The following is a 57,671-nucleotide window of genomic DNA, read 5'->3' as shown; positions in this document are numbered from 1 at the left end:
GGAGATATAGGTTATGAAAAAGGTGTTATTCGCCGCGATCCTACAATGGTTATTCAGGTTAATGGTTTGTATTACACTTGGTATTCAAAATCTGTAGGTAAAACATATGGGTTTGGCACGGGTGATCCTGAAAAAAAAGTATTCCCTTGGGATAAAACCGAAATTTGGTATGCAACGTCAAAAGATGGTTGGGATTGGAAAGAACAAGGTGTAGCTATTACCTATGGCCCAAAAGGCGCTTATGACGATAGATCTGTTTTTACACCTGAAATTTTAGCACATAACGGCAAATATTATTTGGTGTATCAATGTGTTAAAGCACCGTATTTAAACAGAACTTTTAATACGGTAGGCATGTCTATTGCTAATAGCCCTAATGGACCATGGAAACGACTTGAAGCACCTATTTTAGAAGCTTCAAAAGATGGCGAATGGTTAGGAGAAGAAGACAGTAGGTTTGCAGTAAAATCTCAAGGAAGCTTTGATAGCCAGAAGGTACATGACCCAACATTACTATACTATAAAAATAAATTCTATTTGTATTACAAAGGCGAGCGCATGGGTGAACGAAATACAGCTGGCGGACGCGAAATTCGTTGGGGTGTTGCCATTGCCGATAGTATAACGGGACCTTATGTAAAATCTGAATACAACCCAATTACACATAGTGGGCATGAGCTTTGTGTATGGAAATACAAAGAGGGTATTGCTATGGTATCATCACACGACGGACCAGAAAGACAAACCATACAATATGCGCCAGATGGTATTAATTTTGAAATAATGGCTTATGTAAACTGGGTACCTTCAGCTATGGGGCTTGTTACCACTTTAGATAATGATAAGCATCCAACCGAGGCTTTAAGTTGGGGGCTTCATCATATGTCTAAAAATTACCCAGGCAAACCTTGGTGGGCAGGAGATCAATATTTGGCAAGATTTAGTTTTTCAAGAAACAGAAACACCAAAGCAGAGTTTGCTGATGGGTATAAAGATTAAAAAGAAATGCATTTAGTATTCAAAATAGTAGTTTTTTTATTAAGTGGTTTTATTTTTTCTCAGAATACTCCAAATACATTTAAAAACCCAATTGTTTCAGGTTTTCACTCAGATCCTTCAATATGTAGAGTAGGTAATACTTATTATATGACACATCCTACATTAGAATGGTTTCCTGCATTACCTATAATGCGCAGTAAAGATTTGGTTAATTGGGAAAAAATTGGACACGCTATTGAAAGGGTAGATCAAATACACTTTCCTGATGGTTTAGATAATTCATTGGGTATGTTTGCTCCAAGTATTAGATATAATAACGGAACATTTTATGTTATTTGTACCTGCGTGGGTTGTAATGGTAATTTTATTGTTACAGCAACTAACCCTGAAGGTCCATGGTCAGACCCTATTTGGATTAAAGGTCCGGGGAGCATAGATCCTACACTGTTTTGGGATGATGATGGTAAATCTTATTTTTTAGCTGCTGGCATTGTAAATGGAAACAGAAATAAATGGCCAGGAATAAATGGCATTTTCATGCAGGAAATAAACGTTAAAACGGGTGGTTTATTAGGAGAGCCAATACAACTTACACATGGGCATGCTTCAAATGCTATGTGGACAGAAGGACCAAGACTTTTTAAAATAAATGGCGAGTACCTTTTAATGGTAGCTGAAGGAGGTACTAATGAAAATCATGCTATAACAGTTTTTAATAGTAAAAACCTATGGGGACCATATATTCCTAACCATGCTAACCCTGTAATGACGCATAGACACTTGGGCTATACATACCCAATAGTTAAAACAGGTCATGGAGATCTAGTCCAAACCCAACAAGGAAATTGGTGGGCTGTTTTACATGCTAAAAGACCTATTAAAGGACAATCGGTTTTATGCAGGGAAACATTTTTAGCAAAAGTAGAAATGACTAATCAAGAAAGTGGAGTTACCCCAGTTTTCAATCCGGGAATAGGTTTGCTTCAGTTTGAACAAGAACGACCTAATTTACCATGGTCACCGGTTAAAAAAATACAAGAAAGAGATGAATTTAACAATGAAAAGTTGGGGTTTGAATGGATTTGTTTACGTTCGCCCATCGAAAATTGGTATAAATTAGAAGAAGGAAAATTAAAACTAAAATTAAGACCTAAAGTAATTGATAGCTTGGTAAATCCATCGTTTTGGGCACAGCGTATTCGTTCTCATCATTTTGAAATAAGTACACAATTAACGTTTAATACTAAAAAAAATAATGAGCAAGCTGGTTTAGTGGTTTACCGAAAATCAAGTACACATTATCAATTATTGAAAGAAAAAAGCACTATTTCTTTAATAAAAACTGTAGCATTAAAACAAACAGGAACAGCATCAACAAAAACGGTTGTTGCTACAGTACCATATTCAAAAGACGATGTTGTTTTAAAGGTGAAAGGGTATAATTTAGATCTTCAGTTTTATTACGGTGAAAATGAAAACACTTTAAAACCAATAGGTAAAGTTCAAGATTTTTCTATTGTTAGTGATGAAATTGCTGGAAGATTTAATGGTACTGTAGCAGGATTATACGCTACTTCAAACAATATAAAAAGTAGTAATTGGGCCATTTTTAATTGGTTCCAAAATAGAAACATAAACTAAACATTTATATAAGCATGAAAAAACAACATACAGCATTTTTATTATATCTGTTTTCATATCTAGTAATAGCACAAAAGGCACCTGAAACTTTTAAAAACCCAATTTTGTCTGGGTTTTATCCAGATCCTTCAATTTGTAGAGTGGATGATACTTATTATATGGTAAACTCGTCTTTTGAGTGGTACCCAGGTTTACCAATACATAAAAGTAAAGATTTAGTTAATTGGCAAAAAATTGGTTATGGTTTACATAGGTCAGATCAAATAGTTTATGAAGATGGCCTTAGAAATTCAAATGGCATTTTTGCACCATCTATTAGATATAACAATGGTACTTTTTATATAATAACAACAATGGTAGGGCAAAAAGGTAATTTCATTATTACAGCTAAAAACCCAGAAGGACCTTGGAGTGACCCAATGTGGATTGATAATGCACCTGGTATAGATCCTTCTTTGTTTTGGGATGACGATGGACGCTGTTATTACACAGGAGCTGGCATTGTTGATGGAACCCAAAAAGAATGGCCTGGAAAAAACGGTATTTGGATGCAAGAAATAGACCCCGACAAAGGGGTGCTTTTAGGCGAAAAAAAACAATTAACTTATGGGCATGCATCTAATGCACGTTGGGCTGAAGGGCCTCACTTATATAAAATTGATGGCGAGTATTTGTTATTAATTGGAGAAGGAGGAACTGGAGAATACCATGCTGTAACTGTTTTTAATAGTAAAAGTTTATGGGGGCCATATATACCCAACCATTCTAACCCTGTTATGACGCATCGTCATTTAGGAAAAACACATTTCATTGGTCAAACAGGACATGCCGATTTGGTACAAACACAAAACGGCGATTGGTGGAGTGTTATGCTAGCTAAAAGACGGGTTGATGGTTTTATAACACTTGCTAGAGAAACTTTTTTGGCAAAAGTAGAAATGACACAACAAGAAAGTGGTATAACACCAATTTATAACCCAGGTAAAGGTTTATTGCAAGCAGTACAAGAACGTCCAAATTTACCATGGACACCTGTACCTGAAATTCCCGAAAAAGATGATTTTAATAAAAATAATTTAGCTTTAGAATGGAACTTTTTAAGATCACCAAAGTATGAGTGGTACAAAATAATTAATGGTGATTTAGAGTTACAATTACGTCCTGAAACAGTTTCAGAATTAGTAAATCCTTCCTTTATAGCTCAACGTACTCGTCATCATAATTATATAGCTTCTACTAAATTAGTATTTAAAACAAATAAAGAGAATGAAAAAGCAGGTTTAGTTATTTACCGAAGACATGGTAATCATTTTCAATTACTAAAAACTAAAAATGAAATTATTTTATTAAAAACATTACAAAAAGATAATAAAGGTGATTTTCAATCAGAAAAAATAGCTTCAGTAGCATATACAAAAAAAGAAGTCATTTTTAAAGTTGACGTAAATAGTATAAACGCACAGTTTTATTATGGTGAAAATGAAAACAGTTTAAAAGTAATTGGAAACATACAGGATTATACGGTAATTTCTGATGATGTCGCACAACGTTTTAACGGTGTTTATATTGGTATGTATGCTACTTCTGAAGGTAATAAAAGTAGCAAAACCGCAAGTTTTGATTGGTTTGAGTATAAACAAAAATAGATTTTTAACTTTTGCCAGTGGTTTGTACTTTATTAAGGTTAAGAAAGATGATAGTGATAAAATAAAAAAGTTAATTAAAAAATTAATACTGTTTTGAAAATATATTACCATAACTTAAAAACTCTACATTACTCAAGTTTCATTTTTCTCATAGTAATGATTTTAATGAGCGCATGTTCAAAAAATTATGAGCTTAAAAAACAAGAGAAACCTAATGTAATTTTAATTCTAACCGATGATCAAGGTTATGGAGATTTGAGTTGCCATGGTAACCCCTATTTTAAAACACCAAATATGGACAAGTTACATGAAGAATCTGTTCGTTTTACAGATTTCCACGTAGATCCTACTTGTGCACCAACAAGAGCCGCTTTACTAACAGGTAAATACGCACATAATGTTGGTGTTTGGCATACAATAGCAGGCGGGAATCATCTAAAAACTAATGAGCTTACTATGGCTAATGTTTTTAAAGAATCTGGTTATGCCACAGGGCTTTTTGGTAAGTGGCATTTAGGTGCAAATTATCCTTATAGGCCAATAGATAGAGGTTTTGATGAATGGCTTGGGCAAGGTGATGGCGGAACAGGAACTACCGATGATTGGTTTGATAATGATAGAGTAAATGACTATTATTGGCACAACGGTGAAAAAAAGAAAATTGAAGGATATGCACCTGATGTTTTTTACAATGCAGCAATAAATTTTATTAAGCAGAAAAAGGAATCTAAACAACCATTTTTTGTGTATTTACCAACGTATTTACCTCATCATCCACATACGGTGCCAGATGTTTCAATGGCCAATAATTTTGGGCCTGAAGTACCAAAAAATGTATCTTATTTTTATGCAGGCATTCAGCGAATTGATAGGAATATTGGAAAATTAAGAAAAACGCTTGAAAATTTACAATTGGCAGATAATACCATACTCATTTTTATGAGCGATAATGGAGGAACAGAAGGTGTAAAAATGTATAATGCCGGCATGAAAGGTAGAAAAGGACAGGCTTATGAAGGTGGGCATAGAGTACCTTTTTTTATACATTGGAAAAATGGTGCTATAAAGCATGGTAAAGATGTAGAAGATTTAACATCTCATTTTGATGTACTACCTACACTTATAGATTTGTGTGGCTTAAAAACTAAAACTCATGATACTATAAATTTTGATGGAAGAAGCTTTAAGCAGCAATTATATAACCCAGAAAAGAAACTAGAAGAACGTATACTTTTTGTAGAAAATCAAAGAACATTTAAAGCGCAACCTTGGGTTAATATGGCCGCAATGACAAATCGTTGGCGGTTAATTGATAACACTGAGTTGTATGATATGGAAACCGATTTTGCACAAACAACCAACGTTATTAATAAGTATCCTGATGTTGTAAAAAATTTAAGAGTTGCTCATAAAAACTATTGGGAAAAAGTAACACCTAATGATAGAGAAGTACCCAGACCAATTATTGGAAGTGAAAAAGATACTGAAGTGTTTTTAACACCATCAGATTGGTATTTACCAGCAGTACCTTGGAATCATTCACAAGTTGCAAAAGGCTTTTCAGAAGTTGGAGAATGGCATATTACTGTTGAAACTAATGCAACTTACACATTTGAAGTATCTAGGTGGCCGCGTGAAGCCAAAGCACCAATAGCCGGAGTGCCTAGTTTTAAAAATAAAACAGTAGATGCTTGGTTACCTCAAGGCGGAGTAAAAAAGCTTATTTATGGTAATACAATGGTAGCGTTGCCTGTGCAAGCTATAGCTTTACAAGTAGGGGATTACAACCAAACAAAACCTGTTAAAATTACAGATACCTCTGTTGTTTTTGAAGTGCCTTTAAAAGCAGGAAACACAAGTGTTAAAGGGCAAATGCTAAACAGTGAAAATAATGTAATAGCGGGTACGTATTATATTTACATTACAAAAAAATAAGTTAAGCATTATTGCGTTTTTGTTTTTTGGGTTTACTATTAAGTTTATAAGTGTAACTTAAAATAACGTAGCGCCCTAAACTCTCAGAGGTGGTTTCTTCAAAATAATTGGTGGTACTACGTCTGTAAACATCAACATTTTTGTTTAGCAAATCAATTAAAAGAAGCTTACAAATATTTTTTTTGTTTTTTGAAAGGTTGTATGAAAATGCAGCGCTCCAAATAGGCAATGTAGTGTTTGAAGAAAATTGATTGTCAGAAAAAACAATATAATCAAACTGTGTGTTTATGTTTAATTTACTGGTTAAATCATAATCAAACATTGAAAAGTATTTTTGCTGCCTATAAGTACGGTTTAAATCTTCTTCTAAAGAAAAATTGGTGTTATTAACGCTATAATCTGCGCCAAATTTTAAATCAACTACATTTTTGTTAGAGTTTTCAAGCAATAAACCAACAAAAAAATCTTTTGATGTAACGTCATTTAGTTCTAAATTAATAATGGAGTTTGATGTTCTGTAAGCATTTTTGTTTTTTAATGTATACCTAACGCCAAGACCTTTTAGTTTTTTGCTAAGGCTAAAGTTGGCTGTAAATACTTTTCTATTGCCGCTATTTTGGTAACTACGGGTTCTTACAAAACTATCATCAATATCTATACTTTGTACAATAGCATCAGTAGCATGTTGGTATAAAATTCGGCTATAAAAAGTTGTTGAAGATTTAAAATTAAAAACATTGGCGGTAAGGGCTATTTCATTCATTTTTTCGGCCTTTAAATTTGGGTTTCCTTGTCTTATATAAAACGGGTTCAAATCATTTACAACCGTAGAACTTTCGTGTTTTCTTGGGTTTCGTATTACTTTTTTATAGGCTAATCTATATTTATGCCCTTTTTTAGGTTTGTAAAGAATGTTTGAAATAGGATTTAAAAAAAATAAATGTTTGGTAATTGAAGGCTCAGTAATAATGCCAAAATTGCGGCTTAAATCTTGAAGTTCTAAAGCACTAAAAATGTTTAATTTTGGTGATACATAATTATGGGCAAATCGTGTTTGAAAACTGTTTTCTAAATGTTTATACTTAAAGGTTAATAGCTCTTCTTCGTTATCAGTAATGGTGTTTTTTAGTTGGTATATATCTTCTTTTTCAGTTTTAAATCTTAAAAAAGACTGTAGTTTAAAGTAATGTTTATCTACTATAGGTTCTGTATATCTAAAATTAAAATTATAGTTATTATTGTTAAATTTCTCATCTCTAACCGTTTCAATTTCACGTTCGGTTGGTGTTGTTTTATGTAAATTTCGTACTGTAAAAGTATATTGGTTGTTTTCTCTTTTTTGTGAGTTTAAAACGGTGTTAAATCCCGTATTAAAACTACGCCCATTTTTTTGTAGTTTCTGGTAATAATCTATGTTAAAATTGGCTGTATTACGTGTGTTGTTATTATGAAGATTTTGCTGGTTTGTGGTTGTTAATTCGCCATTACTGTTGGTAAATGTTCCGTTTTTGGTGTCATTACTTATGTTTTCAGTAGCATTTAATTTTCCTCTAACTATAAGCCTATTATTTTTATTAGCACGGTGTTTATAATTAAAATTGAAATTATGATTTTTTGATAATCTGTTAAACGTATCTTCAGATGCAAAATCAAAATTATTTGCATTAGTAAATGATACTCTTTTGGAAGAAGAAGCACCTTGATTATCAGAAAGATTATAAAAATAATCGGCATTAACATCAACTTTTTCTTTAAACTCGTGCCCAAAGTGGGCGCCTGCAACTTCAGTTTTTAAATAACCACTTAAGCTTCGGGGTTTTGGTGTGTTGTTAGTATCATCATCATCTTCATCGGCAATACCGTTGGCATTTTCTAAAAAGCCTTGAATGTTTGAACCGGTTATATTTATGTTGTTAAACTTACCAATTAAAGATATTTGAGTTTTAGGGTTAAATTTATTGTAATTTAAATTGCTAAAATAGCGGCTATCTAAACCCATACCAGCGGCAAACTTACCAAAACCCATATTTTTTTTGCTTTTTTTTAATGTGAAGTTTATAATCATTTCTTTGTTGCCATCATCAACACCTGTAAGTTCAGCATCTTCACTTTTTTTATCAATTATTTCAACTTTTTCAATAGCATCGGCTGAAAGATTTTTTAAAACCAATGCCGGATCGCCTCCAAAAAACTCTTTGCCATCAACAAATATTCTGGTTACTTGGTTACCTTGTGCAACTACTTTTCCGTCAGATTCTATTTCTAAACCGGGTAATTTTGTTAGTAAAGATTCTAAATTATCATCAGGATTTACCTTAAAAGAACTTGCGTTAAAGGCAAGTGTATCTTTTTTTACTTGTACAGGTACAACAGCCGATATTGTTACAGCATCTAAAACACTAGGACTTTCTTTTAGTATAATAGTTTTTAAATTTATTGGTGTGCTATTGTAAGTAATATTTTTTTTAAATGTATTAAAGCCCATAAATGATATTTGTACGGTAATATTACCTTTTGGTACATCTGTCATAGAGAAATAGCCATTACTATCAGTAATTGTGTAATTTATAAGCGTAGAATCTTTTTGTTTTAAAAAAGCCACCGAAACAAGTTCTAATGGTAAGTTCTGTTCATCAAAAACACTGCCTTGAATGGCGGGAACACTTTGGCAATAGATAATATTGGTAATAAAAAAAAGAAAAAATATCTTATAAATTGTTTGAAACATGGTTAGGCTTTATGTTTTACGCTAAATTTAAAGTAAGTATTAAGCAAAAGAAAAATTTATTATTAAAAAAGGTTATACAAAACCTAGGCAATTGTTAGGCAAAATAATAATAAACCCATTTGTTGTCTTTTTTTAGGGTTTAATATTTTGAGTAAGCCTAAAACTTTGTAACGCAAAATTATTAGTAACTACATTTATTAAACAGATAACTACAATAAATTAAACGTCTTTTTTTACTTTGTTGTAATTAAATAGCAATTTTTAGGGGTATATTAACCATTTAAGGTACACAAAAAAGTATATGGTTAATTGTATGATAAAAAAAATGCAATATTTGTAATGACATAAACACTAAACAATAAATTAATACCATTAAAAATGAATAAGCTCGTATTATTTCTTTTAAGCACACTTTTTATGGTTAGTTGTGCAAAAAACAAAAAGCAAACGGCCGAAGTTTCGCAAACTGAAACCACTAAAAAACCAAACATAGTTGTAATTTATTTAGATGATTTAGGCTACGGAGATTTAAGTGCCTATGGCGCCACAGAATTACAAACACCTAATATTGATGCTTTGGCTAATGGTGGTATACGTTTTACAAACGGTTACGCATCATCAGCTACATGCACACCAAGTAGGTATGCATTACTAACGGGTATGTACCCTTGGAAAAATAAAAATGCTAAAATTTTACCTGGCACAGCGCCATTAATAATTAGTACAGAACAACAAACGTTACCAAAAATGCTTAAAAAGCAAGGTTACCAAACAGCTATTGTAGGTAAATGGCATTTAGGTTTAGGCACTGGTAACGTTAACTGGAATGAGCGTGTATCACCAGGACCAAATGAAGTTGGTTTTGATGAATCATACATTCTTGCTGCTACGCAAGACCGCGTTCCTACGGTGTATATTAAAAACGGACATGTAGTTAATTTAGACCCTAATGACCCTATAGAGGTTGATTATAAAAATAACTTTGAAGGCCAACCAACAGGAAAAGATAACCCAGAATTAACAACCATGAAATGGCATCATGGACACAATAATAGCATTGTAAATGGCATACCTAGAATTGGGTATATGAAAGGTGGTGAAGCAGCAAAATGGAGTGATGTTGATATGGCTGATCACTTTTTAGAAAAAGCACAAACCTATGTAAAAACACATAAAAATGAACCTTTCTTTTTATACTATGCCATGCAACAACCGCATGTACCGCGTACACCGCACCCAAGGTTTGCAGGTAAATCTGGTATGGGGCCAAGAGGCGATGTTATTTTAGAAGCAGATTGGTGTATTGGAGAATTTATAAAAACCTTAGAAGAAGAAGGCGTTTTAGAAAATACTTTAATTGTTTTTTCAAGTGATAACGGACCCGTTTTAAACGATGGATATTATGACGATGCCGATACTAAAATAGGAAATCACACACCGGCAGGTGTTTTAAGAGGTGGTAAATATAGTCTGTTTGAAGCTGGTACACGCATGCCGTTTATAACCTATTGGAAAGGTAACATTAAACCAACTACTTCTGATGCTTTAGTGTGTCAAATAGATTTGCTAGCATCGTTAGCCAAATTAGTAGGTACCGAAGAAACAACAACCGATAGTAAAGATCTATTAGATGTGTTTTTAGGAAAAAGTAATACTGGTAGAGAACATTTAATAATAGAAGCTACCTCAAGAACCGCACTACGTAGTGGTGATTATATTTACATTCCGGCTTATGGTGGTAAACCTTTAAACACTCAAGTAAATATTGAAGTTGGTAATAGTGATGTACCATTACTTTACAATTTAAAAGGCGATTTAAGTCAGAAAAACAATTTAGCAGAGGCTAACCCTGAAAAGTTAAAGGAAATGCATGAAATCTTCGTTAAATTAAGAGGTGAAGACTTCAGTAAAACTGAAAAATTAGAGTTAAAGTAATAGAATACATTATTTAAAATAAATACCAAGCCCTAAAGCTATTGTTTTAGGGCTTTTTTATAGTTATTTATAAAATAACCAAAATAAAAAAGCTCTACTAATTAAAGTAGAGCTTTTGTTGCGGAGAAAGAGGGATTCGAACCCCCGGAGGTGTGACCCTCAACAGTTTTCAAGACTGCCGCATTCGACCACTCTGCCATTTCTCCTTGAGTGCCTCATGAACTATTTGTTCAATGCGGGTGCAAATATAAAATCCTTTTTCGTTTCTATCAAATAAAATGTCACTTTTTTCAAAAAATAATTTTAACACACATAACATCAACACATTTTATACCACAATTTCATAAAAAATAACGCTGCAAATAGTACATTTGTATAAAGAAAATTGTCAAATGAACATCATAGATAAACTCAACTGGCGTTACGCAACAAAAAAATTTAACCCAGAAAAAACACTAACAAGCAAACAAGTAAACACCCTAAAACAAGCCTTTAATTTAACAGCCACGTCATACGGTTTACAACCCACAAAACTGTTAATTATTCAAAATAAAGCATTAAAAACAGCACTTGTGCCACATTCTTACAATCAAACACAAGTACAAGACGCCTCACATTTATTAGTAATTTGTATAAAAGAACACGTTTTAAAAGAAGACGTAAACGCCTTTTTCAACAACATAAAAACCATTAGAAACACCCCCGAAGAAATACTAGCACCCTACCGAGAAAACCTAACAAGCATGTTGCAAAACATGACCTTAGAGCAGCAACAACAATGGTCTAAAAACCAAGCCTACATAGCCCTTGGTAATTTAATGACCGTTTGCGCCGTAGAAGGTATAGATGCCTGCCCCATGGAAGGTTTCAACCCAACAGCCTATAACCAAGCCCTAAACCTCAAAGAAAAAGGCCTAAAATCAGTATTATTATTACCCGTAGGGCACAGAGCCGATGACGATATGTTTGCAAACTTTGAAAAAGTAAGAATGACATTAAACGAAACCATAATAGAACTATAAAATATTAGGGCGTTACCCACAAGGGGTCGGGCTTTACGTTGCAATCTTTTTTAGCTTTAAGGCTAAAAAAGGATTTCCACTACAATCCCTAACGCACACAAAACACACATTATGCCAGGATTTGAATTATTTGGAGACTTAGAGCGCAAACACCTAAACGATGTTTTAGAAAACGGTGTATTAATGCGCTATGGCTTTGATGCCATGCGTAACGGCCACTACAAAGCCAAAGAATTAGAAAACAAACTATCAGAAACATTTCAAACCAACCACGTACAATTAGTATCTAGCGGTACAGCAGCCGTAACCGTAGCATTAGCATCAGCAGGTGTAGGCGCAGGCCATGAGGTTATAATGCCAACCTTTACTTTTGTAGCTAGCTTTGAAGCCATTATGGCCTTAGGCGCTATACCCGTTTTAGTTGATGTAGATGATACCTTATGCCTTAACCCCAAAGCTGTACAAGAGGCCATAACCCCAAAAACAAAAGCCATTATGGTAGTGCAAATGTGCGGTAGTATGGCCAATATGGGTGCGCTACAAACCATAGCACAAAAACATAACGTGTTGTTGGTTGAAGATGCTTGTCAAGCCATTGGTGGAACCTACAAGGGTAAACCACTAGGTAGCATTGGGCACTTAGGCTGTTTCTCTTTCGATTTTGTAAAAACCATAACCTGTGGCGAAGGCGGAGCCGTAATAACCAATAATGAACAATATTATTTAAACGCCGATCATTACAGTGATCATGGGCATGACCACATAGGGAATGATCGCGGCGCAGAAACACATCCTTTTTTAGGTTATAATTTCAGAATTTCAGAGCTGCATGCAGCCGTTGGTTTAGCACAAGTACAGCGTTTACCAGAGTTTTTACAAATTCAAAAACGAAACCTAAATATCTTAAAAGAAGCTTTAGCCAATATTAAAGAAGTAACTTTTAGAACCGTACCACAAGGCGGTGAAGAAAGTGGTGCTTTTTTCAATTTCTTTTTACCAAATTTAGAAACCGCACGAAAAGTAATTGATGGTTTTAAAAATGGCGGTGTAGATGCTTGTTGGAATTATTTTGATAATAACTGGCATTACATTCGTAAATGGGATCATTTAAAGCAATTAAAATCATTATATCCAATATCAAAAGAAGTAAAAGATGGTTTAAAACACCTAGAAACTAAAAGTTTTGAAATGTCTGATCATTATATTGGCAGAAATATTTCCTGTTTAATAAAACTATCTTGGACGGAAGAAGAGGTGAGGGCAAGAGGCCAAAAAATGGCAGAGATTATTAAAGCGGTATTGTAAATAAATACAAAATTAGTTTAAATAAAAAGGAGCTTAAAAAAGCTCCTTTTTCGGTTTTTATTAATAGTTTATATAATCTACAATTTCTAAACCATAACCAATTAAACCAACACGTTTGGTTTGTGTTGAGTTTGATATTAGTTTTAATTTATGAATATTTAAATCATGCAATATTTGAGCGCCAATACCAAAATCACGATTATCCATGTGTATTCTTGGGGCTTTAGTTACTTCTTGCTGCTTTTGGTTACTTTTTAAAAACGCAAGACGGTTTAATATATTCATAGATTGTGATTCCTGATTTATAAAAATAACAGCGCCTTTGCCTTCCTTTTCAACTGCTTTAAACATATCGTCTAATTGCTTATCAGCGTTATTAGTAAGTGTGCCTAAAATATCGTTGTTTATTAGCGTAGAGTTAATTCGGGTGGCAACAGGTTCATTGTCTTTCCAGGTACCTTTAGTTAAAGCTATATGTACTTGGTTGTTGGTAGTTTGTTTATAAGCTCTTATTCTGTAACTACCAAAACGTGTTTCAATTTGAAAATCTTCTTTTTTATCAATTAAAGAATCGTGTTGCATGCGGTAAGCAACTAAATCTTCAATAGAAACAATTTTTAAATCGAATTTTTTGGCTACTTCAATAAGTTGAGGTAATCGGGCCATAGTGCCATCTTCGTTCATAATTTCAACAATAACCCCAGCAGGTTTTAAGCCCGCTAATCTTGCAAAATCTATGGCAGCTTCTGTGTGTCCTGTTCTGCGTAAAACACCACCTTCTTTTGCAACTAAAGGAAAAATATGACCAGGGCGTGCTAATTCAAAAGGTTTTGTGTTTGGGTCTATTAAAGCTTGTATGGTTTTTGCTCTGTCACTTGCAGAAATACCTGTAGTTACACCACCTCCTCTTAAATCTACCGATACGGTAAAAGCCGTTTCCATAGGGTCTGTATTGTTTCTAACCATCATGTTCAATTCAAGCTCTTTACAACGGTTTTCGGTTAAAGGTGTACAAATTAAACCTCTACCGTGGGTAGCCATAAAGTTTATCATTTGCGGTGTAACTTTATCGGCAGCCGCTAAAAAATCGCCTTCATTTTCTCTGTTTTCATCATCAACAACAATAATAACTTTGCCATTTCTTATATCTTCAATGGCTTCATGTATAGAGTTAAGCTTAAATTGCTTTTGGTTGTGTGTCATAGTTTCTGCTATCATTTAGCAAAGATATTGCTTATTTTAAAGATTCTAAACAATAAATCCTTAAGTCTTCCTTAATTTTTACATTTAAAAAAGGATACGTAATCATGTAAAAAGGGAAGCCTAGTAATAAAAGAATACCGTTTGGCATTTTTTTAGTCTTATTTATTAATTTGTAAAACTGTTTTAAGTTTAACAGTGATTTTATGTAATAAACAACATATAGTATAAACGATACAATACTTAATTGTATAGATGCTGAGGCTAAATGTGGTAGTTTATTGTTTTTAAATATAAAATGTAATATTAAAAGTGCAGCACCAACACCAAAAAGCCATATAGCAAATTTGGCGTGGTCTTTATAATTTTTTGAAGTAGTTTCGGCAGTTGTATAACGTGCGTTTAAATGTACTTTTTCAGTAAGAGTAGTGTTATCAACGTCTCTGTTTTTTAATAGTTTTATGGCTTCAAAACGTACATTTTCTTCATGCCCAAGTGTTTCATAATTGGCAATTATATTATAAAGTTCATTATTGGTTAAGTTGTTTAAAAACTTATAATCAACACTATCTTTTTCTTTTATTTTGAATATTTTACGAAGTGGCTCAGTAATACTACCAAATTCAAATAAGTTTCTATCGGCAGTGGCGCGTCTTGTTAAAAATATACTTAAAGGTAGCATAACAAGTGTAGAAAACCAACTAGCAAGTATTGGGTTAAAGCCTCCTTTTTTTGCACTATTGGTAGCAAAAATACCTATAAAGTGGTAGGTTAAAAACAGTAGTATAGCAATAACCATAGGTAAGCCAATACCTCCTTTTCTAATTAAAGCACCAAGAGGTGCACCCACAAAAAATAGAATAATACAAGCAAAGCCTAAAGCAAATTTTTCATGTAATGAAATGTAGTGCCTGTATAACCACTCATTTGATTTTTTTTGAGTTGATTTTTTTGATGCCACAATTTGTTTTGCGCTAACAATGGCTCTGTTTGCAGCATCAATAAGTTCTATTTTTTTTCGTGTATTAAAAAGGTCTAAAATATTACCAGAGAAAAGAGAATCTTTTTCAATGGTTTCTATTTTGTCTTTGTCTTTTTTTACTCTAACAGGCCTACTTACTGATGAGCGCTGCATGAGTGTTTTTGATAAGGCTAAAATATCTTCATCTTTTCGTTTTTCTAAAGAATCAATGGCTTTATTTAGGCCTCTAACAGTAAGCATACTGTACTTATCAGTTTGCGATTCTTCATCTAAATCAACATCATTTAAGTTTGACAAATCAATGTTAATTATATATTTTTCAAAAGTACTTTTTGCAAATGGTTTTTTACTGCGGTCTTCAGGTTTTGACGGATTTATATCTGTATAATAATTTCCGTTATAAAGTATAAGTTTTAAAACGTTTGAATCTTCGGAACTTGCTAATTCACCGGTTTCAGATTTTATGGTTGTGGCATTTTTTTGGCCATCGTTACCTTTAATATGTATAATAACATCTTCTAAATATTGACCTCTATCACCACTTTTGTTTTCAACTTTAATGTTATAATTCATTATTTCGTTAAACTGGCCTTCGGCAATTACCATGGCTGGCTTTAGTTTGGCTATGTTTCGTCTTAAATTATAAGATTTTAACTCTGCCCATGGAATAACATTATTTGAAAAGAAAAATGTTGTGGTTGCTAGTATTACTATAAAAACACTTAAACCAGACATGGCGCGCTGTAATGAAATACCTGTAGATTTCATAGCGGCAAATTCATAGTTTTCTGCAAAGTTACCAAATACCATTATAGATGCTAGCAAAATGGTTAGTGGTAATACCAGCGGTATTAACTTTGGCATAAAGTAAATTAAAAATTTACCAACAATTATGAGGTCTAAATCTTTGCCAGATAACTCTCTAATATACAGCCAAATGGTTTGTAAAATAAATATCAGCATGAGTATTAAAAACACGCTGATAAAAGTTTTGAGGTACGATGTTAATATGTAACGGTCTAGTATTTTCAAGGTAAAACCTAATCTAGTTTATTGATGTAATAATCTTGATATTTATTGGCATCAAAGGTAAATAAGGTTTTTGATATAGGCTCATTTGTTTTAAAAGAAATTACAGTTAAAGTAGTTTTTGCACCGTTTTTTCCTGTTTGAATTAGGTTGTATATGTGTTTTGTTTGCGCATCAACACCTAATAATATGCTTTTAAGTTCAGAATTTGAATCTATAGGAGTAAGTTTTACATACTGAATTTTTCGGCCTTTTATATTTTGCTGAATATCTAATTTGTAGGTGTAACCATCTTCATAAAATGATAGCATTTTGCTTGGTGTTATGGCGTCTTCTTCATCTTCGCCACCTGTTGAAATGGTAACTTCTTCATCTTCAGGACTAATGGAGTATAATTTTGATCCATCAAACAAACGGGTAATTCCAAGAATATTCAATTTGTATTTTTCGCCTTGTAAAACAACATCGCCTCGTGTTTCTTGTTTGATGTTTTCTGAAATGTTTTCAAGTGTATATTTAAATTCTATTGAAATATTATCATAGCTTTTAACTTTCTTTGATACGTCATCTAACAAGGCTTTGCCTTTGTTTTGTGAAAAAACGTTTGCTGATAATAGTAGCACTAAACAAGTAGCTATAAGTTTCATATTTGTGTTTATAAAATTCATTTTTAATGTTTTTTTACTGGATTTCGTTTTCAAGATGCTGATCTAGTGCTATTAAATCTGGTATTAAAACTTGTCTTGCTTTACTGCCTTCAAAGGGGCCAACAATACCAGCAGCTTCTAACTGATCAATTAATCTGCCTGCTCTGTTATATCCTAATTTTAATTTTCGTTGTAATAAAGAGGCCGATCCTTGTTGTGCTGTTACAATAACTATGGCAGCATCTTTAAATAATTTATCTCTATCTGCAATATCTATATCAATACTTGTGCCACTTTCTTCACCAACATATTCTGGTAATAAATACGCATCAGGATATGCTTTTTGGGCACCAATAAAATCGGTTATTTTTTCAACTTCGGGTGTATCAACAAACGCACATTGTATGCGTATCATATCATTACCTTGTGTGTAAAGCATATCTCCTCTACCAATTAATTGGTCTGCACCAGCGCCATCTAAAATGGTACGCGAATCTATTTTTGATGTTACCCTAAAAGCAATTCTAGCAGGGAAATTAGCTTTAATAATACCTGTAATTACGTTTACGGATGGACGTTGCGTTGCAATAATTAAATGTATACCAATGGCACGTGCTAATTGTGCTAAACGTGCAATAGGGGTTTCAACCTCTTTTCCGGCAGTCATAATTAAATCTGCAAACTCATCAACAACTAAAACAATGTATGGTAAAAATTGATGCCCGTCATTTGGGTTTAGTTTACGGTCTTTAAACTTACGGTTGTATTCGGCAATGTTACGGCACATGGCATTTTTTAACAACTCATAGCGGTTGTCCATTTCTATACAAAGTGAGTTTAAAGTATTTATAACCTTTGTGTTATCTGTAATAATAGCATCTTCGCTATCAGGTAATTTTGCTAAATAATGACGTTCAATTTTATTAAATAAAGTAAGCTCTACCTTTTTAGGGTCTACTAGCACAAATTTTACTTCAGCTGGATGTTTTTTGTAAAGTAATGATGTTAAAACAGCGTTTAAACCAACCGATTTACCTTGGCCTGTGGCACCGGCCATAAGCATGTGTGGCATTTTAGCTAAATCTACTACAAAGGTTTCATTACTAATAGTTTTACCTAAAGCTATAGGCAATTGCATTTCAGAGGATTGGAACTTTTTTGAAGCAATTACAGAACGCATTGATACTATAGTGGCGTTTTTATTTGGCACCTCAATACCAATGGTACCTTTTCCTGGAATTGGCGCAATAATACGAATACCTAAAGCAGATAATGACAGTGCAATATCGTCTTCAAGATTTTTAATTTTTGAAATACGAATACCAGCTTCTGGTACAATTTCATATAGTGTAACAGTTGGCCCAATGGTAGCTTTTATACTAGCTATACCAATTTTGTAATTGTTAAGGGTTTCAACAATTTTGTTTTTGTTTTCTTCTAATTCTTCTTGGTTAATAGTAATACCTTCAGTATCATATTTCTTAAGAAGCTCTAAATGCGGAAATTGGTATTTGCTTAACTCTAAAGTAGGATCGAATTCACCAAAATCTTCAACCAATTTGTTTGATAAATTATCGGTTTCAGATTGTTCTTCGGCAATTTGCTCAACTTTTATTTCTAAATTAGTGTCTTCTTCTTCAACATCTTCATCTTCAGTTACCGTTGGTGTAACTTCAACTTTTACAATTGGTTCTTTGGTTGAAGATGTTTTGGGTGTTGTTTCTTTATTATCATCTAAAGAAACTTCAAAAGCAGATTTTATTGCTTCGGCTTCTTCTGATAAATTATTATCAACAGCAATTATAACATCTTCTTTTGTTTTTGATAACTCATCGGTTACTTCTTTTTTAGCCGATTTAAAGGCGTTAACTATACCTTCAAACGTTACTTTAAACCTAATGGCTAAATAGGTTATTAAACCTAGTAATAGTAGGAGTGATGTGCCTATTTTACCAATGTAATCTTGCAAAAAGCTGTTAATTTCAAAACCAATAGTGCCACCAAGCATATCATTTTTATGGGCAAAAAAACCAAAAAATATAGCTATCCAAATGGCTATTAATATGCCCCAAAACCAATGTTTTCTTAAGCGTGTTTTGGGTAAATTCATTAAAACATAAACACCCGATAAAAAGAAAAGACCCGCAAATATAAAAGCTGAAACACCAAAACCATTATGTATAAAAAAATGACTTAACCATGCACCAGTTTTACTTAACCAATTTTGTGCTTTTACTTCTCTAGAAGTAAAGTTGGTTAAGGTACTTTGGTCTTCAATACCCGTAAAAAAGTATGATACAAATGCAACGCATAAAACCACGCCAAGTATAACTAAAAAACTACCAAATATTAGTTTTTGTTGGCTTGATAGTTTTAAACTTGGAGCTTTAAGTTTTTTTTTACTTGATGTTTTTTTGGTATTGGTTTTTTTCTTAGCCATTAACGGTTAACGTGTGAAAATGTTTGCATCGAAATTAAAACGATGTGACAAAAATACAAATTACTAACATTAACGAAACTTTATTTTGAAAAATTGCACAGCCTCAATTAATGTAATGCAAGTTAGGTTATAAAATTTTAGGAAGATAGATAATGCCACCTATTATAGTTGCAAAAAAAGCCGCTATAAAAACGGCACCAGCTGCAACATCTTTAATAATGCCAATTTTTTGATGGTGTTCTGGGTGAATAAAATCGGCAACGGCTTCAATGGCAGTATTAACACCTTCAGTAGCCATAACAAGTGCAATGGCAAAACACTGTAACGCCCACTCAGTAGCAGAAATATTAAAAAAGAATCCTGCTATAGTAACCATTAAGGTAATGCAAACTTGTATTTTAATGCTTGCTTCGGTTTTTATAAGATATAAAGCACCTTTAAATGCGTAACCAATACTTTTAAGCCGGTTTACTAAGAAGGATTCTTTTTTTTGCATATACTGTTTTAGTATAAAACTTCTAACGCTGCTTTGTAGTTAGGTTCATCAACGGTTTCGGCTACTTGTTCGGTGTATAAAACCTCGCCATTTTCGTTAATAACTACTACGCTTCTAGATAGTAAACCTTCAAGCGGTCCATCAACAAAGTTTACACCATAATTTTCACCAAATTTACCAGTTTTAAAATCAGATAAGTTAACCACGTTGTTTAAACCTTCGGCACCACAAAAACGGTCTTGTGCAAACGGTAAATCGCGCGATATACAAAGTACTTTTGTATTTTCAAGTTCGCTAGCTTCAGTGTTAAATTGTCTAACAGATTGTGCACATGTACCGGTATCTACACTCGGAAAAATATTTAAAACCACGCGGCTACCAGCAAAATCTTTTAAGCTTTTTGAAGATAAATCGGTTGCTGTTAATGTAAAATCAGGTGCTTTGTCTCCAACTTTTGGTAAGCTGCCCGATGTGTTTATAGGGTTTCCTTTTAATGTTACTGTTGCCATAATGTTTATTTAATTTTTTATAAAAGTAATGATTATAAGTGTGAGCATTGCTAAAATAGTGTTAATGGATGTTAAAATTAAATTTTTTTAAAACCGCTGGTTTAAAAATATCGTTAATAGTGTAAATCATAAAAAAAATAAAAATATGAAACGATTTAATTTAGTTACAAAAACATTAATGCTAGCTTTAGTTTTAGCAACAACATCAGTAGTAGCGCAATCAAGTATGAAAACATCAAAAACCAAAATGGTTGGTGGTGCAGCTATGTATCCAACAAAAAATATAATTGAAAATGCTGTAAATTCAAAAGATCATACAACATTAGTAGCCGCTGTAAAAGCAGCTGATTTGGTAGAAACACTTATGGGAGAAGGCCCTTTTACAGTTTTTGCACCAACTAATAGTGCTTTTAGCAAATTACCTGACGGAACAGTAGATAATTTATTAAAACCAGAAAACAAAAAAATGCTTCAAACCATACTTACCTATCATGTTGTAGCAGGAAAGTGGAACGCTAAAGATGTAATAAAACTTGTTAAAGACAACAATGGAAAAGCCGAAGTAAAAACTGTTAGCGGTGGTACAATAACATTATGGTTAAAAGGTAACCATGTGTATGTGAATGATGAAAACGGAAACTCAGCTAAAGTTACAATTGCAGATGTTAACCAATCAAATGGTGTAATTCATGTAATTGACACGGTTTTATTACCAAAATCTTAAGAAGCATCCCTTAAAGCAACTTTTTTTAAGTTAGTTTATAAAAGCGCCTTTTGGCGCTTTTATAGTTTTTAATTATAGTTTTTGTTTTAAACTATCATTTATTTCGATATTGTTATAATTTTTTGAAATTAGCTATAGCAATTTGTGTTGTTTTTATAATATAAATTTAACTTTTATAAATCACGATGATTTATTAAAAATCAGTATTTTTTAGTAATCATTTCAACATTAAACAAATAAGCTCATGGAAAATTCAACAAACAAAACCTCAGGAAAATGCCCTTTTATGCACGGTTCTAATACTGCTGCAGAAAAGTCTGTTACAGAGTGGTGGCCAAAATCACTAAATTTAGATATTTTACACCAACATGACACTAAAACCAATCCGCTTGGAGAACATTTTAATTATAAAGACGCCTTAAAGACATTAGATGTAGATGCTTTAAAGGCAGACTTACGCGAATTATTAACAACCAGTCAAAGCTGGTGGCCAGGAGATTGGGGTTCATATTTAGGTATGATGGCGCGTGTGGCGTGGCATGCAGCAGGTACTTATAGGCTTGCCGATGGTAGAGGTGGTGCAGGAACAGGAAACCAACGTTTCGCACCTTTAAATTCATGGCCAGATAACGCTAATACAGATAAAGGCAGACGTTTACTTTGGCCTATAAAAAAGAAATACGGTAATAAAATTTCATGGGCAGATTTAATAATTCTTGCAGGTACATTAGCTTATGAAATTGCCGGATTAAAAACATTTGGTTTTGCCTTTGGTAGAGAAGATATTTGGCACCCAGAAAAAGATGTGTATTGGGGTGCAGAAAAAGAATGGCTTGCTTCAAGTAACAATAGGTATGATGATGTTGAAACACCTGAAACGCTTGAAAACCCTTTGGCAGCAGTACAAATGGGATTAATTTATGTAAATCCTGAAGGTGTAAACGGTAAACCAGATCCTTTAAAAACAGCTGCTATGATTAGAGAAACGTTTAAAAGAATGGCTATGGATGATGAGGAAACAGCAGCTTTAACAGCAGGAGGCCATACCATTGGTAAAAGCCATGGTAACGGTAATGCAGACGATTTAACACCAGCGCCTGAAGGTACAAATATTGAATTTCAAGGCTTAGGTTGGATGAATACAAAATCTAGAGGAATTGGCAGAAATGTTTTAGCTGGTGGGCCAGAAGGCGCATGGACCACAAACCCCACAAAATGGGATGGTGGTTATTTTGAAATGTTACTAGACCATGATTGGGAACTTACAAAAAGTCCTGCAGGTGCCTTACAATATAAGCCTGTAAATATAAAAGATGAAAATAAACCTGTTGATGTTGAAGATGCTTCAATTTTAACAATGCCTATGATGACGGACGCAGATATGGCTATGAAAGTAGATCCTATTTACAGAGATTATATGGAAAAATTTAGAGCAGATCACGACTATTTTTCCGATACCTTTGCCCGCGCTTGGTTTAAATTAACACATAGAGATATGGGGCCAAAAGATCGTTATTTAGGGCCCGATGTACCAACTGAAGATTTAATTTGGCAAGATCCGGTGCCAAAAGGAAATACTAATTATGATGTTGAAGCTGTTAAAGCTAAAATTGCTGCAACTAATTTAACCATAGGCGAACTCGTTTCAACCGCTTGGGATAGTGCAAGAACGTTTCGTGGTTCAGATTTTAGAGGTGGTGCTAATGGTGCCCGTATTCGTTTAGAGCCTCAAAAAAGCTGGCAAGGTAATGAGCCTGAAAAGCTTCAAAAAGTATTACATGTTTTACAACCAATTGCTTCAGAGTTTAATATAAGTATTGCCGATACTATTGTTTTAGCTGGAAATGTTGGTGTTGAAAAGGCTATAAAAAATGCAGGATTACATGTAAATGTTCCGTTTGAAAAGGGTAGAGGTGATGCTACGGATGCAATGACAGATGCCGAATCTTTTGAACCTTTAGAGCCTGTTGCCGATGGTTTTAGAAACTGGCTTAAACAAGAATATGCCGTTACTCCCGAAGAAATGCTTTTAGATAGAGCACAACTAATGGGGTTAACTGCTGCAGAAATGACCGTGTTAATTGGTGGTATGCGTGTTTTAGGTACTAACTACGGCAATACAAAGCATGGTGTGTTTACAAATAATGAAGGCGCTTTAACTAATGACTTTTTTGTGCATTTAACTGATATGGATTACCAATGGAAGCCAGCCACTAATGGCATATTTAATATTGTTGAACGTAGTACTGGTAACACTAAATTTACGGCTACACGTGTAGATTTAGTATTTGGTTCTAATTCTATATTAAGGGCTTACGCCGAAGTTTATGCCCAAGATGATAGCAAAGAAAAGTTTGTAAATGATTTTGTGGCTGCTTGGACTAAAGTTATGAATTCAGACCGTTTTGATGTAAAATAAAATACATTAACACACAATAAAAAAGGAATGGTATTTATTATAAATCCATTCCTTTTTTTTATTAAACAATAACTTAATTAGCAGATACTACATGTTTTTAAGCTAAAAAGCTTCATGTGCTAATTCCATATTTAAAACAGCACCAGTAAGGTTACCAGAATACACAGCATTAGCTACAGATCTTAACCTATTGGTATTATCACCACACGCATAAATTCCAGGAACCGTTGTTTTCTGCATCTCGTCAACTTGTATGTAACCTTGTTCTGTGAGTTCACAACCTAATTCATTAGGTATATTTGTATGTTGTTCAAATGGTAATTGCGCATAAATAGCATCAAAAGCTTCAGTAGTGCCGTCGTTGTAAATTACATGTTTTACTGCACCATTTTCGTGTACTATTTCTAATATTTCTTTTTCAATTAAAGGAATATTATGTTGTTTTAAATGCATTAGCTGTTCTTCTGTAAAATGCGCTTTTCCTTGTGTTATTACACTAAATTTTTTTGTTAAATTGTGTATTAAAGGTATCATATGGTACGCCTTATCGCCATTAGACATTATGGCCGTTTTTTTATTTCTAAATTCGTAACCATGGCAATACGGGCAATGTATAACAGACTTTGCCCAAGTATCTTTAAAGCCTTTTATATTGGGTAAAATATCTTTTATTCCTGTGGCTATAATAAGTTTTTTAGCCTCGTAATAGGTGCCAGATTGTGTACTAATTTTAAAACCGTGTTCTGTTTTTTCACCACTTTTAGCAACATCTGAAACTAGTTTTACAGTACTGTAAGCTAATACTTGTTTTCTTGCTTTATCGGCAATAATATGTGGCTTTTCGCCATCTTGCGTAATAAAATTTTGTGAGTGTGGCGTGTTACGATTACAAGGTTTTCCGGCATCTATAATTAATACATTTCTTAATGAGCGCCCTAAAGCCATTGCTGCCGATAAACCAGCATAACTACCGCCAATTATTATAACATCATATATATTTTTCATAGGTATCTTTATTTACTTAACAAATATAATCAACATGATATTAATGCAACTTTGTTGCAATATTGTTTTACTATGTATATATAGATATATTTAATATTGAAACATTAAAACCTAAAATTGTTTGAGGTTTTGTAATGATGGTGTTTTACACAGACTAGTTGCTGTTAAATTTAATGCCTTAAACGGATAAACAGTGGAAACTGTAAATTGTATTTTTACTGATGTTTATGAAATTTTTACAAAAAACCTGAGGATTTAAATTTAAGGGCTTTGGTTTTAAAGTATATTGGGGTAACATTTTATAAAAAAAAGGTAGCAAAATCTCCCGCTACCTTTTTGTTTTTGACCTCTTTTACCAAGGACTGTTGCCTCTGCAAGTGTGTGAAAATAATTATATCTAACATAAACGTTTGATATAACCTGAAGATTGGCATTGGCATTATTGTTAAGAGTAAACTTCTTGACTCTTTTTATTTTCTAATTCTTTCGCTAAGTTAAACCTTTCCCATTTAGTAAACCAATATTTATGATTTTTATGAAATTTATGTAATTTTTTAGAGTCAGAAATTGTCTTTTTTATTTGTGAAAATTTATTATCATCGCGATAATAAATTAAGAGTTTTGTTTTTATTCTAAATTCTAAATATGGACAAGCTAATAAGTCAAGTATTAAATGTGCCATTTCCGAAGATTTACCTCTTTTTTCATTTGGGTATTCTCTTATATAATTGAAAGTATAAGCTATTAAAGCTTCTTTTACCTTTTTATATTTTTGAGAATGTCCTATGTAATAGAACAATACAACAATTGAAAAATAATTTAACGTATTATTTTTAATTGTAATTTTTTCCGAATTGTTTTCTTCAGAAGCGTTTAAGAATTTTATCAATATTTCTTCAGGTAATCTATATTCTTTTCCTAAATCTCTTAATAGCGTAAGTAGATAAAGAGATTCTACTTGTGCATATTCATTTAGAGCGTTTTTCTTTAATATAAAACTAGACTCATCAAGTATTTTTTTGAATACACGTTCTCTGTTGTTTTGACTAATTTTATACTGTTTAGTCGTTTTATTTTTTTCTTTAAAAAGTAGTATTATTTTTGAAAGAATAAGACTCACTTTAATTGTTGAGTTTACTCTTGGGGAAACTGAATAAATAAAGAAAATAAAATCAATTACACCTTCAATATGGGAAGTAAACAAACTTTCCGTTTTTCTAAGTTTTAACAAATCAGATTTAGAGAACTCCTTTTCGTCATTATCTTCAAGATATTTAAAATATATTTTTTCAAAAGAAATTAAGTTTTTTTCAATTTTACTTGAAAGAAGAGCTAAGCTATAATTTAAAACATCTTTATAATCAACTTGAGATTCTTTTATGATTATTTTGTAACGTGTTGCTAATTTATTGGGATTGAATGATAATTCAAATTTATGATTCAGTAAAGAAACTTCATCATCTGCATCATCTTTATCTTTCTTGTCTACTTCCTTTTCTTCTATTTCCGTTATTTTAAATTTAGGATTTTCAGAAAATAAATCAATAATTTTATTTTTAGCAATTGTTATTTCAGTTATAATTGGTTTGTTATATTCTTCTGTTTTAGAATTATTAATTGATAATTTATATTTTTTTAATTCGTGTTTAAGTAGTTTTAATATTTCGTCTTTTAAAACACTATCATCACAGAACAGAAAATAATCATCAACATAACGATACATTTCGTAGTCTACTTTAAGTAAATAATTATTTTCTTTTAATTTTTTCTCTATTGTTATATCTATTTTTTGTAAAATAATCTCCGCAAATATTCTAGAAAATTCTGGACCAATTAAAATACTGTTAGTTTCACCATAATTAGTATTTTGAATAAATCTATCAAATTTTCCTGAAAATGAATTTTCAGAAAACTTAAAATTTTCTTTAACAACTTCTAGACCTAATACAGCCCAAGATATTGAATGGGTATAAATACTATCAAAACATTTAGAAATGTCAAATTTAAATAAATGATTATATTTTTTTTCAGCTCTTTGATATCTGTAATCTTCAAAAAACTGATAAATATTGGTGTATTTACTGTAAGAAAAAAAAGTCTTTAAATTTTCATATTCTTTACCACTCAATTCTAAAAAATCAGACGAATCACCTTTGTTAGACTGATGAAGTTTATCATTAAAAAAAGTAAATTTAGCTACACCATCAGGTCTTCTTATGCTGTAGTTACTTAATGAACAAGAATATATGATTGATTCTTTAAATTGTTCATAGAAATTAACTAGTAATAGTTGATTCATTGGATGAATCAAAGCAAGTTCTCTAAAATCTTTTTCCTTATGACTAATTTTATAAGTAAAAGGAATTTTTCTAGTATTTACATTATTAGTATTTGTTGAAAATAATACCTTCAAAATTATTTCTAATGCCTCAAGGTTCTCTCCTTTTAATTTTGATTTATGTTTAATTAACCCATTTGAATTTTTTAAACTTAGGTTAGGAAAATCCGATTGAACTATACCTTTTATATTAAATTTTGAAGATGGTATAAGCTCTATTTCATTATTAACCAAAAATCTGTAGAAATATCTATTAGAAAAAGTAATAGGAATTTCATAAGGAAGAACATCAGAAAGTATCGCTCGTTCTTTTGGATATTTTATATGTTTTTTCTTTTTACTCATTACTTCCAAATAGATTTAATTACTTCAAATTTGTTTGTTATTCTTTTGAATTTTTTTGAATAAAAAGAAGATTCTTCCTTTGAGTTAAAATTAAAAGTATAGAAGAATTTTTCTTTGTTTTTAAAACCTTTTTTAAAATCATAGTTACTTAAGATATGATCAATTAGTTTTTCTTTAAAATTGTTGTTTTCATTATGAATTATGACAGGAGGAGAAAGATTATTAATTATTCTACTTAATTCAGAATTGAGGAAATCTAAACTTTCAAAGTTGTTGTAATTTAATTCTAACATTCTATTAGAATAAAACACACCTGATTTTATATTTTTCTTATTGTTATTTAAGTGAAAATTTCCGGTAAGGAACTTTATTCTTTCAAGCATAATTTTGCGAGCCCTCTTTTCATTATATTTTGAATCATTATTATACGTTTCAACTAAAGCTTCTAATCGATTAATATATTTCTCTTTGATTTTATTATCGCTTATTTCAAAGGTTAAATCTGTTTTACATTTCTTAGGGAAATGCTTTAAAATGAATTTATAACCTAAGTATTTAAATTCTTCAGAGATTGGATCATTATTCTCCTTATTTTCAAATAGGGGTATTTCTTTAGTTTTACTCTCTTCTCCATCAGATCCATCTTTTAACTCCAATAAATTTTCATTCACAATTCTTTTAATTTCGCTTAAATAATCTCTTTTCTTTGATTCGGTTTTTGGGCAAATAATTACAATAATATCATCAACATAACGAGCATAATAAATTACATCCTCTAATGTTTTAATTTCTTTATCTATATCTCGCATATATAATTCAGATAGATATGCGCTAATACCAATTCCTCTCGGTACACCTTTTCCTAAAGGTATTTTAGTTTTGTCTTTTTTATCTTCAAACTCATAAAAAAGCCTTTTAATCAATTTTTTAGAAAATGGTGAAAGCAACGTATTATTCTCTATTTTTTTAAAGAGTTTATCTTGAGGAATGGACTCGTAAAATGATTTTATATCAGTCTTTATAATTACTTTAGGAAATCCATCGGAAGCAATATTAAAAATTTGCTTTATAATTTTATTTCTATCCGCTTGAATAACTTTAAAAGTCTTGTAGATATTTCGTTGGAGTTGTTTTATTGCATAATAGGAAGCAGCATCGTTTTCAACAGTATAAACTTCTTTTGTAGAATTATATACTATTTTGAATTGAAAAGGAGTATTTTGGTTGTTAATTACATTAGAATAATCTTCAAAAACAGATAGTCTAATTTCTTCTTTTTCATTATTAATTTTCTCTAACCTTTCAGCAAAATTGTCTAATTCTTCTTCAGTTAGAGCTCTGGTTTTCTTTAGGTTTAATTTTTCCCCTACAATATTTTTAAACTCTTGATGCTTCTTTAAATATTCTTCAGTGAAGTGGGATTTGTCAAAATTCCCTTTTCGATTTTCTTTTAAAAAGATTTTATTAAAATTACTACTTGAAAAGGATTGATCTAACATAGTGGATAGTTAATTAATAGCTCCCACGAATTTACCAAATTAAATCAAAAAATATATGCAAAAGGCTTCTTTGTTTTCGTACATTTTTTAAACAATAACAAGTTATTAAAAACAAAAAACCACCAAGCGTTTGCTAAGTGGTTTTAAAAATTCAGTTTTATAAAATGTTATAAAAAACTGTTTTTAATTTGTGCTACTAATTTTGTACCATCAGGGTCTGCTTGTGTTTTTAGTTTGCAAAAATCTTCGGCCCATTGTGAGGTACGTATGCGTAATGGTGGATTTTCGCTTTGTGCTACATTTAAAACCACTTGAGCTACTTCTAAACCAGTTTGGTACACTTGTATTTTACTTTCTTTGGCTCTTTGTTGGTTTCCTGCCATATAACGCTCAAAAATAGGAGCGTACTCGCCGGTTGCAAATTGTCCTTCTACAGCTGTTTTTTCTATTGCCGAAGCCATAAATTCTGTTGAAATTCCGCCAGGTTCTACACAAGAAATTTTAATATTAAAGGCATCGCTAACATAGGCTGCTAAACCTTCCATAAAACCTTCAACCGCAAATTTAGCACCGCAATACAACTCGTTAAATGGTTGCCCAACTAAACCACCAACCGAGGTTATACTAATTATTTGTCCCGATTTTTGTTTACGCATGTGTGGTAAAACTGCTTGTGTACAATATACCACACCAAGGTAGTTTACGTCTGTAACCCATTTAATTTCAGCTTCTGTGGCTTGCTCTGTTGTTTTTGCAAAACCAGCACCTGCATTGTTTAATAGCATATCTATTTTTCCATCGTTTTTAATAATAGTATTTACAGCTGCTTTTATAGTTTCGGTTTTTGTAACGTCTAAAGGTAATAGATGGATATCTAGACTGTGCGCTTCTATTTGTTTTTTTAAATCTACAGCTTTATCTAGGTTTCGCATGGTTGCGTACACTTTATAATTGTTTTTAGCAAATAGTATGGCGCTTTCAAAACCAACGCCTGTTGATGTTCCTGTAATTAAAATGTTTTTTTTCATAAGTTTTATTTTGTGGAGTGAATATTCATTCCAAATTAATAGTAAATTTTTTTATGCTTTTATAGCATCCCAAAGTAGGTTAATTTGATTGTTAAGCGCTGCTTTTTTAGTTTCGTTTACATTAAAATACCAGCGTAAATATGATAAAATAGAGCCACCAATAAACATAAGTAACTCATTTATGTTAATAGGCTTTATTATGCGTTGTTGTTGGCCTTTTTCTAGTAAATTATAAACTTCAGTAATAGATTTTTGTCCTTCGTTTCTAGAGCTTTCAGTAATTATTGGTGATGCTTGAAGCTGTTCCATAAATTGAAAGTAAGTAGGATGTGCAATAAAAAAGTCTATTATTGCTGCATAATAATTTTCAAACTGTGTTTTAATAGGTTTGCTAACATCAAACGTTATAAAAACGTTAGTTTCTTGTTGTTTAATATTTACATATATAGCGTTAATTAATGCCTCTTTATTAGGGAAATAATTATAAATGGTTCCCATGCCTGTGCCTGCAGCTTTTGCAATAGCAGACATTGGTGTATTGTGCACACCTTTTTCTGTTAGTAAGGTAATGGCGGCAGATAATATGGCTTCTTTTTTATTCACAAGGCAAATATATAATTTTTGGAATATTTATTCCAAATTTTTAACGAAATTTTAAAATTAAGTGTTTTATTATATTAGCTGTAATGGTAGATTCGTTCTTTAGCTTTACAAGTACCCGTTTTTAACTAATGTATTTCTATTTTATTTATTAATTAAATAATATACAAAAGCAGTAATAAATGAAATGGCTAATGTGGTGCTAAAAAACCAGAGCCATTGAAATTTTTGGGTGTTGTAAAATTGTATTGAAGATTTAATACATACTATTAAAGCTAGTAGCGCAGCCATTAAGAATATACCTGTGCTTAGGTTGAAGATATAATCGAACTTTGAGCTCCAAAAAAAATAGCTTAGTTTAATATATATCATTAAACTAGCTGTAAATGTTAATAGTATTGAAATTATTAATAGCTTTTTTGCATGCATAATGGTTGGCTTAAAGTAATACCAAAGGTAGTTGTTGTTTTAAGATTAAAAGTTCTTTTTTTAGGAATAAACTTATATGACTTATTATTTACAATAATTTTGTGCAAGCATTAACCTTTTCAATAGTTTTGTTAGCTTCATTTTTACTAGTGGATTTACAGGTTGCCTTTGGTTAATTTTAAAAATAAAAAAACCACTTTGCACAAACAAAGTGGTTTTAAATTTTTCTTTTTCTATAACTTCTATTTGTCAATAGAGCCTAAAACACGTTGCATAAAATTGTTTAATGCTTCTTTTTTAGGCGTACCGTCTTTAATCATTTTATTAACTTCAACAGCACCGTACATGTTAGAAATTAGTTCTCCAATAACATCAAGTTCTTCATCTTTTAAAGATGGTACTTCGGTTAAAGCTTCTAACGTTTCAATTGTTTCATTAACAAAATCTTCGTCGTTTTCTTCAATAAACTGCGTTAAATGTTTAATTACTGGTAACTTCATATAGATTATTATTTTGTATTTCCGCTGTAGCGAAAACTATTTTGTGTATGTATCTGTGCTTAAAACTAAATGACTTCGTCAACAAGTTCTTTTAAAACATCAAACTTATTGGTTTGTACTTGGTTTACTTTATTTCCGTTTTTAAAAGTAGCAAAGGTTGGTAAATTATCAACGGTAGCTAATTTTCTTGATTCTGGAAATTTTTCAGCATCAACAATTACAAATGATACGTTTTCATTTTCTGAAGCTAATTTTTTAAACTTTGGCTTCATAATACGGCAATTACCACACCATGTGGCAGAGTATTGCACAATTACTGTATTGTTATCTGAAACAATACTGGCTAAATTATCTTGATCTAATTCTTTTATCATAGCAACTTTTTTTAAATCAAGGTAGAAAGATATCTACCTTGATTGTGGTTATTTTTTTAGTGGCTTGCTAAGTATGATGCAACACCATCTCTATTGGCATTCATGGCATCTTTACCTTCTTCCCAGTTAGCAGGACAAACCTCTCCTTTTTCTTGTACGTGTGTTAAGGCATCAACTAATCTAATATACTCACCAACATTTCTACCTAATGGCATGTTGTTAATACTTTCGTGTTGTACTGTACCTTCTTCATCAATAATATAGGTAGCTCTGTAAGTAACGTTATCTCCTTCAACTTGCACAGTACCAGTTTCTTCATCGTATTTTTCATTAGTAATATCTAAAATACCTAAAATGCTAGAAAGGTTTCTGTTACTATCTGCAAGAATTGGGTAAGTAACGCCTTCAATACCACCGTTATCTTTAGCAGTATTTAACCACGCAAAGTGTACTTCTGGCGTATCACATGAAGCGCCAATTACAATTGTATTGCGTTTTTCAAATTCTGGTAATGCAGCCTGAAATGCGTGTAATTCTGTAGGGCATACAAAAGTAAAATCTTTTGGATACCAAAAAAGCACAACTTTCTTTTTGTTGTTTACAGCTTCTTCTAATACGTTTACTTTAAAAGTATCGCCCATTTCGTTCATGGCGTCTACGTTTAAATCAGGGAATTTTTTACCTACTAATGACATGTTTTTATATTTAAATAGTTATTAAATTTTTCACTACAAATATAAAACAGCATTAAGAATTCATTGAAAAATAAAATTTTAATTTTTTATCAATCAATAGATATTAATTATAGTTTGTTTTTTAAACGATAATTTATTCTTATTTTAAAGTGAGTTGTTTTATTTTAATTTATTGAATAAAAACTCTTTGATATTGAATATAGTACCAAAAATAACTTTGTAAATTTTTAAAGACCAAGCAACTTTAGGAATGTGTTTTTTTGCAACATCATAATTCTTGTTCAAAAAAGTATTCCAGTTATATTTATTTACATGGTCTACAGCAAAAGTAAGATTGAAATTATGAATATAAGTTGTATGCCACCAACCTGAGGGAATAAAAATAGTTTCGCCTGGTTTGAGAGTAACTTTTACAGATTTAGCATTTTTAAATTCAGGATATTTTTCATAATCAGGGTTTATAATATTTACAGGGCTTTTATTGGGAGCATCTTTATCTGGATATAAATATTTGGTTTGACTTGGAGGATACAAGATAAAGTCTTTTTCTCCTATAACTTGGGTAAGTTGTGTATGTACCCAATTATAATCAATGTGTAAATAAGGAAATGAGCAGCCATATCCGCCAAAGAAAAATTCAATTTGATTATTTCTACTAGCTATAATATTTGGCAGTAGTTTACTGAAAATACGATTAGATTTTCCGAAGAGAATTTTTGGAATTAAATCAAGATATTCTGGAAAATGCTTAGGTATATCATAGATATTTGGATAAGGAGCTTTATTGGTTGGTGTTGAATTTTGACAAAGTTCAATTATTTCTGATAAAGAATGTTTGGTACCATTTACAACTTTTGTAACATGGTTATAGTTTTTTTTAAAGTATTCAGGTGTACATTTTTCTGAAAAAACCCATTTGGCTTTATCACATATAACAACAGGAATTGATTTTTTTACAAATTTGTTGTAGAACTCTTTCTCTGATATACCAGAGCATCGTTCTATTTTATTAATCTTATAAGCATCCATAAATTTGTTAATAGCATTGATAACAAATATTGCTCAGTTAAAATTTTAAATGAAATAAAAAAGATGTACAACAAAATTATCGGTTAAGATAATAAGATTAATTACATGTTTTCTTTTGAAGTAAGTTGTTTTATTTTAATTCTGAAGGCAGCAAAAAGCAATGTCATAAACGGACTTAACCAGTTAAAAATGGCAAAAAACACATAATCTACAACCGGAACACCTAAAACCCCAGAATGGTAGGCGCCACAGGTATTCCATGGTATTAAAACCGATGTAACTGTTCCAGAATCTTCTAAAGTTCTACTTAAATTTTCAGGAGCTAAACCTTTATCTTCGTAAGCTTTTTTAAACATTTTACCTGGTACTACTAATGCTAAATATTGGTCTGAAGCTGTAAAATTTAAAGCTAAACAACTAGCAACAGTACTTGCAAATAAACCAAAAACAGACGACGCAAAACGTAGTAATGCTTCGCTTATTCTAGATAAAGCGCCAATAGCATCCATAACGCCACCAAATACCATGGCACAAATAATTAACCAAATGGTACCAAGCATACCATTCATACCACCAGAAGAAAATAAATCGTTTAACTCTGCACTAGAAGTTTCAACAGCAGTATCAACAGTTATTGCATTCATAACACCTTTATATGCCGATGTAAATGTTAAATTATCAGTTTCGGCAACAGCCATAACAATATTTGGTTGTGCAATAACGGCAGCAATACCACCAAGGAGCGTGCCTACTAAAAGTGCTACTAATGGCGGGGTTTTTTTAATAATTAAAGCAATTACAAGCACAGGTACTACAAATAGCCAAGGTGTTATATTAAAAGCCTGATTAATGGCTGTTAGTTTGTCTGTTATATCGGGTGTGCCTGTAGTATCAATACTTAAGCCAATAATAATAAATACAACTAGGGTAATAACAATGGTTGGTATAGTGGTTAAGGCCATATATTTTATGTGAGTAAATAAATCGCCTCCAGCCATGGCAGGTGCTAAATTTGTAGTATCACTTAACGGCGACATTTTATCACCAAAATAAGCACCAGAAAGTACAGCACCGGCTGTCATGCCCAAAGAAATCCCCAAGGTTTCACCTATTCCAATTAAAGCAATACCAACGGTGGCAGAGGTGGTCCAGCTACTGCCTGTTGCAACCGATATAATGGCGCAAATAACAACACACGCTGCTAAAAATATAGTAGGATTTAAAATTTGTAAACCATAATAAATCATGGTAGGTATAATGCCGCTTATTAACCATGTTCCTGCTAAAGAGCCAACCATTAAAAGTATTAAAATTGCCCCCGATGTAGATTTTAAATTTTCAGCAATTTCATCAAGCATTTGTTCATACGTTACTTTATTAAAAAAACCAACAATAGCAGCTACAGCAGCTCCTAAAAGTAAAATAAACTGGTTGCTACCGCTTAAAGCATCATCACCATAAACAAAAAAAACATTAAAGAATAGCATAATAACCAATGCAAAAACAGGTATTAAAGCTTCCCATATGCTTAGTTTTTTGTTGGTTATAATGTTTTCATCTTGTGGTTCTCTTGGTTTAATGTTTTGACTTTCCATAAATAATTTCTATATTTAGCGTGAAAGTAGTAATTTCTTTTTAATTGTTGCTTTGAAGTATAATTGCTAATTTAATTTCTTTTAAAAGAAGCCTCTCAAACACTCTCAAATTATGATTCTTTTAATAATTTCAATTACAGCCTTAGTTTTACTAGGATTTTTCTTTTACATTGATAGTTATACATCGCACATTGAAGATGATAACGATTTTGAAATTTCGCCTGATTATATTACTAGAAATAAAAAGCAAACACCGTTTAGGTAAATATTTAAGATTTTTTATTAAAGTATGTGACTTTTAGTTATTTACGTGTCTTAAATATGTAACCAATACCCTCAAACTGTATGCTTTTTTTTACTTTAAGTATGGCTTTAATTGTTTTGGTGTGCCTTTTTTTTTCTTTTGATACCACTTCTCAATTATTAAAAAAAAGGAAAAAGCATGATTTCAATACTAATGATTATTTCAACGACAAAAATTGACTACACTTTTGTTTAGTAGAAATAATAAATGGCTGAAACTGCAAGCTTCAACCATCTTTCAAAAAATTAATAATAGTAGTTTTATAAAATATTAAGGAATTCCATACAATGTTTCATCATGTTGTAGGTTCTGTCAATATCAGCATCTAAACCAATTGAAAAACGTATTAAACCATCGGTTAATCCCATTTGTTTTTGTTCTTCTTCAGGTATTTCAGATGATGTTGATGTTCCGGGAGCACTAAATAACGTTTTATAAAAGCCTAAACTTACTGCCAAATAGCCAAGGTTTTTTTGTTGCATCATTTCCATAAGTTCATTTGCTTTTTCTAAAGAGCCAACATCAATGGTTAACATACCTCCAAAGCCATATTCTTCGTTCATTTGAGATTTGAATAGTTTATGTGCAGGATGCGATTTTAATCCAGGATACACCGTTTTTAGTCCGTTGGCTTCAAATTTTTCAGCTAAAAAAAGTGCATTTTTGCTGTGTTGTTGCATTCTAATATGTAAAGTGCGCAGGTTTTTTAGTACTGATGCAGCACGCAAACTATCCATAGTACTGCCTAATAGCATTGATGCCCCATCATTTACATTTCTTAAGTCATTAATAAATGCTTGAGTACCACAAACTACACCGCCTACAGTATCACTTGCACCATTAATAAATTTTGTTAAACTATGTATTACAACGTCTGCACCTAATTTTATTGGTGAAATAGATAAAGGTGAAAATGTATTATCAACAACAAGCTTTACATTATGTTTTTTTGCTATTTCAGAGAGGGTTTTTAAATTGGCTATTTCCAATAACGGGTTACTTACAGATTCACAAAAAATAACTTTAGTGTTTTTAGTTATAGCAGCTGTAACACTTTCGGGTTTTGTAATATCAACAAAGCTTGTTTCAATATTAAATTTAGGAGCAAAATTTTTAAGAAATGCGTACGTGCCACCGTAAATAGTTCTACTAGAAATAATATGGTCTCCGGCATTGCAAAGTTGCATTAAAGTAGCTGTAATAGCACCCATGCCAGAAGCCGCAACATTGGCGGTTTCAGTGCCTTCCATTGCAGCTAAAGCTTCACCTAAATATAAATTTGAAGGCGATGAGTGTCTGGAATATAAGTAGCAGCCATCGGCATTTCCCTCAAAGGTGTCAAACATTGTTTTAGCTGAAAGAAATGTATAGGTTGATGAATCTGAAATGGAAGGATTTACGCCTCCAAATTCGCCAAAATATTGTAAATCTTGTATGTTATTTGCTGGTTTAAAACTCATGTTATTATGTTTTATTTTAAGTAAAATTGAGAATTTAAAGTCTATTTATCAATAGTATTGTGTTTTAGGTTTAAATAAATCTTAATTTTTTGTTTTATTGTGAAAAATATTCTGTATATTAATTTTAAGTTACTTTAAACCGAAAAATTTTCAACTATGGTGTTTGATACAATAGATAAAAAACTGTTAGAGCTTTTACAAGCCGATAGTAAACAAACAAACAAAGAGCTTTCAAACAAATTAAACTTATCTGTAACTGCTGTTTATGAGCGCATAAAAAAACTAGAAAGAGGCGGATTTATTAAAAGCTACGTAGCATTACTAAACAAAGAAAAAGTTGCTAAAAATTTTAGCGTGTATTGCCATGTAAAATTGATACAGCACACACAAGAATATGTGGTTAGTTTTGAAAAAGAAGTAAACCAACTAAATGAAGTTTTAGAATGTTACCATTTGAGTGGCGATTATGATTACCTACTAAAAGTTTTAGTAAGTGATATGGCTGCTTTTAGAGAATTTATGGTTAAAAAATTAACAACAATAAGGCATATTGGCAGTACACATAGTATGTTTGTAATAAATGAAGTAAAACACACTACAGCTATTAATTTTTAAATTATGAAAACGGCTATTTATAAATACATTGAATGCCTTATTATTTTTATACTAATACCAGTAAGTTTTACATGGAATTATTTACCCTTAGTTAAGTTTGCTTTAGGTGTTTTAGGCTTTGTGTATGTGATATTTGTATTACTTAAAGTAGAAGGTTTAAAATTTAAAATAGCCCAAAATTTAAATTGGAAACGTTTCATTAAACAAACGTTTATAAAGTTTTTAATAATAGCTTTTATAACTACCATTTTTGTATGGATTACTAATAAGAATGCGTTGTTTTACGTGTTACTTAATAAGCCAAAACTGTATGTGTTTATTTTATTTGTTTATACATTTTTATCGGTTTATCCACAAGAAGTAATTTATCGTACATTCTTTTTTAATCGTTATAAAAGTTTAGTTAAAAACACACAATTATTTTTATTAGTAAATGCCGTAGTTTTTGCTTTAGCACATTTACTTTTTAAAAATATATTGGTATTGGTGTTAACTTTTTTAGGAGGCTTATTGTTTTCATATACTTATAAAAAAACTAATTCTACGCTTCTGGTTTCAATAGAACATGCATTATATGGCTGTTGGTTGTTTACTGTAGGCATGGGGAGTATGTTGGGTTTTCCAGGCTAAATAAGTATAGTATATGCTACTTAATTATTTCAATATTTAAAAAAATTAGTACATTTAGCCCTTATGCTATTAACTAAAATAATTTTAATTTATGAAGAATTTTATAATACTTCTTTTGGGCTTGGTAATAGGCGCTTTACTAACATACTTTTTTTGCCCAAGAAACGCAGATAATATGAACAATAATCATATTTCAGAAAAAGCACCAAAAGACACTATTTCTGTGGCTGAAGCAACAAGTTTGTTTAAAAATTGGCAAAAAAACAATCCAACAGAGATAGATTCTTTAATAGATGTTGAAGGGCCACGTAAAATAACAACTAATGTAGCATGGTCTCTAGATGTTGTAAAAGAATATTTAGCATATGCTGAAGCTAAAGCTGATACTTTAGGGTTTAAAATGACAGGTATTACTGTTTATATGGGTAACTATGGTAAAAATTTAAACCCGAAGAAAAAAAACAGAAATACTTTATTTATAGTACCTACAGGTGTTAAAAATACATCTAAAGCTAGTAGTTTTTATAATTTTGCCCAAGACGATGGTAAATTACCAATACCACCTTTAAACAATGGAGGCGGTGGAGGAGAACCTTATCCTTAAATTTCTGTGGAAGAATTTCTTTTAAAAAATTATATTATAATTACACACTCTGTTGAAGCAATAGCTGCTTTAACTGGTGTGTTTTTATTTTCTAAATACAAGCATTTAACTATTAAATACTTTATTTTTTTTTTAATAGCCTTAACTATTTGTGATATTTTAAACTGGTATCCTTTGCTTGTTCGTTCAAAAACCTTTTTAAGTTTTCTTAAAGGCACATTGTTAGAAAAAAGTTATTGGTGGTCAACGTTATTTTGGAATATTGGGGCCATTATTTTTTTTGCTTTTTATTACAACAAAATATTAACCAATAAAAAATTTAAAAGCATACTTAAGTATAGTACAATTTTGTTTTTACTGTTTTCAGTATCTTACATCCTTTTTAACTTTAAAGCTTTTTTTAAGCAATATTTACCTTGGATAAGTATTTTAGGAGCTATTATAGTATTTCTGTGTTCCGTATTCTATTTTATAGAAACACTATTATCAGATAGAATTCTAACATTTTATAAGTCAATGAATTTTTATATTAGTGCAGCTATTTTTATATGGTGGCTTATAATAACACCTATTGTTTTTTTTGATATTTATATGTCTCATAGAGATATGGTTTATATAGGAATAAGACGATTAATTTATATTTTATCAAACATTATAATGTACAGTACCTTTACCTTCGCCTTAATATTTTGCAAACCAGAAGACAAAACTACAGAGGTTTAGTAAAACTTTGTAACTTAAAAAAATACATTTATGTGTGTTATACTTCAAACTACTGAACAATTAGCAAGTACCGCATCAGAGCGTTATTTATTAGTATATATGATTGCTGTTTTGGTAATTATAACCTCATTAGTTATTGTTTTTTTTGTGGTGTTTTTAAAACGAAAAAATAAATTACTACTTGATAAAATAGCCCAAGAACAAGCTTTTGAAAAAGAAATAGTATTGGCTCAAACCGAAACCCAAGAACAAACCCTTAAAAATATAGGTTGGGAATTGCATGACAATGTAGGGCAGTTACTATCATTTGCAAGCATGCAATTGAGTATTTTAAAAATGCAAGCAGATGAAGATTTAAGAAATAAATTTAAAGACACTAGTGATGCTTTAAGCCAAAGTTTGCATGAAGTACGCCAATTATCAAGAACGTTAAATAATGAAGTTGTTTTAAATATAGGTTTTGAAAAATCTATTGATAACGAATTAAAACGTTTAAAAAAGATGAAGTTTGCTAAAGCCGAATTAATAGTTTTAGGAGCTAAAAAGCCATTTGAAAATAGGCAACATGAAATTATTTTATTTAGAATATTACAAGAGTTTCTATCAAATTCAGTAAAATACTCAGAAGCTGAAAACCTAAATATCACATTAAATTATAAACCAGACAACCTTATTATTACTGCAAAAGATAATGGTAAAGGTTTCAATATTAATACCGTACAAAAAGGTGCAGGTTTATTAAATATGCAAAGTAGAGCAAAATTAGTAAACGCCCAATTACATTTACAAGCAGAAGTTGGTAAAGGTGTAGAGCTTACAATTAATTATCCGTTTGAATAATTTTTATAGCCTTAATTTAAGGCTAGGTAAGTTGTTAATACGGATAGTATATGAAAAGTAGGCGATTTCGAAGCTCAGAATTTTTGATTAAATATAAAGTTAGAAATTAGTTGAAATTCTTGGTTTTATAAACATCTTGTCAATTTTATAAGCATTTTTAGTAGTTAGTTTTTTTATTTTTTAGCCTATTTATTGTTGTATTTTTTAACTAATTCAATAATTGAATTTCTGTTTTCTTCATATTCTTTCCAAACTGAAAAACACCAATTTCGTATCATATTATCTCTTTCAAAACCTTGCTTAGTAGCTAACACATCTGACACGCCAATTTCTCCACGATATTTTGGGAAATCTATTTTAGGCCATTCCATTTTATTTTTAGACATTAGCGTATGAAATTCTTGCACCTTTCTTCCAGTGTAGTCCATTTCCAAATACAAATAAAGTCCAACTAGCGAAAAGATAGTTCGTATTTTCTTAGTGGTTTGATTAGCTATTTGAGCTCCATAAGCATCTACAATATGTTGATGAATGAAAGAAGAGTCCTTGTGAGTCAAGGTATAATATGATAACTGGTTAAAATTTTCTTCTTCTTCTTTTTTTAAATTCATTTTAACAGGTTAATTTTTAAATAATTGCTAACTAAGCAATATAACAATGAATACTATTTTTAAAGCCTATCCAAACCATTTAAACATAGTTTTTAATAGCTTAAATTTTTTAGAAGAGTAGGGCGCGTAACGCACCGGCGGATCTATCCAATTACCTCGTTTAACTATAGCTTTTTTGTGGGTAAAGGTATCAAAACCATGTTTTCCATGATACGCGCCAATACCACTATGCCCAACACCACCAAAAGGTAATTTATGGTTAGCTAAATGAATCAATAAATCATTAACAACACCACCACCAAATTCAAATTTAGCTAAAGTATTTTCTACAAATGTTTTGTTGTTTGAAAATATGTAAAAAGCTAATGGTTTTTCATAATGCCAAATAATGTTTTCAATGTCAGTTTCAGTTTCATAAGTTAAAATAGGAAGTATAGGTCCAAAAATTTCCTCTTTCATTAAAGGAGTATTCATGTCATTAACAGCCACTAAAGTAGGGGAGACATAGCATTTATTAATAGCAACATTTCCACCATAAAGTATGTTTGCGCCATTTAGCATGTTTGCTAACCGTTTGGTGTTTTTTTCATTAATTATTCTTGGGAAATCCTCTGAAAACTCTACATTTTCACCATAGGCATTTTTAATTTCGGTTATTAAAGCTTCTACAAAATCATTTTTAATGGCTTTATGTACAATAACATAATCTGCAGCTACACATGTTTGACCGCCATTTAAAAATTTACCCCAAACAATGCGTTTAGCAGTAAGTTTTAAATTGACGGTTTGGTCGATAATACACGGCGATTTTCCTCCCAATTCTAGGGTTACAGGTGTTAAATGTTTAGCAGCTGCTTTAGCTACAATTTTACCAACTGGTACGCTTCCTGTAAAAAAAATATAATCCCATCTTTGGGCAAGTAATTCTGTAGAAGTATCAACACCACCTTGTATTGTTTTAACAACAGTTTCAGGAAATACTTTTGTTATAATTTTTTCAATTAAGTTTGATGTGTTTATGGTAAGTTCACTAGGTTTTAAAATAACAGTATTACCAGCGGCTATGGCCATTATAAGAGGCTCTAAAGCCAGTAAAAACGGGTAGTTCCATGGGCCAATTACAAGTACGGTACCGTAGGGTTCATTGTAAATGTAATCTTTTGAAGAAAACATAAGTATTGATGCCTTAACACGTTGTGGTTTAGCCCATTTTTTTAAGTTTTTAATACTTAAATTTAATGCCGAAATAACCAAACCATATTCACTTAAAAAGCTTTCAAATTTTGGTTTTTTGAAATCATTATTCAGTGCTGTATAAATAGCATCTTCGTTAGCAATTATTTCAGCTTTTAAGGCTTTTAATAATTGTAATCTGTAAGCAACGTTTTTAGTTTGTTGCGTTTTAAAAAATGCTTTTTGGGCATTGATTATTTCAGGAATGTTCATTAAAACTTTTTCTTTAAATATAAGAAATTAGTTAGAACAAGCAGCCCAAACAGTATCATTTGGTAAAGGCGCAATTATTTGTAAGTTTTCTTTTGAAACAGGATGTTCAAATTGTATTTTTCTGGCATGTAAATGTATGCTGGCATCTTTATTACTGCGTTGTGCACCGTATTTTAAATCGCCTTTAATAATGCAACCAATATTTGAGAGCTGACACCTAATTTGATGATGTCTTCCTGTTTCTAAATTAACTTCAAGTAAGCAATAATTATCTAATTCTTTTAATAATTTATAATGAAGAATGGCCTTTTTGCTATCTTTTACTTCGGTTTTGTGGGCGTAAGATTTATTGTTTTTAGGGTTCTTTTTTAGCCAGTTAATTAGTGTGCCTTTAGGTTTTGAAGGGGCGTTATTAACTACAGCCCAATAAGTTTTTTCAATACCTTTTGAAACAAACAATTTATTTAACCGTGTTAAAGCTTTACTAGTTTTGGCAAAAATTACAATGCCTGTAGTTGGCCTATCTAAACGGTGTACAGTGCCTAAAAACACATTACCGGGTTTGTTGTATTTGTCTTTAATATAATTTTTTACAACATCACTTAAAGGGGTATCACCGGTTTTATCGCCTTGAACAATATCGCCAGCACGTTTATTTATAATGATGATGTGATTATCTTCATAAATAACTTGAAGGTTGTCTTTATTTGATAAAACTTTATTAGACACTAATTGTACAGATTATTACAAATTATAAATAAGCACCAAAAAACAATTAATAGTTTTAGTATTGTTCCTCTTCATTAGGAAAATCAACACTTTTTACATCAGCAACATATTGTTTCATAGCATTTGTCATATCTTCATATAAATTTAAATACCTACGTAAAAAACGCGGATTAAACTCATGTGTCATGCCAAGCATGTCATGCAAAACAAGAACTTGCCCATCAACGTTAGGGCCTGCACCAATACCAATTATAGGAATGCTTACGCTTTCGGCTACTTTTTTAGCAAGCGAAGCAGGTATTTTTTCTAAAACAATGGCAAAACAACCAATACGTTCAAGCATTTTGGCATCTTCAATAAGCCTTTCGGCTTCTTCTTCCTCTTTAGCTCTAACGGTATAAGTGCCAAACTTATAAATAGATTGCGGAGTTAAACCAAGATGCCCCATTACAGGAATACCAGCGTGTAAAATACGTTTAATAGATTCTTTTATTTCTTTACCACCTTCAAGTTTTACAGAATGCGCACCACTTTCTTTCATAATTCTAATGGCAGAACGTAAGGCCTCTTTAGGGTCACTTTGGTAGCTTCCAAATGGTAAATCTACAACAACTAAAGCCCTGTCAATGGCTCTAATTACTGATGATGCATGATAAATCATCTGATCTAAAGTGATAGGAAGCGTTGTTTCATGTCCTGCCATAACGTTACTAGCAGAATCTCCAACTAAAATAACATCTACACCCGCACCATCAACAATTTTTGCCATGGTATAATCATAGGCTGTTAGCATTGATATTTTTTCGTTTGAACGTTTCATATCAACTAATGATTTTACTGTAACACGCTTGTATTCTTTTTTTGCTGTAGACATTTTTTTTAGTTTAGTAATTGATTGTAAAAGTAATAAAATTAACTGTAAAGGCTTTTAAATTATGATATCTTTAGTGGCTTAGCAATCGCTTAAATGTACACCTACAGCTAAACCACCTTCGCTAGTTTCTTTGTATTTGGTATTCATATCTTTAGCGGTTTCCCACATGGTAGAAACCACTTTGTCTAGAGGTACTTTGGCATTTTCAGGGTTGGTATCTAGTGCTAATTCAGCGGCATTTATAGCTTTAATGGCACCCATGGCATTGCGCTCTATACATGGTACTTGTACGAGTCCACCAATGGGGTCGCAGGTAAGCCCTAAGTGGTGTTCCATAGCAATTTCGGCAGCTATTAAAACTTGTTCTGGTGTACCGCCTAAAAGTTCGCAAAGTGCACCGGCTGCCATGGCAGAAGATACGCCAATTTCAGCTTGACAGCCACCCATGGCGGCACTAATAGTAGCCCCTTTTTTAAAAATACTGCCAATTTCGCCAGCTACAAGAAGAAATTTTTTAATATCTTCAAAATTGCCATCGTGGTTTTCAATTACTAAATAGTACATTAAAACTGCCGGAATAACACCAGCACTACCGTTAGTTGGTGCTGTAACTACACGCCCAAGTGAGGCATTAACTTCGTTAACAGCTAAGGCAAAACAGCTTACCCATTTTATAATTTGACGGAATTTAACCTCGGTATCTCTAATGCTATAAATCCATTCAGTAGCATTTGCATAGCTTTTGTTGCCAATTAATTTATGGTGCATGTCAAAAGCCCTACGCCTTACGTTTAAACCTCCAGGTAAAACACCTTCGGTATGGCAGCCAGTATACATGCTATCTAGCATAACATTCCAAATGCGTTTTAATTGGTAATTAATTTCAGTTTCGGTTCTAATTGATTTTTCGTTTTCTAAAACAATTTCAGAAACCGACATATTTAATGTTTTGCAAAATTGAAGTAACTCCGTGCCTTTTTCAATAGGATAGGGGAATGTGCATTTTATCTCGAAGTTTTTTTTGGCGTTTTTTCGTTTCTTTTTTACCACAAAACCACCTCCAATAGAATAGTATTTTTTAGTGATTTTTTTTCCGTTTATAACTGCTGTAAAACTCATGCCATTTGCATGAAAAGGCAAAAATTCGCGGTTAAAAATAATATCAGTTTCAGGATTGAAAGCTATAGGTTTTTCAGCACCAAACAATAAAATTTTGTTTGCTTTAATAGTATTTATGGTAGCATTTATGTTTGATGTGTTTATAGTTTCAGGGTTTTCTCCGCTTAACCCAAGTATTACGGCAACATCTGTGGCATGCCCTTTTCCTGTTAAAGATAACGAACCGTATAGATTAACCGTAATTTTTTCTACTAAATGAAATTTATTAGTGCTTTTTAATTTATTTATCCATCGTTCGGCTGCACGCCAAGGCCCCAAAGTATGAGAGCTTGATGGCCCTATACCTATTTTAAGCATATCAAAAACTGAGATACATTCCATTTACTACAACGTTATAGTTTGGGCAAATATAGCGTGTTTTTTTATGTAATTTAGTATAATTACAAAAGACTTTACAAGGTGTTAAGTGGCAACTTTAAATGGTCTTTTCTTTTTAACTTTTAATTTAATTACAGTTGGTTGTTTGTCAGTGCGTTTAATGTAATTGTTTAAAAAATCACCTTTGCCTTTGCCTATAGCAAATGAACTCCATTTAGTTATAAATCTTGTATGTTTTCTTGCTTTTGTGTTGCTCCAACCTTCATATTCTATTCTGTATAATGCCGAAAATAGTTTTGCTCTTCCAACACCATGGTGGCAGTGTATTAAAACAGGATAATTATTGGGGTTATCCATAATTTTAAAAAACGATTTTAACTGCTTTTTTTTGGGTATTTGTTTTGTACCGTTGTAAAAATATGTAATGGTATCTGTTTTTTCAAGCGCTAATTTTTCGGCATTAACTTCGGTTGTAATTTCAGGATTATTTTTTAAGTCTGATGTACCAGGAAGCCTCAAATCTATAACACTTTTAATATTGTGTTCAGTTAAAAAATCAACAATTTTGTCGGGGTTAATAACGCCGCTTTTATATACTTTTCCTTTAGAAATAGTTCTAAAATTATATGTAACGTACTTATGGTAAAGCTTAGTTAAACTTAAAGTTTTTAAAAAGTTTTTGGTATGTAAACGTTTCATAAAAGCATCTGTTTTCAAATAAGCAAGTTATATGTTTTACAAAGCTTATTTTTTAAGTAAACATTAAAACAACATGCAGCAATACTATGTTAATGTTATTAAATATAAATGTGTTAACATTTCATAAAACTTAAATTTAAATATGGGTTACAATTTGTTAATATGACACTGTGTCAGTATTTTTTTGTTGGCATAAAGATTGACTAGTATAAACCGAACATAAAAAAGAACATTCAACACAATAAAGTATAAAATATTATGAGTAAAATTATTGGAATAGATTTAGGAACAACCAACTCTTGCGTTTCAGTAATGGAAGGAAATGATCCTGTAGTAATCCCAAATGCAGAAGGGAAACGTACTACACCATCTGTAATTGCATTTGTTGAAGGCGGTGAGATAAAAGTTGGTGATCCTGCAAAACGTCAAGCAGTAACAAACCCAACAAAAACCGTTTATTCTATTAAACGTTTTATGGGTAACAAATATTCTGAGTCTAAAAACGAAGCAGAACGTGTACCTTATAAAGTAGTAAAAGGTGATAATGATACACCTAGAGTTGATATTGATGGCAGATTATATACGCCACAAGAATTAAGTGCCATGATTCTTCAAAAAATGAAGAAAACGGCTGAAGACTATTTAGGGCAAGACGTAAGTAGAGCAGTAATTACAGTACCTGCGTACTTTAATGATTCTCAGCGTCAAGCAACAAAAGAAGCCGGTGAAATTGCAGGTTTAAAAGTAGAGCGTATAATTAACGAGCCTACAGCTGCAGCTTTAGCTTATGGTTTAGATAAAAAAGGATCAGACCAAAAAATAGTTGTATTTGATTTTGGTGGTGGTACGCATGACGTGTCTATTTTAGAACTAGGAGATGGTGTATTTGAAGTATTATCTACCGATGGTGATACACACTTAGGTGGTGATGATGTTGATGATAAAATTATCAATTGGTTAGCCGAAGAATTTAAAGCTGAAGAAAATATGGATTTAAGACAAGATCCTATGTCACTTCAACGCTTAAAAGAAGCTGCTGAAAAAGCAAAAATTGAGTTATCATCTTCTGAACAAACCGAAATTAATTTACCATATATTACTGCTACAGCAAGCGGACCAAAACACTTAGTACGTACATTAACACGTAGTAAATTTGAACAATTAATTGACGATTTAGTAAAACGTACAATAGAGCCTTGTCAGTCTGCTTTAAAAGCTGCCGGTTTAAGTAAAAGTGATATTGACGAAATTATTTTAGTAGGTGGTTCAACACGTATTCCTGCTGTACAAAAAGCCGTTGAAAACTTCTTTGGTAAAGCCCCAAGTAAAGGTGTAAACCCAGACGAGGTTGTGTCATTAGGAGCTGGTATTCAAGGTGGTGTATTAACAGGCGATGTTAAAGATGTATTACTTTTAGATGTAACACCATTATCACTTGGTATTGAAACTATGGGTAACGTATTTACTAAATTAATTGAAGCAAATACAACCATTCCTACCAAAAAATCGCAAGTATTCTCTACAGCTGCCGATAATCAGCCATCTGTTGAAATACACGTGTTACAAGGAGAAAGACCAATGGCTGCCGATAACAAAACTATTGGACGTTTTCACTTAGATGGTATTCCACCAGCAAGACGTGGTACACCGCAAATTGAAGTAACGTTTGATATTGACGCAAACGGTATTATTAAAGTATCTGCTGAAGATAAAGCAACAGGTAAGAAACAAGATATTAGAATTGAAGCATCTTCTGGATTAACTGAAGAAGAAATCCAAAAAATGAAAGCAGATGCTGAAGCAAATGCTGAAGCAGATGCAAAAGCAGCAGAATCTGCTAAAAAATTAAATGAAGCAGATTCTATGATTTTCCAAACGGAAAAGCAATTAGAAGAATTTGGTGATAAATTATCAGATGATAAAAAACAACCAATTCAAGCAGCTTTAGAAGAATTGAAAAAAGCATACGAAACTAAAGATTTAGCTACAATTGAACCTGCTTTAGAAAAAATGAATGAAGCGTGGAAAGTTGCTTCTGAAGAAATGTATAAAGCACAAGCTGAAGCACAACAAGCTGGTGGTGCTCAACCAGGACCTGATGCTTCTGCTGGAGGAAACACAAACGAAGGAAGCGATGTTGAAGACGTTGATTTCGAAGAAGTAAAGTAAGGACTTAATCAATGTTGAAATGTTCAATATTGATAGAATTACTTATACTGAATAAAAGCTTAAAGTTAACAGACAGAAAGCTAAATGAAAAAACGCAACTCATTGAGTTGCGTTTTTTTGTGCTAATTTCTATTCTAAAATTTTTATCATTTTAAATGATTTCATAAGGTGAAATAATCCTGGTAAAATTATAGCACCGCCTATTATAAGAGCAATACCTAATACTTTTATAACTTGGTTAGTAGCTACAGTTTCTAAAATATTTACACTGCCGTTTGTAGTTATAATTATATCAGGAAAATGCGTTACAAAAGCAGCTAATAAAATTAATATAACCTGAAGTCCTGCTAAAGCTCTGGTTATAATACGTCTTTCGTTTTTAATACTGTTTAAAAGCGGTAGTATTAATAATGCCGAAAAAACAATAAGACCTATTGCATATGGGTTTTTAAAAAAACTTAAAACAAAAACTTTTTCTTGTACAAACCCAACGGCCAATACTAAAAAGCCTAAAATTATAACTGTAATAGTGGCAATTCTAGCTTTTTTAACGTATAAACGGCGTTCTGTTTTGTTAGCTTCACCAATAAGCATAATGCTGGCTAAAAAGGCGCAAATACCTGCAAAAAAGAAACCAACAAATAATGAAAATAAATTAAACCAAGAAGCAATGTAAGCGCTGTAAAAATTGGTGTTTTCTAGGTTTGCAGTAATTTCAATATCCCCTGAAATTAAACCGCCAAAAGTTACGCCTAAAAATATAGGTGTTACAACGCTAGATACTCTAAACATCCAATCATATAAAAGTTGTGTTTTATCTTTGTAAGCATCATAATGCCTAAAAACAAAAGCTACACCTCTAAGGGTAATGCCTAGTAAAATTAAGGTAAGCGGTATGTGTAAATATACCATAAGAATATTGTAAAACCCCGGAAAACCTACCCACAGAATAACAATAACTATAATAATCCATATATGATTGGCTTCCCAAACAGGACCAATAACGCGGTAAATAGTTTTTTTAGTAAGTGTACGGTTGTGTTTTGAAGAAAACTGCTCAATAATGCCAGCACCAAAATCGGCTCCAGCTAAAAGCACATATAAAAGCAATGAAAATGCTAAAAAAAATAAAACAACGTATAGCATAATTATGAGATTTTAGAGTTGTTTAAAAACTTAATTTGCCTAAGCATTAACCATGTTACGGCTACTGTTAAAATACCGTACAACACTAAGTACATGTAAAAGCTATAAACAATACCTGGCATTGGTGTAACAGCATCTTTTGTTTTCATTACATTATGAATTATCCATGGTTGTCTGCCAACTTCGGTAACAATCCAGCCTGCTTCTAAAGCTAAAAAGCCAAGAGGCGCTAATAAAAAAAAGAGTAGCCAGTAACGTTTATTTTGCATCCAATGTGTTTTCTTCAAACTAATAAAAAATAAAATACCGGCAAACATGAGTAAGGTGCCTAAGCCAACCATGGTTTGAAATGCATAGTGTACTAAAGCTATATTTTTAGGTTTTACATCATCAGGAAAATCATTTAAACCTTTTACTTCGGCATCAAAATTACCAAAAGCTAAAAAAGATAAGGCTTTAGGTATTTCAATTTTATGGGTTACTTCGCCTTTTTCGTTATTAACAATACCGCCAATGTATAAAGGAGCACCTTTTTGAGTATGGTAATGCGCTTCCATAGCAGCTAATTTTACAGGTTGTCTTTTAGCAATGTCTTTAGCAGATAAATCGCCACTTAAGGGCTGTAAAATAGCAGCAATTGCGCCAAAAGTAATAGCTATTTTAAAAGCTTTTGTATGAAGTTCTACGTGTCGTTTTTTATAAATTTGAAAGGCATGAATGCCAGCAACAGCAAAACCTGTGGCTGTAAATGCAGCTAAAGTCATGTGTAAGGCTTGTGTAAACCAAGCATCGTTTAATAAGGCTTTTATGGGGTTTATGTTGGTGAATTCTCCATTAATATAATCAAAACCAGAGGGTGCATTCATCCAACCGTTTGCAGATACCACTAAAATACCAGAAGCAACACCCGCAATACCAACAATAACACCTGTAAACCAGTGAAATTTTTCGGGCAGTTTATTCCAGCCATATAAATAAAAACCAAGGGCAATGGCTTCAACAAAAAAGGCTGCACCTTCAAGTGAAAATGGCATACCAATAATTGGTCCAGCATATTTCATAAATTCGGGCCAAAGTAAGCCTAACTCAAAAGATAAGGCGGTACCCGATACTGCGCCAGTAACAAAAAAAATGGCAACACCTTTTTGCCATGATTTTGTAAGCGTTAAATAAATAGGGTTTTTGGTGTTTAACCACTTTTTATGAGCTACAACCATAAAAAATGGCATAACCATACCAATACAAGCAAACACAATATGAAAAATAAGTGTGAATGCCATTTGCAGTCTTGCTGCATCTAAATTATCCATAATAGCACCGTTTTTTTGAAGTACTACAAAGATACCTTTATGGCATGAAAATAGCTAGTTTAAAAGCGTGTATTTGCCTATTTTTATTAGGTTTAAATTACACTTGTAAAACACCTAAATTAAATGGTTTTTCAATAGGAGCGTGGTTAGCTGCTTCAATGCCCATGCTAATCCATTTTCTAGTATCTAAAGGGTCAATAACAGCATCTGTCCATATTCTAGCAGCAGCATAGTAAGGAGATACTTGGTTGTCATATTTAGCTTTTATTTTATTGTAGAGCGCTTCTTCTTTTTCTTTGGTAAATGTTTCGCCTTGTTTTTCTAAAGAAGCTTTTTCAATTTGTAGTAAAACTTTAGCGGCACTTTTACCACTCATAACTGCCAATTCTGCACTAGGCCATGCAACTATTAAACGTGGGTCATAGGCTTTACCACACATAGCGTAATTACCAGCACCGTAACTATTGCCAATAACTACTGTAAATTTAGGTACTACCGAATTACTAACAGCATTTACCATTTTTGCGCCATCTTTAATAATACCACTATGTTCACTTTTGCTACCAACCATAAAACCAGTAACGTCTTGTAAAAAGACCAACGGAATTTTCTTTTGGTTACAGTTGGCTATAAAACGGGTAGCTTTATCTGCACTATCATTATAAATTACGCCGCCAAATTGCATTTCGGCAGGTTTTGTTTTGGCTCCTTTGGTTTTTACTATTTGGCGTTGGTTTGCAATAATACCAACAGCCCAACCATCTATACGCGCATAACAGGTAATAATGGTTTGGCCATAACCAGCTTTGTATTCTTCAAATTCAGAATTATCAACTAAGCGCTTTATGATTTCATACATATCATATTGATCGGCGCGACTTTTTGGCAAAATACCATAAATATCTTCTTGTTTTTCAAGTGGTTTAAGTGCTTTTGTGCGGTTAAAACCAGCTTTATCAAAACTTCCTATTTTATCAACTATATTTTTAATTTTATCAAGGGCGTCTTTATCATCTTTAGCTTTATAATCGGTTACACCGCTAATTTCACAATGTGTAGTAGCGCCACCAAGCGTTTCATTATCAATACTTTCACCAATGGCGGCTTTAACTAAATAGCTTCCTGCTAAAAAAATACTACCAGTTTTATCTACAATTAAGGCTTCATCACTCATAATAGGTAAATAGGCGCCACCTGCAACACAACTACCCATAACCGCAGCAATTTGTGTGATGCCCATGCTGCTCATAATAGCGTTATTTCTAAAAATACGCCCAAAGTGCTCTTTGTCTGGAAAAATTTCATCTTGCATTGGTAAATACACGCCAGCAGAATCGACTAAATAAATAATTGGTAGTTTATTTTCTATAGCTATTTCTTGGGCGCGCAAGTTCTTTTTTCCTGTAATTGGAAACCAAGCACCAGCTTTAACGGTAGCGTCATTGGCAACAACAATGCATTGTTTGCCTTTAATATGGCCAATTTTAACAACTACACCACCAGAAGGACATCCACCATGTTCGGCGTACATATCTTCGCCTGCAAAAGCAGCAATTTCTATACTTTTAGTATCATTATCTAACAAATATTCAATACGTTCTCTAGCGCTCATTTTACCCTTTGCGTGCAGGTTTTCTATGCGCTTTTTTCCACCACCAAGCTTTACTTTTGTTAGTCTTTTCTTTAAGTCGGATACTAAAAGTTTATTGTAATCTTCGTTTTTATTGAAGTTGATGTCCATAGTCAATTTTGTTTCCTGCTAAAGTACAAAACAAGATGTTTATGTAAAACAATGTTAATAAATTCATAAATTAAATTCTTAGGAAATATATTCCTTGGAATATATTTTAAATTATTTTAAATTTGTACCATGAAATTGATAAACAGAAAATTGTAATACCAACAAAAAAACAGATATATGAAAAAAATAGTAGCATTTGCAGGCAGTAATAGTAAAACATCAATTAACAAACAGTTAGCGGAATATGCAGCAAACTTGGTTGATGATGCTGAAATATCAATTTTAGATTTAAACGATTATGAGTTGCCTTTATATGGTATTGATTATGAATTAGAACATGGTATACCAGAAAACGCACACTTATTTTTAGGTGAAATTCAATCTGCCGATGGAATTGTTTTGTCTTTAGCAGAACACAATGGCGCCTATGCAACGGTATTTAAAAATATATTTGATTGGATGTCTAGAATTGATGGAAAATTATGGAGCAATAAGCCTATGTTATTAATGGCAACATCACCAGGAGCTAGAGGAGGAGCCACAGTTTTAGAAGTAGCAAAAGGCCGTTTTCCGTTTATGGGCGGTAATATTGTGGCAGAATTTAGTTTACCTTCATTTGGAGACAATTTTTCAAACGGGCAAATAACCAATACAACATTGAACAATGATTTGAAAGCGCAAGTTGCAGCTTTAAAAGATGCGTTATAAAAAATTATTGCAATTATGGGGAATATTTCAAAAGATATCAATTCAACATTTACTAATAGCAAAGTAAAAGCATTAATAAACATTATTTATACCGCCAATTGGATAAATAGTAAACAAAACGAGTTTTTTAAACCCTTTGGTATTTCGCCACAGCAATTTAATATTTTACGAATTTTACGTGGCGCAGCAAAGCCTATTAAAGTGCAAACTATTAAAGAACGTATGATTGAGCGTGCACCCAATGCAACGCGTTTAATGGATAAATTATATGCTAAACATTTAATTGATAGGTTACCGTGTCCAGACGATAGGCGTGTGGTGCATATAACTATTACAGATGAAGGTTTGAAACTTTTAACTGCTATTGATAAAGATTTAAAAGAAGACTTATTAGAAAATTTAACTACCACAGAAGCTAACCAATTAAGTAGTCTTTTAGATAAAATTAGATAATACATAAGCTATGAAAACTATATTACACAAAGCAGACACTAGAGGGTTTGCAAATCATGGTTGGTTGCAAGCCAATCATTCATTCAGTTTTGCAGGTTGGTTTAATCCAGAGCGTATAAATTTTGGTGCTTTACGCGTTTTAAATGACGATGTTATTGCTCCTAAAATGGGTTTTGGTACACATCCGCACAATGATATGGAGATTATTACCATACCGTTAAAAGGCGTGTTGAAACACCGTGATAATATGGGAGATGAATGGATACCTGTTGTACCTAATGAAGTGCAAGTTATGAGTGCGGGTACGGGTGTGCAACATTCTGAAATAAACGGGTCTAATGATGAATATTTGAGTTTGTTTCAAATATGGATAATTCCTGATAAACAAGGAGTAGCGCCGCGTTACGATCAAAAAACGTTTAAACCAGAAGACAGACAAGGAAAACTTCAAACGCTTGTAACATCGTTTAATGATACAGATACTGAAAGCTTAAAAATTCATCAAGATGCAAAATTATCACGTATAACTTTAGCGAAAAACACGCCCTTTACTTATAATTTAAAAAGTGATACACATGGTGTTTATATTATGAATATTTCGGGTGAAATTGAGTTAAATAACACCACAATAAACAGTAGAGATGCGCTTGGTGTTACAGATACTAATAAATTTACAATCAATGCTTTAAATGATTCTGAGGTATTGTTTATTGAGGTTCCAATGATTTCTTTATAACATTAAAAACAATTAATAGCTAAAGCATTCAAATTTTTGAATGCTTTTTTTGTTTAAAAATCCGATATTTGCTATTCTAAATTAAATACAATTAAATTATTATGGCAATGAATAAAAATACCGTGTTAGCATGGGCAACGTGGATTATGATTTTTGTAGGTTTAGCACTAATTGCATTAGGCGCTTTTAAATACCAAGAAGTAGCAGGTTATGGCTTTGCAGCTGTTGGTGTTGGCTTTTTTGCAATTGCATGGGTATTTAACGCATTAAAAGGCAGAGTATAAAACATAGTTTTTTATAACTTTATTTTCTCTTATTACAATAAATAAAAAACAAAAACTAGCAACTAATAATAAAAAAATGAGTGACGATAAGAAAGTAATTTTCTCAATGTCTGGTGTAACTAAAACATTTCAAAGTGCAAATACACCAGTGCTTAAAAATATATATTTAAGTTTTTTCTATGGTGCTAAAATTGGTATTTTAGGTTTAAATGGGTCGGGTAAATCTACTTTACTAAAAATTATAGCAGGTGTAGATAAAAATTATCAAGGTGATGTGGTTTTTTCTCAAGATTATTCTGTAGGGTATTTAGAGCAAGAGCCACAGTTAGATGAAAATAAATCCGTTTTAGAAGTTGTAAAAGAAGGTGCTGCAGCAACTGTTGCTATACTTGATGAGTATAACAAAATAAACGATATGTTTGGTTTAGAAGAGGTGTATAGTAACCCCGATAAAATGGAAAAACTAATGAACCGTCAGGCTGAACTTCAAGATCAAATTGATGCTGCTAATGCTTGGGAACTAGATACCAAATTAGAAATAGCCATGGATGCCTTAAGAACACCTGAGGGCGATAAAAAAATTGGTGTACTTTCTGGAGGTGAGCGCCGTAGAGTAGCACTTTGCAGATTGTTGTTACAAGAACCTGATGTGTTGCTTTTAGATGAGCCTACCAACCATTTAGATGCAGAATCTGTACATTGGCTAGAACACCACTTAGCACAATATAAAGGTACTGTTATTGCTGTTACTCACGACCGTTATTTTTTAGATAACATTGCAGGTTGGATTTTAGAGTTAGATAGAGGTGAGGGTATACCTTGGAAAGGAAATTACTCTTCGTGGTTAGATCAAAAATCAAAACGATTAGCACAAGAAAACAAAAGTGCTTCAAAACGTCAAAAAACACTTGAACGTGAGTTAGAATGGGTAAGGCAAGGTGCAAAAGGACGCCAAACCAAACAAAAGGCTCGTTTAAAAAATTACGATAAATTAATGAGTCAAGACCAAAAACAACTTGACGAAAAACTTGAAATTTACATTCCAAACGGGCCGCGTTTAGGAACAAATGTAATTGAAGCCAAAGGTGTAAGCAAAGGCTATGGTGATAAATTACTATATGAAGATTTAAACTTTAACTTACCCCAAGCAGGAATTGTTGGTATTATTGGGCCAAATGGCGCTGGTAAAACAACCATTTTTAGAATGATTATGGGTGAAGAAACACCAGACAAAGGTGCATTTGAGGTAGGCGAAACTGCTAAAATTGCTTACGTAGACCAAAGTCACTCTAACATAGATCCTGAAAAAACCATATGGCAAAACTTTAGTGATGAGCAAGAACTGGTTATGATGGGTGGGCGTCAAGTTAATTCTAGAGCCTATTTAAGCCGATTTAATTTCTCAGGAAGCGAGCAAAACAAAAAGGTTAAGTTACTTTCAGGTGGTGAGCGTAACCGTTTACATTTAGCAATGACATTAAAAGAAGAAGGTAACGTTTTGTTACTTGATGAGCCAACAAACGATTTAGATGTTAATACATTACGTGCTCTAGAAGAAGGTTTAGAAAACTTTGCAGGATGTGCCGTAGTAATTAGTCACGACCGCTGGTTTTTAGATAGAATTTGTACACACATATTAGCTTTTGAAGGCGATAGCCAAGTGTATTTCTTTGAAGGTAGTTTTTCAGATTACGAAGAAAATAAAAAGAAACGCTTAGGTGGCGATATCATGCCAAAACGAATTAAATACAAAAAACTAGTAAGATAATATCAAGATAAATATAGTTTTACAAAAAAGCTCACTTAATTTAAGTGAGCTTTTTTAATTTTTATACGTTGCTATTAGTTAAGTTATCATAACATGCACGTTATTGGTACATGTGTCCTTCAGTGAAATCATTATATTTCTTTTCACTCTTTTTTGCCATTTCTTCGCTTATTTTGTCTAAACGTTCGTTTTCTTTTTGTAATAAATGCGATTTTCTGATACCAAGTAAAAGAAGCACACTAAAAAATACAACAACAATAATAAGTACCGTCAAAATAGCACTTTGGCTAATTAGTAAACCAGTTAGGGAGAGATAGAAAGGGATTTTTAAAAATAGCATTGTTAGGGTATAAATAGGTTCAACTTATCAAATATACTAATAAAAAAATCAACTAAAGCATTAATAATGAAAAGAATATGAACATATTATTGTTAATATAAGAAAAAACATCTTTATAAAACCACTTTATTTAACCTATATTAGCTTACTTATTAACAGAAAAAAATCTTACGTGTTTTATTGTGCATTTCATCGAAAACATAATATTATTGTAACATTTTAATAATAAATTGTACTTATTATTAGCACAATAACTGTTTTAAAAGTCATCTTTTTTAACGAAATTGCTTAACTATAAAATTGTTCAACTTAATACAGAAAACTTACCATGTCTGATGATTTTGATTTATTAGAAACCAACTCAAATGAGAAAACAGAAAAAGTAGATGTTAATTGGGGAAAAGCCATTGACACTATGAAATCTAAATTAGCACAAGAAGATGACCCCGAAGTACGTCAAAAAATATTAAATGCCACTTTAGATGATGTGGTTAATATGGCCGAAAAAGACAGAACCACACTTTTAGATGCTATTAAAGACTTAACCGATTATCAAGACGAAGTTGGTATTCTTTTTGAAAAATTCTCATCATTAAACGCCACCGAGCAAAAAGTAATTGATGATGCACAAAAAGCCTTAGAACGCGCTAAAGTTGAACTTGAAGATGCAGAAAACAAACCAGACACATGGTGGAATAACCTTTGGGGCCGTAAAAGCAAAATAAAAAAAGCACAAGAAGCTCTTAAAGCAGCCGAAAAAACTAGAGCTGCCGCCGATAATAAAGCCAAAGCCATGTTTCAAGCTCGTATTGAAAGTGCCGATGTACAAACACTGTTAAGTGAACTTTCATATAAAAGTCAAGCAGCAGTAACACGCCTTAAAAACCGTG

The 57,671-nt window shown here is 32.0% G+C and carries 50 protein-coding genes and 1 tRNA gene (2 of these 51 only partly in view); 22 read left to right on the top strand and 29 right to left on the bottom strand.

The window, feature by feature from the left end; genetic code table 11:
* The 4 genes from FUA26_RS06775 to FUA26_RS06760 all read left to right on the top strand — a co-directional run.
* Positions 1–999, top strand: partial view of a glycoside hydrolase family 117 protein gene (locus tag FUA26_RS06775; RefSeq protein WP_147133420.1) — the 3' portion only. The gene continues 237 nt to the left of window position 1, outside the view; 999 of the gene's 1,236 nt are visible here — the last part of the coding sequence; the start codon falls outside the window, past its left edge; the stop codon is at positions 997–999.
* A gap of 6 nt (positions 1,000–1,005) precedes the next feature.
* Complete coding sequence (locus FUA26_RS06770; protein WP_147133418.1) at positions 1,006–2,640, top strand: glycoside hydrolase family 43 protein; 1,635 nt, start codon at positions 1,006–1,008, stop codon at positions 2,638–2,640.
* Between the two features lie 14 nt (positions 2,641–2,654).
* On the top strand, positions 2,655–4,286 hold the full coding sequence (locus FUA26_RS06765) for a glycoside hydrolase family 43 protein (protein ID WP_147133415.1): 1,632 nt from the start codon (positions 2,655–2,657) through the stop codon (positions 4,284–4,286).
* Positions 4,287–4,451: 165 nt separating this feature from the next.
* The gene (locus FUA26_RS06760; RefSeq protein WP_222611755.1) at positions 4,452–6,221 is read left to right on the top strand and encodes an arylsulfatase; all 1,770 of its coding nucleotides are present in this window, start codon (positions 4,452–4,454) and stop codon (positions 6,219–6,221) included.
* A gap of 1 nt (position 6,222) precedes the next feature.
* On the opposite strand, the gene FUA26_RS06755 is transcribed toward FUA26_RS06760, so the two are convergent.
* Positions 6,223–8,949, bottom strand: a complete 2,727-nt coding sequence (locus FUA26_RS06755; protein WP_147133407.1) for a carboxypeptidase-like regulatory domain-containing protein — start codon at positions 8,947–8,949, stop codon at positions 6,223–6,225.
* A 378-nt stretch (positions 8,950–9,327) separates the two neighbouring features.
* Here FUA26_RS06755 and FUA26_RS06750 point away from each other — a divergent pair, with 378 nt between their 5' ends.
* Entirely contained in the window at positions 9,328–10,884 is a 1,557-nt protein-coding gene (locus FUA26_RS06750) for a sulfatase family protein (protein WP_147133404.1), read from the top strand.
* Positions 10,885–11,005: 121 nt separating this feature from the next.
* Here FUA26_RS06750 and FUA26_RS06745 read toward each other — a convergent pair.
* Positions 11,006–11,090, bottom strand: a tRNA-Ser gene (locus FUA26_RS06745).
* 186 nt (positions 11,091–11,276) lie between these two features.
* On the opposite strand from FUA26_RS06745, the gene FUA26_RS06740 reads away from it, so the two are divergent.
* On the top strand, positions 11,277–11,906 hold the full coding sequence (locus FUA26_RS06740) for an NAD(P)H-dependent oxidoreductase (protein WP_147133401.1): 630 nt from the start codon (positions 11,277–11,279) through the stop codon (positions 11,904–11,906).
* Positions 11,907–12,017: 111 nt separating this feature from the next.
* Positions 12,018–13,211 carry a DegT/DnrJ/EryC1/StrS family aminotransferase gene (locus tag FUA26_RS06735; RefSeq protein WP_147133398.1) on the top strand — a complete coding sequence of 398 codons (1,194 nt, stop codon included), beginning with the start codon at positions 12,018–12,020 and terminating at the stop codon, positions 13,209–13,211.
* Between the two features lie 60 nt (positions 13,212–13,271).
* Here the strand turns inward: FUA26_RS06735 and ribB are convergent, their stop codons facing one another.
* The 6 genes from ribB to tpx all read right to left on the bottom strand — a co-directional run bounded on the left by ribB (position 13,272) and on the right by tpx (position 20,514).
* Positions 13,272–14,429: a 3,4-dihydroxy-2-butanone-4-phosphate synthase gene (ribB, locus tag FUA26_RS06730; RefSeq protein WP_147133395.1), complete on the bottom strand. Its 1,158-nt coding sequence runs from the start codon at positions 14,427–14,429 to the stop codon at positions 13,272–13,274.
* A gap of 16 nt (positions 14,430–14,445) precedes the next feature.
* Positions 14,446–16,425, bottom strand: a complete 1,980-nt coding sequence (locus FUA26_RS06725; RefSeq protein ID WP_147133392.1) for an LptF/LptG family permease — start codon at positions 16,423–16,425, stop codon at positions 14,446–14,448.
* Between the two features lie 8 nt (positions 16,426–16,433).
* The gene (locus FUA26_RS06720) at positions 16,434–17,069 is read right to left on the bottom strand and encodes a LolA family protein (RefSeq protein WP_147134375.1); all 636 of its coding nucleotides are present in this window, start codon (positions 17,067–17,069) and stop codon (positions 16,434–16,436) included.
* A gap of 34 nt (positions 17,070–17,103) precedes the next feature.
* Positions 17,104–19,509 carry an FtsK/SpoIIIE family DNA translocase gene (locus FUA26_RS06715; protein ID WP_147133389.1) on the bottom strand — a complete coding sequence of 802 codons (2,406 nt, stop codon included), beginning with the start codon at positions 19,507–19,509 and terminating at the stop codon, positions 17,104–17,106.
* 127 nt (positions 19,510–19,636) lie between these two features.
* The gene (locus FUA26_RS06710; protein ID WP_147133386.1) at positions 19,637–20,005 is read right to left on the bottom strand and encodes a diacylglycerol kinase; all 369 of its coding nucleotides are present in this window, start codon (positions 20,003–20,005) and stop codon (positions 19,637–19,639) included.
* Between the two features lie 8 nt (positions 20,006–20,013).
* Positions 20,014–20,514, bottom strand: coding sequence for a thiol peroxidase (tpx, locus tag FUA26_RS06705; RefSeq protein ID WP_147133383.1), 501 nt, complete (start codon positions 20,512–20,514; stop codon positions 20,014–20,016).
* Positions 20,515–20,692: 178 nt separating this feature from the next.
* Here tpx and FUA26_RS06700 point away from each other — a divergent pair, with 178 nt between their 5' ends.
* Together FUA26_RS06700 and katG are read left to right on the top strand one after the other, a co-directional pair.
* Positions 20,693–21,238: a fasciclin domain-containing protein gene (locus FUA26_RS06700; RefSeq protein WP_147134372.1), complete on the top strand. Its 546-nt coding sequence runs from the start codon at positions 20,693–20,695 to the stop codon at positions 21,236–21,238.
* A gap of 244 nt (positions 21,239–21,482) precedes the next feature.
* Entirely contained in the window at positions 21,483–23,657 is a 2,175-nt protein-coding gene (katG, locus tag FUA26_RS06695) for a catalase/peroxidase HPI (RefSeq protein WP_147133381.1), read from the top strand.
* Positions 23,658–23,759: 102 nt separating this feature from the next.
* On the opposite strand, the gene FUA26_RS06690 is transcribed toward katG, so the two are convergent.
* From FUA26_RS06690 to nhaC, 10 genes are all read right to left on the bottom strand, one after another.
* On the bottom strand, positions 23,760–24,662 hold the full coding sequence (locus FUA26_RS06690) for an NAD(P)/FAD-dependent oxidoreductase (protein ID WP_147133377.1): 903 nt from the start codon (positions 24,660–24,662) through the stop codon (positions 23,760–23,762).
* A gap of 445 nt (positions 24,663–25,107) precedes the next feature.
* Positions 25,108–27,345, bottom strand: coding sequence for an antiviral reverse transcriptase Drt3b (gene drt3b, locus FUA26_RS06685; protein WP_147133374.1), 2,238 nt, complete (start codon positions 27,343–27,345; stop codon positions 25,108–25,110).
* A complete protein-coding gene (drt3a, locus tag FUA26_RS06680) occupies positions 27,345–28,844 on the bottom strand; it encodes an antiviral reverse transcriptase Drt3a (RefSeq protein ID WP_147133371.1) in 1,500 nt (499 codons plus the stop codon). The genes drt3b and drt3a overlap by 1 nt, the downstream gene beginning before the upstream one ends.
* Positions 28,845–29,011: 167 nt before the next feature.
* Complete coding sequence (locus FUA26_RS06675) at positions 29,012–29,872, bottom strand: SDR family oxidoreductase (RefSeq protein ID WP_147133368.1); 861 nt, start codon at positions 29,870–29,872, stop codon at positions 29,012–29,014.
* A 51-nt stretch (positions 29,873–29,923) separates the two neighbouring features.
* Positions 29,924–30,475, bottom strand: a complete 552-nt coding sequence (locus tag FUA26_RS06670) for a TetR/AcrR family transcriptional regulator (RefSeq protein ID WP_147133365.1) — start codon at positions 30,473–30,475, stop codon at positions 29,924–29,926.
* Positions 30,476–31,143: 668 nt separating this feature from the next.
* On the bottom strand, positions 31,144–31,401 hold the full coding sequence (locus FUA26_RS06660) for a DUF6952 family protein (protein WP_147133359.1): 258 nt from the start codon (positions 31,399–31,401) through the stop codon (positions 31,144–31,146).
* A 65-nt stretch (positions 31,402–31,466) separates the two neighbouring features.
* The gene (locus FUA26_RS06655; protein ID WP_147133356.1) at positions 31,467–31,775 is read right to left on the bottom strand and encodes a thioredoxin family protein; all 309 of its coding nucleotides are present in this window, start codon (positions 31,773–31,775) and stop codon (positions 31,467–31,469) included.
* A 56-nt stretch (positions 31,776–31,831) separates the two neighbouring features.
* Positions 31,832–32,470 (bottom strand): peroxiredoxin, encoded by a 639-nt coding sequence (locus FUA26_RS06650; RefSeq protein WP_147133353.1) that lies wholly within the window; start codon positions 32,468–32,470, stop codon positions 31,832–31,834.
* A 159-nt stretch (positions 32,471–32,629) separates the two neighbouring features.
* Positions 32,630–33,499, bottom strand: coding sequence for a cupin-like domain-containing protein (locus FUA26_RS06645; protein ID WP_147133350.1), 870 nt, complete (start codon positions 33,497–33,499; stop codon positions 32,630–32,632).
* Between the two features lie 101 nt (positions 33,500–33,600).
* Complete coding sequence (nhaC, locus tag FUA26_RS06640) at positions 33,601–35,094, bottom strand: Na+/H+ antiporter NhaC (protein WP_147133347.1); 1,494 nt, start codon at positions 35,092–35,094, stop codon at positions 33,601–33,603.
* 112 nt (positions 35,095–35,206) lie between these two features.
* Between nhaC and FUA26_RS15695 the strand changes: the two genes are divergently transcribed.
* Positions 35,207–35,359 carry a hypothetical protein gene (locus FUA26_RS15695; RefSeq protein WP_186826875.1) on the top strand — a complete coding sequence of 51 codons (153 nt, stop codon included), beginning with the start codon at positions 35,207–35,209 and terminating at the stop codon, positions 35,357–35,359.
* A 299-nt stretch (positions 35,360–35,658) separates the two neighbouring features.
* Here the strand turns inward: FUA26_RS15695 and FUA26_RS06635 are convergent, their stop codons facing one another.
* Positions 35,659–36,858, bottom strand: a complete 1,200-nt coding sequence (locus FUA26_RS06635; RefSeq protein ID WP_147133343.1) for an aminotransferase class I/II-fold pyridoxal phosphate-dependent enzyme — start codon at positions 36,856–36,858, stop codon at positions 35,659–35,661.
* A gap of 156 nt (positions 36,859–37,014) precedes the next feature.
* Between FUA26_RS06635 and FUA26_RS06630 the strand changes: the two genes are divergently transcribed.
* The 5 genes from FUA26_RS06630 to FUA26_RS06610 all read left to right on the top strand — a co-directional run bounded on the left by FUA26_RS06630 (position 37,015) and on the right by FUA26_RS06610 (position 40,270).
* The gene (locus FUA26_RS06630; protein ID WP_147133341.1) at positions 37,015–37,473 is read left to right on the top strand and encodes an Lrp/AsnC family transcriptional regulator; all 459 of its coding nucleotides are present in this window, start codon (positions 37,015–37,017) and stop codon (positions 37,471–37,473) included.
* A gap of 3 nt (positions 37,474–37,476) precedes the next feature.
* On the top strand, positions 37,477–38,103 hold the full coding sequence (locus tag FUA26_RS06625; protein WP_147133338.1) for a CPBP family intramembrane glutamic endopeptidase: 627 nt from the start codon (positions 37,477–37,479) through the stop codon (positions 38,101–38,103).
* A gap of 91 nt (positions 38,104–38,194) precedes the next feature.
* The gene (locus tag FUA26_RS06620) at positions 38,195–38,707 is read left to right on the top strand and encodes a hypothetical protein (RefSeq protein WP_147133336.1); all 513 of its coding nucleotides are present in this window, start codon (positions 38,195–38,197) and stop codon (positions 38,705–38,707) included.
* Positions 38,708–38,713: 6 nt separating this feature from the next.
* Positions 38,714–39,430: a hypothetical protein gene (locus FUA26_RS06615; protein ID WP_147133333.1), complete on the top strand. Its 717-nt coding sequence runs from the start codon at positions 38,714–38,716 to the stop codon at positions 39,428–39,430.
* Between the two features lie 30 nt (positions 39,431–39,460).
* The gene (locus FUA26_RS06610; protein ID WP_246109093.1) at positions 39,461–40,270 is read left to right on the top strand and encodes a sensor histidine kinase; all 810 of its coding nucleotides are present in this window, start codon (positions 39,461–39,463) and stop codon (positions 40,268–40,270) included.
* Between the two features lie 185 nt (positions 40,271–40,455).
* Here FUA26_RS06610 and FUA26_RS06605 read toward each other — a convergent pair whose 3' ends face one another.
* The 6 genes from FUA26_RS06605 to FUA26_RS06580 all read right to left on the bottom strand — a co-directional run bounded on the left by FUA26_RS06605 (position 40,456) and on the right by FUA26_RS06580 (position 46,126).
* Complete coding sequence (locus FUA26_RS06605) at positions 40,456–40,881, bottom strand: DUF5946 family protein (RefSeq protein WP_262712122.1); 426 nt, start codon at positions 40,879–40,881, stop codon at positions 40,456–40,458.
* Positions 40,882–40,947: 66 nt separating this feature from the next.
* Positions 40,948–42,327: an aldehyde dehydrogenase gene (locus FUA26_RS06600; protein ID WP_147133328.1), complete on the bottom strand. Its 1,380-nt coding sequence runs from the start codon at positions 42,325–42,327 to the stop codon at positions 40,948–40,950.
* 27 nt (positions 42,328–42,354) lie between these two features.
* Complete coding sequence (locus FUA26_RS06595; protein ID WP_147133325.1) at positions 42,355–43,056, bottom strand: RluA family pseudouridine synthase; 702 nt, start codon at positions 43,054–43,056, stop codon at positions 42,355–42,357.
* A gap of 55 nt (positions 43,057–43,111) precedes the next feature.
* Positions 43,112–43,930: a 3-methyl-2-oxobutanoate hydroxymethyltransferase gene (gene panB / locus FUA26_RS06590; RefSeq protein ID WP_147133322.1), complete on the bottom strand. Its 819-nt coding sequence runs from the start codon at positions 43,928–43,930 to the stop codon at positions 43,112–43,114.
* Between the two features lie 78 nt (positions 43,931–44,008).
* Entirely contained in the window at positions 44,009–45,430 is a 1,422-nt protein-coding gene (locus tag FUA26_RS06585) for an L-serine ammonia-lyase (protein ID WP_147133319.1), read from the bottom strand.
* Positions 45,431–45,511: 81 nt separating this feature from the next.
* Complete coding sequence (locus FUA26_RS06580) at positions 45,512–46,126, bottom strand: dual specificity protein phosphatase family protein (protein ID WP_147133317.1); 615 nt, start codon at positions 46,124–46,126, stop codon at positions 45,512–45,514.
* A 258-nt stretch (positions 46,127–46,384) separates the two neighbouring features.
* Between FUA26_RS06580 and dnaK the strand changes: the two genes are divergently transcribed.
* The gene (dnaK, locus tag FUA26_RS06575; RefSeq protein WP_147133314.1) at positions 46,385–48,295 is read left to right on the top strand and encodes a molecular chaperone DnaK; all 1,911 of its coding nucleotides are present in this window, start codon (positions 46,385–46,387) and stop codon (positions 48,293–48,295) included.
* 129 nt (positions 48,296–48,424) lie between these two features.
* Here dnaK and FUA26_RS06570 read toward each other — a convergent pair whose 3' ends face one another.
* The 3 genes from FUA26_RS06570 to FUA26_RS06560 form a co-directional block, all read right to left on the bottom strand.
* Positions 48,425–49,441 carry a cytochrome d ubiquinol oxidase subunit II gene (locus tag FUA26_RS06570; RefSeq protein WP_147133311.1) on the bottom strand — a complete coding sequence of 339 codons (1,017 nt, stop codon included), beginning with the start codon at positions 49,439–49,441 and terminating at the stop codon, positions 48,425–48,427.
* A 2-nt stretch (positions 49,442–49,443) separates the two neighbouring features.
* Entirely contained in the window at positions 49,444–50,751 is a 1,308-nt protein-coding gene (locus FUA26_RS06565; RefSeq protein WP_147133308.1) for a cytochrome ubiquinol oxidase subunit I, read from the bottom strand.
* Positions 50,752–50,848: 97 nt separating this feature from the next.
* Positions 50,849–52,492 carry an acyl-CoA carboxylase subunit beta gene (locus tag FUA26_RS06560; RefSeq protein ID WP_147133305.1) on the bottom strand — a complete coding sequence of 548 codons (1,644 nt, stop codon included), beginning with the start codon at positions 52,490–52,492 and terminating at the stop codon, positions 50,849–50,851.
* A 177-nt stretch (positions 52,493–52,669) separates the two neighbouring features.
* On the opposite strand from FUA26_RS06560, the gene FUA26_RS06555 reads away from it, so the two are divergent.
* The 5 genes from FUA26_RS06555 (at position 52,670) to ettA (ending at position 56,441) form a co-directional block, all read left to right on the top strand.
* Positions 52,670–53,200: an NADPH-dependent FMN reductase gene (locus FUA26_RS06555; protein WP_147133303.1), complete on the top strand. Its 531-nt coding sequence runs from the start codon at positions 52,670–52,672 to the stop codon at positions 53,198–53,200.
* A gap of 15 nt (positions 53,201–53,215) precedes the next feature.
* Positions 53,216–53,653: a MarR family winged helix-turn-helix transcriptional regulator gene (locus FUA26_RS06550; protein WP_147133300.1), complete on the top strand. Its 438-nt coding sequence runs from the start codon at positions 53,216–53,218 to the stop codon at positions 53,651–53,653.
* A gap of 10 nt (positions 53,654–53,663) precedes the next feature.
* On the top strand, positions 53,664–54,389 hold the full coding sequence (locus tag FUA26_RS06545; RefSeq protein WP_147133297.1) for a pirin family protein: 726 nt from the start codon (positions 53,664–53,666) through the stop codon (positions 54,387–54,389).
* A gap of 107 nt (positions 54,390–54,496) precedes the next feature.
* Entirely contained in the window at positions 54,497–54,673 is a 177-nt protein-coding gene (locus FUA26_RS15690) for a CAL67264 family membrane protein (RefSeq protein WP_186826874.1), read from the top strand.
* 76 nt (positions 54,674–54,749) lie between these two features.
* Positions 54,750–56,441 carry an energy-dependent translational throttle protein EttA gene (ettA, locus tag FUA26_RS06540; protein WP_147133294.1) on the top strand — a complete coding sequence of 564 codons (1,692 nt, stop codon included), beginning with the start codon at positions 54,750–54,752 and terminating at the stop codon, positions 56,439–56,441.
* Between the two features lie 100 nt (positions 56,442–56,541).
* On the opposite strand, the gene FUA26_RS06535 is transcribed toward ettA, so the two are convergent.
* A complete protein-coding gene (locus FUA26_RS06535) occupies positions 56,542–56,715 on the bottom strand; it encodes a hypothetical protein (RefSeq protein ID WP_246109092.1) in 174 nt (57 codons plus the stop codon).
* A gap of 394 nt (positions 56,716–57,109) precedes the next feature.
* Here FUA26_RS06535 and FUA26_RS06530 point away from each other — a divergent pair, with 394 nt between their 5' ends.
* Positions 57,110–57,671: the 5' end (the start) of a microtubule-binding protein gene (locus tag FUA26_RS06530; RefSeq protein WP_147133289.1), read on the top strand. Its footprint extends 779 nt past the window's final position; the window shows 562 of its 1,341 coding nt (coding positions 1–562); it begins with the start codon at positions 57,110–57,112; the stop codon falls past the right edge of the window.

This window comes from Seonamhaeicola algicola, assembly GCF_007997385.1.
Lineage (GTDB): Bacteria > Bacteroidota > Bacteroidia > Flavobacteriales > Flavobacteriaceae > Seonamhaeicola > Seonamhaeicola algicola.
This window is presented reverse-complemented; position numbering and strand designations above follow the sequence as displayed.

Excerpts from the sequence above, each read along its gene's own strand:
- FUA26_RS06635 (WP_147133343.1), bottom strand. The coding sequence starts at position 36,858 with ATGAGTTTTAAACCAGCAAATAACATACAAGATTTACAATATTTTGGC.
- dnaK (WP_147133314.1), top strand. The coding sequence starts at position 46,385 with ATGAGTAAAATTATTGGAATAGATTTAGGAACAACCAACTCTTGCGTT.
- FUA26_RS06770 (WP_147133418.1), top strand. The coding sequence starts at position 1,006 with ATGCATTTAGTATTCAAAATAGTAGTTTTTTTATTAAGTGGTTTTATT.
- FUA26_RS06605 (WP_262712122.1), bottom strand. The coding sequence starts at position 40,881 with ATGAATTTAAAAAAAGAAGAAGAAGAAAATTTTAACCAGTTATCATAT.
- FUA26_RS06585 (WP_147133319.1), bottom strand. The coding sequence starts at position 45,430 with ATGGAATGTATCTCAGTTTTTGATATGCTTAAAATAGGTATAGGGCCA.
- FUA26_RS06630 (WP_147133341.1), top strand. The coding sequence starts at position 37,015 with ATGGTGTTTGATACAATAGATAAAAAACTGTTAGAGCTTTTACAAGCC.
- ettA (WP_147133294.1), top strand. The coding sequence starts at position 54,750 with ATGAGTGACGATAAGAAAGTAATTTTCTCAATGTCTGGTGTAACTAAA.
- FUA26_RS06550 (WP_147133300.1), top strand. The coding sequence starts at position 53,216 with ATGGGGAATATTTCAAAAGATATCAATTCAACATTTACTAATAGCAAA.
- FUA26_RS06580 (WP_147133317.1), bottom strand. The coding sequence starts at position 46,126 with ATGAAACGTTTACATACCAAAAACTTTTTAAAAACTTTAAGTTTAACT.
- FUA26_RS06675 (WP_147133368.1), bottom strand. The coding sequence starts at position 29,872 with ATGAAAAAAAACATTTTAATTACAGGAACATCAACAGGCGTTGGTTTT.
- FUA26_RS06760 (WP_222611755.1), top strand. The coding sequence starts at position 4,452 with ATGAGCGCATGTTCAAAAAATTATGAGCTTAAAAAACAAGAGAAACCT.
- FUA26_RS06560 (WP_147133305.1), bottom strand. The coding sequence starts at position 52,492 with ATGGACATCAACTTCAATAAAAACGAAGATTACAATAAACTTTTAGTA.
- FUA26_RS06610 (WP_246109093.1), top strand. The coding sequence starts at position 39,461 with ATGTGTGTTATACTTCAAACTACTGAACAATTAGCAAGTACCGCATCA.
- FUA26_RS06650 (WP_147133353.1), bottom strand. The coding sequence starts at position 32,470 with ATGTCATTAGTAGGTAAAAAATTCCCTGATTTAAACGTAGACGCCATG.
- FUA26_RS06570 (WP_147133311.1), bottom strand. The coding sequence starts at position 49,441 with ATGCTATACGTTGTTTTATTTTTTTTAGCATTTTCATTGCTTTTATAT.
- FUA26_RS06750 (WP_147133404.1), top strand. The coding sequence starts at position 9,328 with ATGAATAAGCTCGTATTATTTCTTTTAAGCACACTTTTTATGGTTAGT.
- FUA26_RS06740 (WP_147133401.1), top strand. The coding sequence starts at position 11,277 with ATGAACATCATAGATAAACTCAACTGGCGTTACGCAACAAAAAAATTT.
- ribB (WP_147133395.1), bottom strand. The coding sequence starts at position 14,429 with ATGATAGCAGAAACTATGACACACAACCAAAAGCAATTTAAGCTTAAC.
- FUA26_RS06660 (WP_147133359.1), bottom strand. The coding sequence starts at position 31,401 with ATGAAGTTACCAGTAATTAAACATTTAACGCAGTTTATTGAAGAAAAC.
- nhaC (WP_147133347.1), bottom strand. The coding sequence starts at position 35,094 with ATGGAAAGTCAAAACATTAAACCAAGAGAACCACAAGATGAAAACATT.
- drt3b (WP_147133374.1), bottom strand. The coding sequence starts at position 27,345 with ATGAGTAAAAAGAAAAAACATATAAAATATCCAAAAGAACGAGCGATA.
- FUA26_RS15690 (WP_186826874.1), top strand. The coding sequence starts at position 54,497 with ATGAATAAAAATACCGTGTTAGCATGGGCAACGTGGATTATGATTTTT.
- FUA26_RS06545 (WP_147133297.1), top strand. The coding sequence starts at position 53,664 with ATGAAAACTATATTACACAAAGCAGACACTAGAGGGTTTGCAAATCAT.
- FUA26_RS06625 (WP_147133338.1), top strand. The coding sequence starts at position 37,477 with ATGAAAACGGCTATTTATAAATACATTGAATGCCTTATTATTTTTATA.
- drt3a (WP_147133371.1), bottom strand. The coding sequence starts at position 28,844 with ATGTTAGATCAATCCTTTTCAAGTAGTAATTTTAATAAAATCTTTTTA.
- FUA26_RS06700 (WP_147134372.1), top strand. The coding sequence starts at position 20,693 with ATGCTAGCTTTAGTTTTAGCAACAACATCAGTAGTAGCGCAATCAAGT.
- FUA26_RS06645 (WP_147133350.1), bottom strand. The coding sequence starts at position 33,499 with ATGGATGCTTATAAGATTAATAAAATAGAACGATGCTCTGGTATATCA.
- FUA26_RS06690 (WP_147133377.1), bottom strand. The coding sequence starts at position 24,662 with ATGAAAAATATATATGATGTTATAATAATTGGCGGTAGTTATGCTGGT.
- FUA26_RS06765 (WP_147133415.1), top strand. The coding sequence starts at position 2,655 with ATGAAAAAACAACATACAGCATTTTTATTATATCTGTTTTCATATCTA.
- FUA26_RS06655 (WP_147133356.1), bottom strand. The coding sequence starts at position 31,775 with ATGATAAAAGAATTAGATCAAGATAATTTAGCCAGTATTGTTTCAGAT.
- katG (WP_147133381.1), top strand. The coding sequence starts at position 21,483 with ATGGAAAATTCAACAAACAAAACCTCAGGAAAATGCCCTTTTATGCAC.
- FUA26_RS06710 (WP_147133386.1), bottom strand. The coding sequence starts at position 20,005 with ATGCAAAAAAAAGAATCCTTCTTAGTAAACCGGCTTAAAAGTATTGGT.
- FUA26_RS06565 (WP_147133308.1), bottom strand. The coding sequence starts at position 50,751 with ATGGATAATTTAGATGCAGCAAGACTGCAAATGGCATTCACACTTATT.
- FUA26_RS06555 (WP_147133303.1), top strand. The coding sequence starts at position 52,670 with ATGAAAAAAATAGTAGCATTTGCAGGCAGTAATAGTAAAACATCAATT.
- FUA26_RS06720 (WP_147134375.1), bottom strand. The coding sequence starts at position 17,069 with ATGAAACTTATAGCTACTTGTTTAGTGCTACTATTATCAGCAAACGTT.
- FUA26_RS06620 (WP_147133336.1), top strand. The coding sequence starts at position 38,195 with ATGAAGAATTTTATAATACTTCTTTTGGGCTTGGTAATAGGCGCTTTA.
- FUA26_RS06600 (WP_147133328.1), bottom strand. The coding sequence starts at position 42,327 with ATGAACATTCCTGAAATAATCAATGCCCAAAAAGCATTTTTTAAAACG.
- FUA26_RS15695 (WP_186826875.1), top strand. The coding sequence starts at position 35,207 with ATGATTCTTTTAATAATTTCAATTACAGCCTTAGTTTTACTAGGATTT.
- panB (WP_147133322.1), bottom strand. The coding sequence starts at position 43,930 with ATGTCTACAGCAAAAAAAGAATACAAGCGTGTTACAGTAAAATCATTA.
- FUA26_RS06715 (WP_147133389.1), bottom strand. The coding sequence starts at position 19,509 with ATGGCTAAGAAAAAAACCAATACCAAAAAAACATCAAGTAAAAAAAAA.
- tpx (WP_147133383.1), bottom strand. The coding sequence starts at position 20,514 with ATGGCAACAGTAACATTAAAAGGAAACCCTATAAACACATCGGGCAGC.
- FUA26_RS06755 (WP_147133407.1), bottom strand. The coding sequence starts at position 8,949 with ATGTTTCAAACAATTTATAAGATATTTTTTCTTTTTTTTATTACCAAT.
- FUA26_RS06735 (WP_147133398.1), top strand. The coding sequence starts at position 12,018 with ATGCCAGGATTTGAATTATTTGGAGACTTAGAGCGCAAACACCTAAAC.